55 protein-coding genes and 1 tRNA gene (2 of these 56 cut by a window edge) are annotated in these 57671 nt (G+C 36.7%); 21 read left to right on the forward strand and 35 right to left on the reverse strand.

The window, feature by feature from the left end; genetic code table 11:
• Positions 1-624, forward strand: partial view of a 3,4-dihydroxy-2-butanone-4-phosphate synthase gene (gene ribB, locus AC0INN_RS16955; RefSeq protein WP_172280579.1) — the 3' portion only. The gene continues 24 nt to the left of window position 1, outside the view; the window shows 624 of its 648 coding nt (coding positions 25-648); its start codon lies off the left edge, out of view; it ends in the stop codon at positions 622-624.
• 74 nt (positions 625-698) lie between these two features.
• On the opposite strand, the gene AC0INN_RS16960 is transcribed toward ribB, so the two are convergent.
• Positions 699-2786 (reverse strand): outer membrane beta-barrel protein, encoded by a 2088-nt coding sequence (locus AC0INN_RS16960; protein ID WP_273649523.1) that lies wholly within the window; start codon positions 2784-2786, stop codon positions 699-701.
• A gap of 194 nt (positions 2787-2980) precedes the next feature.
• Between AC0INN_RS16960 and AC0INN_RS16965 the strand changes: the two genes are divergently transcribed.
• The 5 genes from AC0INN_RS16965 (at position 2981) to AC0INN_RS16985 (ending at position 8606) form a co-directional block, all read left to right on the forward strand.
• Entirely contained in the window at positions 2981-3733 is a 753-nt protein-coding gene (locus tag AC0INN_RS16965; RefSeq protein ID WP_273649525.1) for a DUF3575 domain-containing protein, read from the forward strand.
• A 102-nt stretch (positions 3734-3835) separates the two neighbouring features.
• Complete coding sequence (locus AC0INN_RS16970; protein WP_172280585.1) at positions 3836-4513, forward strand: response regulator transcription factor; 678 nt, start codon at positions 3836-3838, stop codon at positions 4511-4513.
• On the forward strand, positions 4510-5778 hold the full coding sequence (locus AC0INN_RS16975; protein ID WP_273649527.1) for a sensor histidine kinase: 1269 nt from the start codon (positions 4510-4512) through the stop codon (positions 5776-5778). Before AC0INN_RS16970 ends, AC0INN_RS16975 begins: the two co-directional genes overlap by 4 nt.
• 102 nt (positions 5779-5880) lie before the next feature.
• Positions 5881-7293 (forward strand): porin, encoded by a 1413-nt coding sequence (locus tag AC0INN_RS16980; RefSeq protein ID WP_273649529.1) that lies wholly within the window; start codon positions 5881-5883, stop codon positions 7291-7293.
• 20 nt (positions 7294-7313) lie between these two features.
• On the forward strand, positions 7314-8606 hold the full coding sequence (locus AC0INN_RS16985) for an MFS transporter (RefSeq protein WP_273649531.1): 1293 nt from the start codon (positions 7314-7316) through the stop codon (positions 8604-8606).
• 57 nt (positions 8607-8663) lie between these two features.
• Here AC0INN_RS16985 and AC0INN_RS16990 read toward each other — a convergent pair whose 3' ends face one another.
• A complete protein-coding gene (locus AC0INN_RS16990) occupies positions 8664-8876 on the reverse strand; it encodes a hypothetical protein (RefSeq protein WP_089027820.1) in 213 nt (70 codons plus the stop codon).
• Positions 8877-9269: 393 nt separating this feature from the next.
• Between AC0INN_RS16990 and AC0INN_RS16995 the strand changes: the two genes are divergently transcribed.
• From AC0INN_RS16995 to AC0INN_RS17020, 6 genes are all read left to right on the forward strand, one after another.
• Positions 9270-10121, forward strand: a complete 852-nt coding sequence (locus tag AC0INN_RS16995) for an alpha/beta fold hydrolase (RefSeq protein WP_273649533.1) — start codon at positions 9270-9272, stop codon at positions 10119-10121.
• Positions 10121-10594: an RNA polymerase sigma factor gene (locus AC0INN_RS17000; RefSeq protein WP_273649535.1), complete on the forward strand. Its 474-nt coding sequence runs from the start codon at positions 10121-10123 to the stop codon at positions 10592-10594. The genes AC0INN_RS16995 and AC0INN_RS17000 overlap by 1 nt, the downstream gene beginning before the upstream one ends.
• Positions 10581-11174, forward strand: coding sequence for a hypothetical protein (locus AC0INN_RS17005; protein WP_273649536.1), 594 nt, complete (start codon positions 10581-10583; stop codon positions 11172-11174). Before AC0INN_RS17000 ends, AC0INN_RS17005 begins: the two co-directional genes overlap by 14 nt.
• 72 nt (positions 11175-11246) lie before the next feature.
• The gene (locus AC0INN_RS17010; protein WP_273649538.1) at positions 11247-11870 is read left to right on the forward strand and encodes a class I SAM-dependent methyltransferase; all 624 of its coding nucleotides are present in this window, start codon (positions 11247-11249) and stop codon (positions 11868-11870) included.
• Positions 11871-12005: 135 nt separating this feature from the next.
• Positions 12006-14288: a patatin-like phospholipase family protein gene (locus tag AC0INN_RS17015; protein WP_273649540.1), complete on the forward strand. Its 2283-nt coding sequence runs from the start codon at positions 12006-12008 to the stop codon at positions 14286-14288.
• Positions 14289-14465: 177 nt separating this feature from the next.
• On the forward strand, positions 14466-16244 hold the full coding sequence (locus AC0INN_RS17020) for a GEVED domain-containing protein (protein ID WP_306614186.1): 1779 nt from the start codon (positions 14466-14468) through the stop codon (positions 16242-16244).
• Positions 16245-16302: 58 nt separating this feature from the next.
• On the opposite strand, the gene AC0INN_RS17025 is transcribed toward AC0INN_RS17020, so the two are convergent.
• The 3 genes from AC0INN_RS17025 to truA all read right to left on the reverse strand — a co-directional run bounded on the left by AC0INN_RS17025 (position 16303) and on the right by truA (position 19360).
• Complete coding sequence (locus tag AC0INN_RS17025) at positions 16303-18066, reverse strand: ABC transporter ATP-binding protein (RefSeq protein WP_172280604.1); 1764 nt, start codon at positions 18064-18066, stop codon at positions 16303-16305.
• Between the two features lie 135 nt (positions 18067-18201).
• On the reverse strand, positions 18202-18546 hold the full coding sequence (locus AC0INN_RS17030; protein ID WP_273649544.1) for a hypothetical protein: 345 nt from the start codon (positions 18544-18546) through the stop codon (positions 18202-18204).
• Positions 18547-18568: 22 nt separating this feature from the next.
• On the reverse strand, positions 18569-19360 hold the full coding sequence (truA, locus tag AC0INN_RS17035) for a tRNA pseudouridine(38-40) synthase TruA (RefSeq protein WP_273649546.1): 792 nt from the start codon (positions 19358-19360) through the stop codon (positions 18569-18571).
• Between the two features lie 49 nt (positions 19361-19409).
• On the opposite strand from truA, the gene lpxK reads away from it, so the two are divergent.
• The 6 genes from lpxK to AC0INN_RS17065 all read left to right on the forward strand — a co-directional run bounded on the left by lpxK (position 19410) and on the right by AC0INN_RS17065 (position 24978).
• Positions 19410-20435: a tetraacyldisaccharide 4'-kinase gene (lpxK, locus tag AC0INN_RS17040; protein ID WP_172280609.1), complete on the forward strand. Its 1026-nt coding sequence runs from the start codon at positions 19410-19412 to the stop codon at positions 20433-20435.
• Positions 20419-21234 carry a purine-nucleoside phosphorylase gene (locus AC0INN_RS17045; RefSeq protein WP_172280611.1) on the forward strand — a complete coding sequence of 272 codons (816 nt, stop codon included), beginning with the start codon at positions 20419-20421 and terminating at the stop codon, positions 21232-21234. The genes lpxK and AC0INN_RS17045 overlap by 17 nt, the downstream gene beginning before the upstream one ends.
• Before the next feature lie 106 nt (positions 21235-21340).
• Positions 21341-21856, forward strand: a complete 516-nt coding sequence (locus tag AC0INN_RS17050; RefSeq protein ID WP_273649548.1) for a TlpA family protein disulfide reductase — start codon at positions 21341-21343, stop codon at positions 21854-21856.
• Position 21857: 1 nt separating this feature from the next.
• Positions 21858-22316 (forward strand): GNAT family N-acetyltransferase, encoded by a 459-nt coding sequence (locus tag AC0INN_RS17055; protein ID WP_172280615.1) that lies wholly within the window; start codon positions 21858-21860, stop codon positions 22314-22316.
• A gap of 48 nt (positions 22317-22364) precedes the next feature.
• On the forward strand, positions 22365-23459 hold the full coding sequence (gene dinB, locus AC0INN_RS17060) for a DNA polymerase IV (RefSeq protein WP_273651062.1): 1095 nt from the start codon (positions 22365-22367) through the stop codon (positions 23457-23459).
• A 46-nt stretch (positions 23460-23505) separates the two neighbouring features.
• Positions 23506-24978, forward strand: coding sequence for an alpha-amylase (locus tag AC0INN_RS17065; protein WP_273649551.1), 1473 nt, complete (start codon positions 23506-23508; stop codon positions 24976-24978).
• An 80-nt stretch (positions 24979-25058) separates the two neighbouring features.
• On the opposite strand, the gene AC0INN_RS17070 is transcribed toward AC0INN_RS17065, so the two are convergent.
• The 4 genes from AC0INN_RS17070 to AC0INN_RS17085 all read right to left on the reverse strand — a co-directional run bounded on the left by AC0INN_RS17070 (position 25059) and on the right by AC0INN_RS17085 (position 28268).
• The gene (locus AC0INN_RS17070; protein WP_172280619.1) at positions 25059-25232 is read right to left on the reverse strand and encodes a hypothetical protein; all 174 of its coding nucleotides are present in this window, start codon (positions 25230-25232) and stop codon (positions 25059-25061) included.
• A 22-nt stretch (positions 25233-25254) separates the two neighbouring features.
• On the reverse strand, positions 25255-25548 hold the full coding sequence (locus tag AC0INN_RS17075) for a hypothetical protein (protein WP_172280621.1): 294 nt from the start codon (positions 25546-25548) through the stop codon (positions 25255-25257).
• 345 nt (positions 25549-25893) lie between these two features.
• Complete coding sequence (locus tag AC0INN_RS17080; RefSeq protein WP_273649553.1) at positions 25894-27228, reverse strand: carboxylesterase family protein; 1335 nt, start codon at positions 27226-27228, stop codon at positions 25894-25896.
• A 137-nt stretch (positions 27229-27365) separates the two neighbouring features.
• Positions 27366-28268: a helix-turn-helix domain-containing protein gene (locus tag AC0INN_RS17085; RefSeq protein ID WP_172280624.1), complete on the reverse strand. Its 903-nt coding sequence runs from the start codon at positions 28266-28268 to the stop codon at positions 27366-27368.
• A 245-nt stretch (positions 28269-28513) separates the two neighbouring features.
• Between AC0INN_RS17085 and AC0INN_RS17090 the strand changes: the two genes are divergently transcribed.
• Positions 28514-28651: a hypothetical protein gene (locus tag AC0INN_RS17090; RefSeq protein ID WP_172280626.1), complete on the forward strand. Its 138-nt coding sequence runs from the start codon at positions 28514-28516 to the stop codon at positions 28649-28651.
• Positions 28652-28781: 130 nt separating this feature from the next.
• Positions 28782-29834, forward strand: coding sequence for an NAD(P)-dependent alcohol dehydrogenase (locus AC0INN_RS17095; protein ID WP_172280628.1), 1053 nt, complete (start codon positions 28782-28784; stop codon positions 29832-29834).
• A 75-nt stretch (positions 29835-29909) separates the two neighbouring features.
• Here AC0INN_RS17095 and AC0INN_RS17100 read toward each other — a convergent pair whose 3' ends face one another.
• A complete protein-coding gene (locus AC0INN_RS17100) occupies positions 29910-30284 on the reverse strand; it encodes a winged helix-turn-helix transcriptional regulator (RefSeq protein WP_273649558.1) in 375 nt (124 codons plus the stop codon).
• 95 nt (positions 30285-30379) lie between these two features.
• Here AC0INN_RS17100 and AC0INN_RS17105 point away from each other — a divergent pair, with 95 nt between their 5' ends.
• Positions 30380-31264 carry an NmrA family NAD(P)-binding protein gene (locus AC0INN_RS17105; RefSeq protein WP_273649560.1) on the forward strand — a complete coding sequence of 295 codons (885 nt, stop codon included), beginning with the start codon at positions 30380-30382 and terminating at the stop codon, positions 31262-31264.
• Between the two features lie 103 nt (positions 31265-31367).
• Here the strand turns inward: AC0INN_RS17105 and AC0INN_RS17110 are convergent, their stop codons facing one another.
• The 25 genes from AC0INN_RS17110 to AC0INN_RS17230 all read right to left on the reverse strand — a co-directional run.
• Complete coding sequence (locus AC0INN_RS17110; RefSeq protein ID WP_306614197.1) at positions 31368-32648, reverse strand: alkaline phosphatase family protein; 1281 nt, start codon at positions 32646-32648, stop codon at positions 31368-31370.
• Positions 32649-32741: 93 nt separating this feature from the next.
• Positions 32742-33602, reverse strand: coding sequence for a GNAT family N-acetyltransferase (locus tag AC0INN_RS17115; protein ID WP_273649564.1), 861 nt, complete (start codon positions 33600-33602; stop codon positions 32742-32744).
• 113 nt (positions 33603-33715) lie between these two features.
• Positions 33716-34477, reverse strand: coding sequence for a T9SS type A sorting domain-containing protein (locus tag AC0INN_RS17120; RefSeq protein WP_273649566.1), 762 nt, complete (start codon positions 34475-34477; stop codon positions 33716-33718).
• A 4-nt stretch (positions 34478-34481) separates the two neighbouring features.
• Positions 34482-35009: an ankyrin repeat domain-containing protein gene (locus tag AC0INN_RS17125; RefSeq protein WP_273649568.1), complete on the reverse strand. Its 528-nt coding sequence runs from the start codon at positions 35007-35009 to the stop codon at positions 34482-34484.
• Positions 35006-35551 carry a YceI family protein gene (locus AC0INN_RS17130; RefSeq protein WP_306614201.1) on the reverse strand — a complete coding sequence of 182 codons (546 nt, stop codon included), beginning with the start codon at positions 35549-35551 and terminating at the stop codon, positions 35006-35008. The genes AC0INN_RS17125 and AC0INN_RS17130 overlap by 4 nt, the downstream gene beginning before the upstream one ends.
• Positions 35552-35562: 11 nt before the next feature.
• Complete coding sequence (locus tag AC0INN_RS17135; protein ID WP_273649573.1) at positions 35563-35913, reverse strand: c-type cytochrome; 351 nt, start codon at positions 35911-35913, stop codon at positions 35563-35565.
• 1 nt (position 35914) lies between these two features.
• Positions 35915-36757: a DUF5777 family beta-barrel protein gene (locus AC0INN_RS17140; RefSeq protein ID WP_273649575.1), complete on the reverse strand. Its 843-nt coding sequence runs from the start codon at positions 36755-36757 to the stop codon at positions 35915-35917.
• A gap of 130 nt (positions 36758-36887) precedes the next feature.
• Entirely contained in the window at positions 36888-37538 is a 651-nt protein-coding gene (locus AC0INN_RS17145) for a Crp/Fnr family transcriptional regulator (protein WP_172280657.1), read from the reverse strand.
• A gap of 264 nt (positions 37539-37802) precedes the next feature.
• A complete protein-coding gene (locus AC0INN_RS17150; RefSeq protein WP_089027859.1) occupies positions 37803-38111 on the reverse strand; it encodes a DUF3467 domain-containing protein in 309 nt (102 codons plus the stop codon).
• Between the two features lie 84 nt (positions 38112-38195).
• Entirely contained in the window at positions 38196-42461 is a 4266-nt protein-coding gene (rpoC, locus tag AC0INN_RS17155) for a DNA-directed RNA polymerase subunit beta' (protein ID WP_172280659.1), read from the reverse strand.
• Positions 42462-42571: 110 nt separating this feature from the next.
• Positions 42572-46393, reverse strand: coding sequence for a DNA-directed RNA polymerase subunit beta (gene rpoB, locus AC0INN_RS17160; protein WP_172280662.1), 3822 nt, complete (start codon positions 46391-46393; stop codon positions 42572-42574).
• 555 nt (positions 46394-46948) lie between these two features.
• The gene (rplL, locus tag AC0INN_RS17165) at positions 46949-47317 is read right to left on the reverse strand and encodes a 50S ribosomal protein L7/L12 (protein ID WP_143884219.1); all 369 of its coding nucleotides are present in this window, start codon (positions 47315-47317) and stop codon (positions 46949-46951) included.
• A gap of 48 nt (positions 47318-47365) precedes the next feature.
• A complete protein-coding gene (gene rplJ, locus AC0INN_RS17170) occupies positions 47366-47962 on the reverse strand; it encodes a 50S ribosomal protein L10 (protein ID WP_273649580.1) in 597 nt (198 codons plus the stop codon).
• A gap of 17 nt (positions 47963-47979) precedes the next feature.
• A complete protein-coding gene (gene rplA, locus AC0INN_RS17175) occupies positions 47980-48672 on the reverse strand; it encodes a 50S ribosomal protein L1 (RefSeq protein ID WP_172280666.1) in 693 nt (230 codons plus the stop codon).
• A gap of 11 nt (positions 48673-48683) precedes the next feature.
• Complete coding sequence (gene rplK / locus AC0INN_RS17180; protein ID WP_089027865.1) at positions 48684-49127, reverse strand: 50S ribosomal protein L11; 444 nt, start codon at positions 49125-49127, stop codon at positions 48684-48686.
• 269 nt (positions 49128-49396) lie between these two features.
• Positions 49397-50065: a hypothetical protein gene (locus AC0INN_RS17185; RefSeq protein ID WP_273649584.1), complete on the reverse strand. Its 669-nt coding sequence runs from the start codon at positions 50063-50065 to the stop codon at positions 49397-49399.
• Positions 50066-50072: 7 nt separating this feature from the next.
• The gene (locus AC0INN_RS17190) at positions 50073-50720 is read right to left on the reverse strand and encodes a hypothetical protein (protein WP_273649586.1); all 648 of its coding nucleotides are present in this window, start codon (positions 50718-50720) and stop codon (positions 50073-50075) included.
• Between the two features lie 13 nt (positions 50721-50733).
• The gene (locus tag AC0INN_RS17195) at positions 50734-51366 is read right to left on the reverse strand and encodes a hypothetical protein (RefSeq protein ID WP_273649588.1); all 633 of its coding nucleotides are present in this window, start codon (positions 51364-51366) and stop codon (positions 50734-50736) included.
• A gap of 332 nt (positions 51367-51698) precedes the next feature.
• Positions 51699-52241 (reverse strand): transcription termination/antitermination protein NusG, encoded by a 543-nt coding sequence (nusG, locus tag AC0INN_RS17200; RefSeq protein ID WP_034687398.1) that lies wholly within the window; start codon positions 52239-52241, stop codon positions 51699-51701.
• 17 nt (positions 52242-52258) lie between these two features.
• Positions 52259-52465 carry a preprotein translocase subunit SecE gene (secE, locus tag AC0INN_RS17205; protein WP_172280674.1) on the reverse strand — a complete coding sequence of 69 codons (207 nt, stop codon included), beginning with the start codon at positions 52463-52465 and terminating at the stop codon, positions 52259-52261.
• 12 nt (positions 52466-52477) lie between these two features.
• A tRNA-Trp gene (locus AC0INN_RS17210) sits at positions 52478-52548 on the reverse strand.
• 53 nt (positions 52549-52601) lie between these two features.
• A complete protein-coding gene (tuf, locus tag AC0INN_RS17215) occupies positions 52602-53813 on the reverse strand; it encodes an elongation factor Tu (protein WP_172280676.1) in 1212 nt (403 codons plus the stop codon).
• 417 nt (positions 53814-54230) lie between these two features.
• Positions 54231-55337 (reverse strand): hypothetical protein, encoded by a 1107-nt coding sequence (locus tag AC0INN_RS17220; protein ID WP_273649593.1) that lies wholly within the window; start codon positions 55335-55337, stop codon positions 54231-54233.
• An 8-nt stretch (positions 55338-55345) separates the two neighbouring features.
• On the reverse strand, positions 55346-55906 hold the full coding sequence (locus AC0INN_RS17225; RefSeq protein WP_273649595.1) for a hypothetical protein: 561 nt from the start codon (positions 55904-55906) through the stop codon (positions 55346-55348).
• Between the two features lie 145 nt (positions 55907-56051).
• On the reverse strand, positions 56052-57671 hold the 3' portion of the coding sequence (locus AC0INN_RS17230) for an efflux RND transporter permease subunit (protein ID WP_273649597.1). The gene runs 1479 nt beyond the window's last position; the window shows 1620 of its 3099 coding nt (coding positions 1480-3099); its start codon lies off the right edge, out of view; its stop codon occupies positions 56052-56054.

The raw sequence follows: 57671 nt of genomic DNA on the forward strand, positions 1-57671 counted from the left end.
GGAGTTTCCTCCAGAGAACGTGTAGAAAATGCACTTTTAAAATTACAACAGGGCAAAGGCATCCTTCTTGTGGATGACGAGAATCGCGAAAACGAAGGCGATATCATCTTCCCTGCCTCTACCATTACAGAACAGGATATGGCACTTTTGATCCGCGAATGCAGCGGAATTGTTTGTTTATGCATTTCGGAAGAGAAAAGCAAACATCTTAATCTGCGACCAATGGTAGAGACCAACAACAGTAAAAATCAAACCGCATTTACCATTTCCATTGAAGCAAAAGAAGGAGTGGAATCCGGTGTTTCTGCAAAGGATCGGGTAACCACGATCAGAACTGCCATAGCAGAAAATGCTTTGGCGGACCATATTGCAAGCCCGGGACACGTCTTTCCTCTTGTTGCCAAAAAAGGAGGCGTCTTTGAAAGAAGGGGTCATACGGAAGGAAGTGTTGATCTGGTAAAGATGGCAAATCTTGGGGATGATGCGGTTCTTTGTGAACTCACCAATGAAGACGGCTCTATGGCAAGACTACCCGAAATTGTAGATTTCGCGGAAAAAAAAGGAATGAGTGTAGTCACTATTGAAGACATTCATGCTTATCGCAGAATGATCGCGCAAAATTAAAACAGAAAATATTTAACGTACAGAAAACAGCTCCGGATTCTCCGGAGCTGTTCTTATGATAAAAATATGCATGATTAAAAAGTAGCCGCAGGAGCTGTAGAATTATTAAGTTTTTTCTGCATATCCGTTTTCTTTCCTTTTGAGAAATCATAGCTGAAGCCCAGAACAAACATCGACTTATTATTCATAATCTGGCTATTTCGTGAATAGTTGACCACGCTTTCAGGAAGACTTTTTGTCTTGTATTCCGAAGGCATTCCTATCCAGTACAATCCTGTAGAGAATGTCCAGTCTTTGTGTTTATAATTGACGAAAACATGATTCGCATTCTCATTGGTATTGAGAAATGCACCACTAAGTAAATACACAGGAATATTGACCTGATATTGTAGTGAGAATGATTTGTACTCCGAAGATAATTCCAGATTATTGGCGATATAATTATTTTTGATCAATGCGCCCTTGCTCGTTCTTACGGTTTCAGATGAAGGAGCAACCATAGCTTTGATCACAAGAAGATTATTCCCAAAAGGCTTATAGGATCCCGTAAGCTGCAGCCCATATTGTTTCGAGCTTTTTGCATTTTCGTAGGTAAGGGCATATCCTCCAAAAGTATCGTCCATCACATAAAACTGGTTGATCGTACGTCGGGTATCTGAATAAAATAAATTAGCATTAAAATCAAAATACTTATTGTTCAGTGAATAGATCAGGTTATTTCCCCATGTCAGCTGTGACTTAAGAAATGGATTTCCTTTTTGCACAATGTTCGGTGCCATCTGTACCACATTACTACTTAATGCAGCACTCCATGGACTCTTTGGTTTATAGCTGCTTGTAAAACGAAGACTCTGATTTCCTTTCAGCTGATATCCTAAAATAACTTTTGGAGTAATAGACCATTCATCAAAAGTAGTTTCAGCACTTTTATTATGAATGTTGGTAAGGCCTGCACCAACACGGTATGTAAACTTTTCAATTTTACCGGAAAATTCTGTGTAGAAATATTGCTCTAAATAATTCACTTTGTACTGTGAAAATCCTGCAAGGTTTTGGAGATCATTGGAAATAGAGGTGTTCGAGATACGATACCCTGAAGAAAGTTTTCCACCTTCAAAATCATGAGTATGGGCAATCTCTCCAACAAAACCCGTCTGTTTAGCTGTAAGATTCATATCATTATCAAAAACTGAATTCCCTGAAGAGGTGATCCATTCCTTTGTAAATTCTGAAGTATCTGTGGTAAAATGGGAACCCACGACATTCAAACTTAATTCATCTTTTTTACTCAGTTTTTTTGAAAAGTAAAGATCAAGTGTCGGTGTTACGTAATCCGTCCCTCCCCTTTTCATCATGGTATGCCCTTCCGTAACATCATCTTTTGTGAAAGTACTTTCTCCCTTACCATTCACGAAAGTATGAAGGATATCCATATTCAGTTTTGCCTGAAATGAATAATTATCAGGCACCATACGGGTATACCTTAAAGCAATATTTTGAGAGGTATATCCAAAATGATCTTTCTTCTTTTCATCGGAAAGATAATGTGAATTATCAAGCTGATAGTCATAGATACTGCGTACTCTCCGGTTGTCATAATCTCTTAAATTCATGGAATATTCCAAACCGAAATTATTTTTGCCTTTTGTAAAATTGGCATATGCTGATCCATTTACGAATCCTGTATTCAATGCGGTCATTACATCGGTTCCAAAAACATATCCTGTCTCTGTAGACCGTGTAATCACATTAATAACCGTATCCGCTCTTGTTGCCCACCTTGCGGGTGGAATATCATAGTATTCAACTTTTACTACTTCACTGGGTGCTATACTCCGGATCTGCATATCCGTTGCTTCAATTCCATTAATAAGAAATAAAGAAGTTCCTCCTTTCGTACTTTTCAAAGTATTCGAAACAGGATCCAACTGTAATTCCGGTAATGTCTTTAATAGGTCCTTTGCGTAACGGGCCTTTTCTAACGCTGCTTTATCAAAAGTATATACTGCTTTGTCTGCAAACTGTTTTTTACGTTGGGACTTTATAATCACCTCCTGGATTTCTGCCGTCTTTGTTTGATCAATAGTATCGCTTTTGATGTTTTCCTGCGAAAACACAAAAACTCCACAAAGAAAAAGGGCGGCACATACTGTTTTTTTCATGTCAGAAATTGAATAATATAAAATAGGACAAGCAGAATCTGATATGTATTACATGGTATACGGATTCAAGTCATCAATAAATTCCTAACTAACTTTATATAAATAGTTTATTTTTCATTTAATTATTCATTTCTATACACTATTGCCCATTTTTTGCTGCTATTATTATAAACTCCAGTATTAAATTTAGAATCATGAAAAAATATCTCCTGCTTATCCTCCCTTTTCTTTTTTCGAAAGTCTGTTCACAGGAGGTCACTCCTGTTTCTGAAGAAAAAATGAATATCATTAAAACCAATGTCACAGCATATGCATTCAGGAACATTAATTTGTCATATGAAAGAGCCTTCAATCAGTGGTTCTCTGTGAATGTAGGATTTGGAACAATGCCTGAAGGAAAGGTTCCGTTCATTAATGCATTTTTAAAAGATAAAGATGAAGAGCGGTTTCAGAATTTAAGGATTAAAGCAACTAATTTTACTTTCGAGCCTCGTTTCTATTTAGGAGCAGGATACGGAAAAGGCTTTTACGTAGCCCCGTATTACAGATATTCAAAAGTAAGTTCTAATACTTTTGATTTCTATTATGATTTTAAACCCACCAATGGAGTTACTTATCAGATTCCATTGAAAGGATCAGGAGATACCAATGGTAATAGTGGTGGATTAATGGTCGGGGTACAATTCTTTCTTACCAAAAGCCAAAATCTTGTTTTAGATCTCTGGATTGCCGGTGCACATTATGGTAGTGGAAAAGGTGACTTTACGCTGACAAGTGATTATCTGCTGACCCCTGAAATGCAACAACAGCTAAAAAAAGAGATCGAAAATCTGGACATCCCGTTTGTAAAATATACCGTAGAAACCAATCCCAATGGAGCCCGGATAAAAGTAGATGGTCCCTGGGCAGGCTTCAGAAGCGGATTATCATTAGGATATCGTTTTTAAAACCTGGATACATAAAAAATGATTGATCAGGTAGTGTTCTGAAAATTAGAACACTTTTTTTATATCTTTAAGCCCTAATAATGTATTTCGGATTATAATTTTATGAAAATCCTTATCATCGAAGACCATAAAGATCTTGCTTCCAACATCACAGATTATCTTAAAAAAGAAGACTATGTTTGTGAAGTGGCGACTAATGCAAAAGAAGCTTTAGAAAAAATTGAGCTTTTCGAATATGATTGCATCCTACTTGATCTGATGCTTCCGGATGGAAATGGATTGGAAATCCTGAAACATATTAAAAATGATGCTCCGGAATCCAGCATCATCATTGTATCCGCCAAAGACTCCCTGGATACCAAACTGACAGGTTTGGACGAAGGAGCCGATGATTATATGACCAAACCTTTCTCATTACCGGAACTGCATTCCAGAATAAAAGCCGTGCTCAGGAGAAAAACACCGGAAACCAACCGCATCTTAAGTTTCAATGAATTTACTATTGATCTGGAATCAAAAGAGTGTAAAGTGAATGAGCGACTACTGAATCTCACCAAAAAAGAACTCAACCTGCTGATCTATTTTATTAATAATCAAAACAGAATGCTTTCCAAACAGGCTATAGCAAGTCACCTGTGGGGAGATTATACTTATAGTGTGGATAATATAGATTTTGTATACCAGCATTTGAAAAATCTGCGAAAAAAGATTATTGACGGAGGAGGCAAAGATTATCTGCAGACTGTTTATGGGTTGGGTTATAAATGGATTGATAAATGAATTTAAGCTTTCGTTTTGCCAGAGCATTTACTATCCTGGTTTTCTTTGTCCTTACCACAGGCTTTACGATTTTGTATTTTGCCTTTGAAAGGGCAACGATGCGTTCAGCGATCCTCAAACTTGAAGATCTTAATGCTTATGTGGCCAATAAGTTGGCACAAGATTCCACATACGATTATCTTACCATACACCACAGACAAACCCAGGTTAAGATCCTACCGTCCGATTACAAGAATACCAAAGAAAAAATTATTGAAGAAAAGTACATCTGGAATAAAAGTGTACAGTCTTACATCAATAAAATTACCGTTATTACCTACCCTGTCATTCATAAAAAAAGATATGCCATAACCAGCGTAAGATACATCACCATCATTGAAAACCATTTTCTGATAAGTATTATTATGGTGGTTGCCTGGATCATGGTGTTCCTTATTATTCTTACGATCATTGTCGGGGTCCTGGTTTCAAAGAAGATTCTTGAACCGTTCTATCATGCCATAGAAGAGATCAAAAAATTCAGTCTTAAGAATAACAGGCCTATGAGCCTTATGAAAACAGAGACCGAAGAATTTAAATCCTTAAACAGGTTTTTGCTAAAAATGTCCGAGAGTTCAAAAAAGGACTATCATTTATTAGAAGAACTTTCGGAAAACACTTCCCACGAGCTCCAAACTCCACTGGCTTCCATTAAAGGAAAGATCGAGTTACTGATGGACAGTGATCTCTCAGAAAAACAACTGCTTACCCTCTCCTCGATGAACGATGAACTGGACAGGCTCTCTTCTATTAATCAATCCCTTATTCTATTAGCTAAGCTGGAGCATTTTGAAAAAAGCGAATCGAATCATATCAACTTTTCAGAGCTGCTTAGTGAACGACTTCAGTATTTCGAGGATATCTTTGAAATTCAGAACCTATCATTAACCAGAAATATCCGGGAAGAGGTTTACCTTAATTTCGATGAGAATTTGGCTATTATTGTGATCAATAACCTCATCAATAACGCAAAAAGGCATAATATCGAAAATGGAAAGATCAGAGTAACTCTTACCGAAGATTATTTTGAGATTTCCAATACCGGAAATCCTCCAACTATTCCTACGGAAGAATTGTTCAAAAGATTCAAGCGCGGAAACCCTGATCAAAACTCAATTGGGATCGGTTTGGCACTCGTGAAGAAGATTTTGGAGATTTATGACACTGAAATTACTTATCATTTTGAAAACAATTTTCATACTTTAAAGATCAATTTCATAAAATAAAAGATTGAAATTCAAAAACATAACAACAAATATTCAATTCTGATCAAAACTTCAGAAAAACTTCAGAATTTATGTATTGTTTAGGTGCAAATAATAGCATCAATGAAAAAACTTTTCATCATTTTCGGCCTGGCTGCCTTACAATTACTATACAGCCAGGATACTGCAAAGGTCAGTACAAATCCTGAAGAAGTTATATCAGAAAAGAATCCTTTAGATATCGGAGAGCTTAAAATCAACCTGAATCCCAAAGGAGACAAATGGCTGAAATTCGGTATTTCCAGTCAGATCTGGTTGCGAAGTATTGACAATAATCCGGGAACACTCGTGAATGGCGTTCCCCAGCAGCAAACATATGATGCAGGAATCCGAAGAATGAGGCTAACTATTCAGAGTCAGCTTACACCATTTTATTCAGTTTTTCTACAAATGGGAATTAATAACCAGTCTTTTATTTCCGGAGGAGGATCGGGAACAGGAAATAATGGAGCCGGAAAGAAAGCCCCTTTTTTCTTTCATGATGCTTATAATGAGCTGGCTATTATACCACGAAATGATTTTCAGACCGGAAAACCCAATAAAAACAATTTGTATCTGGGTGCCGGGCTTCACTCCTGGAATGGCGTAAGCAGATTGACTAATGCAAGTACTACAAAAATGCTTGCCGGTGACATCCCTGTTTTCAATTTTCCGGCCATCGAAATTGCAGATCAGTTTTCAAGACAGTTCGGTATTTTTGTACATGGAGAATTTGATCGGTTAAATTACAGATTCAGTGTCAACAAGCCTTTTGCTACTAATCTGAAGCCCGTTGTAGGAGGACCTGCTGTGGATAATAACCAAAGCGGAAAGCTATCTTACTCAGGTTATGCATTCTATCAGTTTTTCAATAAAGAAACAACGGTAACTTCTTTTCTACCGGGTAATAATCTGGCTGCCAGAAAAGTTTTGAATATCGGAACGGGTTTTTACAGTACTAAAGATGCAACACAATCTCAACCCTCAGAAAATGTTTTCGAGTCTCATGCTGCCAATGTCTTCGGAGCAGATATCTACTCGGAGCTGCCTTTGGGAAATAAAAGTAAGGAAATGGGACTGACCTTGTATTCTGTATTCTATAATTATAATTACGGACCCAACTATTTAAGAGTAAGCGGACTCCTGAACCCAGGAACTCCTGATCCACAATTTACAGGGCAAAAAGCACTGGAAGGTGCCGGAAACAACAGGATTTTGATGGGTACGGGAAATATCTGGTTTTCACAGGTAGGATTCGTTCTTCCTAAATTCAGTAAAATACTGAAGGTTCAGCCTTTCTTCAATTATGCTTTAAAGGACATGAAAGCATTAAATCAGAACGGCAGCTATTATGACGTGGGAGCAAATTTTTACTTATACGGCCAAAATGCCAGAATTGTTGTACAATACAGCAGCAGACCACTCTATGATCTCGTTTCCAAAACAATTTTTGACAGAAAAGGAGAATTTTTACTATCACTTCAGATTATACTTTAAAAATTTAATATATTACCCCTATGAATACTACTCAAATTACAACAGCCCAAAGGATTAAAGCCATTGTGGGTGGTTCTATCGGAAATCTAGTGGAATGGTACGATTGGTATGCTTATGCTGCCTTTGCCATCTATTTTTCCAATTCATTTTTTCCTGATTCGGATCTTAATGCACAACTGATGAATACTGCCGGAATATTTGCAGTTGGATTCCTGATGAGACCTATCGGCGGATGGTTATTCGGAAGTATTGCAGATAAAATAGGGAGAAAAAGAGCGATGACCCTTTCAGTTTTACTAATGTCATTCGGATCTTTACTTATTGCCCTTACGCCTACTTATGAAACTATAGGAATTCTGGCTCCGATTCTTCTTTTAATTGCAAGGCTACTGCAGGGATTGAGTGTAGGTGGAGAATATGGTGTTTCAGCCACCTATCTCAGTGAAATGGCGACAGAAGACAGAAGAGGGTTTTACTCAAGCTTTCAATATGTAACCCTGATCGGAGGGCAGTTAATTGCATTGGGGATCCAGTTGGTTCTACAAAAGGTACTTCTTACAGAGGCACAGCTGGAAGACTGGGGCTGGAGGATTCCTTTTATTATCGGCGCAGCCCTTTCCGTTATTGCATTATATCTGAGGGCTAACCTTCATGAAACGGAAGCTTTTGAAAACAAAAAGGAAATGAGTGAGAAGAAAAAAGGAACTATAAAAGAATTGCTTAAACATCCTAAAGCCCTTCTCACCGTAGTAGGTTTAACATTAGGCGGAACGTTGGCTTTTTACACGTATACCACCTATATGCAGAAATTTTTAGTAAATACGGTTCATCTGACAAAAGAACAGTCTACCCTTATCTCTTTCGTATCATTATTTATTTTTGCCTGTCTTCAACCTGTTTTTGGTGGATTATCAGACAGAATAGGAAGAAGACCTTTGCTTCTGGGATTTGGAATTTTAGGAACTCTTTGCACAGTACCTTTGCTTACAGCATTAAGCACAACAACCTCAATGTGGGGAGCCTTCTTTTTAATTATGGCAGCATTGATTATTGTAAGTGGATATACTTCCATTAATGCAGTTGTTAAGGCAGAACTTTTTCCTTCGGAAGTAAGGGCACTTGGTGTTGGCTTACCTTATGCTTTAACAGTAGCTATTTTTGGAGGTACGGCGGAATATATTGCCCTTTGGCTTAAGCAGGCCGATATGGAACCTTATTTCTATTGGTATATTACAGCATGTATCTTCTTTTCGCTGATTGTTTACGCCAGAATGAAAGATACCAAAGAAACATCAGCATTAAATAAGGATTAAAAAATATACTGACCCTGAATGAAACGCGCCGCAGAAATCTGCGGCGCGTCTTTTATTTTAGCTATAAGCTTGTCTGAATTTCACAATAAGATCATCCAGATTATGACGCTGTACATAAATTGTTTTCACCTCTTCATATCTTGGCGATTTGTAGAAAACCTCATGAAAGTCCATGCTTCCGTTTCCTACTTTTACTACTTTCTTTACTTCAATATTCAATTTTCTTAGCTCGTCCTTCAGAACTTGAAATTCATCTTGTATATTATTCATTGGTATTTTGGATTTAATTAAAAAACTACGATTTTATCTCCAACACCCCTATCATTATAAGGGGCAATTGTAAATATTTATTAAATTTAGTGAATTTTCGAATACAAACAACAGGCTTCACAAAATTTTTATTAATTTCTATAGTCTGCAAAAACCGTACCTATTATAATAAGTAATGCATAATATTTTAAAAAAAATAACCGATAACCTCCACAAAATGAGGACCAACCGCAAATTCAAGGGTTTAATCTGATTTCTTTCAATTTAAAATACCCTTTATTAAAGGGGTATTCCGGAAATTATTCATAAGATTTAAAATTATTTTAAAAATTTTGTAACATTTTTTTCAGGCCTGTATCTAAAAGGTAAATTAACCATTAAATCTTAAATGAAATGAAAAAATTGACATTCCTTGCCGTGATATTATTATTTTTAGCTCTATGTGCTAATGTGTTCGGACAAACAAAATCCTATCCTTTTGAAGTTAAAAAATCAGGAAGTGGGAAACAAGCCCTGATTTTGATCCCCGGTTTTGCCTCTTCCGGAGATGTATGGAATGAAACGACCCTAAAGTTTGATAAGAATTTTACTTGCTATACTTTAACAATGGCAGGATTCGCAGGTGCAAAGCCTCAGCCCGGCGCCAGCTTTAAAAACTGGGAAAACAAAATTGCAGAATTCATCAGTGACCAGAGAATTGACAAGCCTGTTATCATCGGGCACAGTATGGGTGGAGGCCTTGCCCTCGCTCTGGCTGCAGATCATCCACAATTAGTGGGTAAGATTATCGTTGTAGATGCTTTGCCGTGCTTATCGGCATTAATGAATCCTTCTTTTACATCTAAGGAAAACAATGATTGCTCTGCTACCATCAATAAAATGACAGCCATGACAGATGATCAATTTCGTCAGATGCAGCTGAAATCTATCCCCCAGCTTTTGGCGGATACTTCCATGCAGGAAACTGTGATCGGATGGAGTCAGCAATCAGACCGTAAGACTTTTGCAGAAATGTATTGTGACTTCTCGAATACTGACCTCCGGGAAAAAATAAAAAATATACAATGTCCTTCACTTATATTATTAGAGTCTTATTTTACTAATTTTAAACCAGCCATGGAAGATCAATATAAGAATATGAAAAATGCAAATTTACAATATGCTACTAAAGGTTTACACTTCATCATGTATGATGATAAGGAATGGTATTTCAACCAGTTGAATAACTTCTTATCTGCAAAATAATGGTATTTGAGGAAATCTACGAAGTATACTGGCAAAAAATATTCCGCCTGTGTATGGGATATGTAAACAATTCCGAATGGGCACAGGACATTGCTCAAGAAACATTTGTCATTGTATGGCAACAACTTCCTAAATTCAGAAATGAATCTTCTGTGGGAACCTGGATTTTCAGGATCGCCTCCAATAATTGCCTGAGACAGATTGAAAGGGAGAAAAGATTCACAAAAGCTGATTTACCAGGTAATTTAGAGGAAAAGAAACAGGAATCCATGGAATCTGAGATACAACTTCTTTATAAATTCATCTCCGAATTGCCGGAAACAGACCGTATTATTATTTCTTTAGAACTGGAAGAATTAAAACAGGCCGAAATAGCCAATATCGTGGGATTATCAGAATCCAATGTCAGGGTAAAAATCCACAGAATAAAAGAAAAATTAACTCAAAAATTCAGGGAACATGGAACCTACTAATATAGATTTTAAAAATATCTGGCAACAACAAAAAGTAAATAAGCCCGACCTTAAAGATTTGCTTGCTAAACTGGAGTCCTATAAAAGCAAAAATCTGAAAAAGCTTATATTAACCAATATAATGCTACTTTTAACCAGTATATTTATAGGTCTGATATGGTATCACTATCAACCTCAGCTAGTCACCACAAAAATCGGAATCGTACTGATTATTCTGGCAATGGTAATTTTCCTGTTTGCTTACAACAGGCTGTTTACATTCTTTTATAAAACCAACACCGACCAATCCAACAGTGAATATTTGCATAGCCTGTATGTTTTGAAAAGCAAACAGGGTTTTGTACAAACGTTCATGACCAATCTTTACTTCACTATGTTATTGGCAGGAATCAGTCTCTATATGTATGAATACACTTCAAGGATGACAACATTTATGGCTGTTTTTGCCTATTCATTAACTTTTATATGGATTGCCTTTAACTGGTTTTACATAAGACCTAAAACCATAAGGAAAGAACAGTCAAAACTCCATGAGCTTATTAAAAAATTCGAAGAAATCAACAAACAGCTGGTTGAATAAAAATAAATCAATTAAAATATTTTCTTTCATCAGGTCTTTTGTAATTTAGCCCTGCTAAAAACAACACTCCTTATGGATTTGTCAAAGAATAAAAATCACTGGGATATAGTATACGAGACAAAAAGTCCTGATCAGGTAAGCTGGACGCAGGAAAAACCTGAAATATCACTGGATTTCATTGCATCATTTGACTTAAAAAAAGACGCTAAAATAATAGATATTGGCGGAGGTGAAAGTCGTCTTGTAGATATTTTGATTGACAAAGGATATCAGGATATCACGGTGCTGGACATTTCTGCGAATGCATTGGAAAAGACAAAAAAGCGTTTAGGAAAGAAATCCGAAAAAGTGAAATTTATTGTTACGGACATTACTAAATTCGAACCTGAATTCCAATATGATCTTTGGCACGACAGGGCCACATTTCATTTTTTAACCGAAGAAGAACAAATCTCCAGCTATCTGGATATTGCAGGGAAAAGCATAAAAGAATTTATGGTGTTAGGAACTTTTTCAAAAAACGGACCTACAAAATGCAGTGGTCTGGAGATTAAGCAATACGATGAGGAGTCCATGGAAAAGCAGTTCGCCAACCATTTCGAAAAGATACAGTGTATTTCATCAGATCATACAACTCCTTTTGACACGATTCAAAATTTCACATTCTGTAGTTTTAAAAAAAAGATCCCCTATTGAAATCCTTAATAGACCCGATCGTCTTTTTTGCTAATTTGAAGTAAGCCTATTAAAATGAAAAATTTCCTCACTGTCTTTCTTATATGTATATTTTGTTTATTTTCTGCACAAGACACCATAAAGAAAATGCCTCCCATGACAAAAGACACAAAGTTTGGGTTAGCGCTTAGCGGAGGTGGTGCCAAGGGCTTTGCACATCTGGGAATTTTAAAAACAATAGATTCACTAGGGATTAAAATAGATTATATTACCGGGACCAGTATGGGTGGAATTCTTGGTGGATTATATGCTATGGGATATAATGGTGAAGAATTGAAAAAAATGGTGTATGGCATGAACTGGAAAAGGATCCTAAGTAACAAAATCCCCTACAACAAGGTCAATATCAGCGAAAAAGATGAGTACAATAAATATATTCTTGAATTTCCGGTAAACGATGGCCGGCCTTCCCTACCGGGATCCTTTATAGAAGGGCAATACATGGGTGAAGTTCTCAATACATTAACGTTTCCTGCAAAACATATCAACGACTTTAGTAAACTTCCTATTCCTGTTCAACTTACATCATCCGATATTGTGAATGGTGGATTGGTTATGCAGAAAAAAGGTTCTCTTGCACTGGCGATTCGTTCTACCTTAGCCATACCTGCCGCTTTCGCACCGGTCTATATTGATGGAAAACTTCTTGTAGACGGTGGCCTCGACCGTAATTTTCCGGTAAAGGAAGTAAAAGATATGGGAGCTGATTATATTATCGGAGGCTATACAGGATTCAGGCTTTTCACAAAAGATGAGATCAAAAATCCGATGAAAATGATCTATCAGACACATGCATTCCATTCCGTACAGGATTTCAATGAACAAAAGAAGATGTCGGATATCATGGTGGATTTTGTAACTCCGCTTAATGATTACACCACTAAAGACTTCAGAAAATACAAGGAAATCATAAAAATAGGAGAAGCAGAAGCTAAAAGACACCTTCCGGAATTTATAGCCTTAGCCAACGAGCAACGCAGACTGGGAATTATTTATAAGCACAAACTTGTTGAAGAGGTTAAAAAACCGACCATACAGTTTACTTATAGTGAAGATAATGGTACACCGATCACTAATCCGTCCGAGATTGAAACTATTAAAAACCTGATGGGATTAAAGGAGGGTGTATATTACGATGCCAAAACTGTAAATGCTGCTATCGACAAGGTTTTTGGAATTCGACAGTATGACAGGGTGTATTATACTTACACAGATTCGGAAAACGGTTTAATTATGAACATTTTCGTAAAGAGATCCACACCAAGCATGCTTAAATTAGCCCTACACTATGATAATGAACAATCCGTAGGGATCATCCTGAATTATACCTACCGGGATTATGCAGAAGCAAAATTCCGGGCCATAGCAACTGTAGATATTTCGGAACGTTTCAAGGCCCGTTTGCAGTTTCAGAAATTTCTGGATACGGATTACCGCTGGTGGTTAAGTACAGAAGGAAATATTTCTTTTCTTAAAAGTAATGACCTCCTGTTGAGATTCTCAGAAAACAATGATGTTGAAAATAATTTATTTTTCCCCAACTATATTTACAGAAGCATTAAAGCAAATACAGCGGTCAATTATTCGATTCATCCGAATACAATGGCTTCATTCGGCTTAGAGTTCAACGCTGAAAAATTAAACCGGTCTGTAGACAGGATTAGCCAGACCTTTACAGACTTGTACAGCAAAAAGGTATATTATCATACCAATCTTGACCTGTATTTTAAATTCAATCAAAATAACTTCAATACCAGATATTATCCTACTTCAGGAAACAATTTTCAGTTCATCACGAAGTATTATTTTGGAGATCAATACAACCTTTATGATCTGAAAGAAATACAACCTACACTCTATGAATACTTAAATCCCGGGGCTGAAGGATATTATAAACCCAAGAATCTGATCACATTAGCGCTCAATGAAAATTATATTATTCCAATCAATAAAAAGGTATCTGTTAAGGCAAATGCTTTTTTAGGAACAAACTTCTCTCCTCAAACTCTTGGATCTTCAGAGGGTATCCCTTATCTTTTTCTCAATCAGAAATTCAATCTGGGAGGAAGTGAATATAATTTTGACGGAATGAATCCTGAATTTAACGGGTTCAGGCAAAAAGAAGTTCCTATAAATTCAGTTGCCAAGCTAGGACTTGAGGTTCAGTACCGGATTTATCACAGGATTTTCCTCACTCCCTCTTTTCACTATGCTGCAATAAGTGACGAGCTATCCCCTTTCAAGAGCAATTCCAAACTTATTGGTTATGGACTTAATCTGGGATATGAATCAATTTTAGGTCCCATTAACGTAAATATATCCAGAAACGATGCACTTAATTTCTGGCGGGCTTATTTTAGTATCGGATTTAAATTCTGATTTGTATCCACAAAATAATGGACGATGAAATTAAAGAAATAGGCTATTGTGAAATATTCAATATCATCTTTTTCGAATCCTTCAAGGTCTTTATAAAAGCATTAAATTATTTCCCACACTATTGATATTTTTGTTTATTTTTAATATGAATATATTAAAACCACTAACAATTATATTATGAAAAAACTACTATTAGCTATTATTTTAGGCTCTTCATGCAGCCAGTTTTACGCTCAAAAAACTGAATTAATAGAATGCGGTACCGACGAATTAATGCGAAAACATTATGAACGGCATCCCGAAGAAAAGGCTCGGGATGATGCTTTTAACTTAGAGTTATCCAAACTGATTAAAAGTGGAAAACTAGCATCTACCCTTAATAAGAATCAGGTATATGAAATTCCCGTTGTTGTCCATGTTGTAGGGGACGGAAGCGCGGTCGGAACAGTAAACAACAAGTCGGATGCCGACATTATTGCATGGGTTAATTACACTAACGGAGTATTTTCCGGAAGTTCTTCAAGCGGCATGTCATCATCCAGTGCCATACTCCCTGTAAAATTTGTTTTTGCGAAAATCAGTCCCACCTGTACAGCGACCAACGGGATCAACAGGATCAATGCTTCCCATCTTCCAAAATATGTAAGCGGTGGTGTAAACAATGATAATACGACCAATGCTGTAACGGCATCCGAAATTACAGCCCTTGGAATGTGGGATACCAGTAAGTATTATAATATTTATGTGGTAAAAAAGTTAGCCTCTAATTCAGGAACCCTTAATGGCTTTGCCTATTACCCGGGTGGCAGCAATGATTATGCATTTATGTCTACAAGCGCATCATCTGTAAACGCGCAAACACTGGCACATGAATTCGGACATGCGTTAGGACTCCGTCACACCCATGAAGGATTCAACGACTCTACCGGGGCCTGTCCTGCTAATACCGATTGTACATTACAAGGAGACCTGGTATGCGATACAGAACCAATGAAAAGCCTTTACCACTCTTCCGTTCCCTATACATGTCAGACCGGTCAGATCAACCCATGTACAAGCGTTACCTATGCAGGAGGTGAAAGAAATGTAATGTCTTATACTTTCTGTTTCAGAGATCTCTTTACCCCGGGACAATCCGACAGAGCTACAGCCCAGCTTTTACAGTACAGACAATCTTTAATCAATTCTCCGGTCGCAAGTAGCACTACACCTAACAACAATACATCTTTAACCACAGCTTGCACCCCAACAACAATAACGAATCCAGGAAATTACAACATAGGAATCACTTCTGTCAAATTTGGAAGCATTAATAATTATTCAACCAATTACAAGGCTGCCACTAATAATTTCTACGAAAATTTTACGGGAAATTATTGTCTGGGAATTTCCAAAACCACAATACCTTCAGGCACCTCAACGACCCTTACCATTACTCCCGGAACAAACAATCCTCATATTATAAAAGCATACATCGATTACAACAACGATGGACAATTTAATGAAACAACGGAGCTGGTTCTGAACCAAAGCAATATAGCAGCAGGTTCCACTGCAACAGCATCAGTAACTCCACCTTCAAATGCTGTAGCCAATACTCCTTTAAGAATGAGGGTAATTGGTGAATATAACGGAACAACCGTTACCGCTTGTTATACTCCTAAATACGGACAGATAGAAGATTATTCAGTGATCATTGAACCAAGAACCCTATCCGCTAAAAATGCAATTGAAAACAAAACCTTTATTACACAGGCAGAAAATTCAGTGTACATAAAAAGTGACCTGCAAATTACCTTGCTGGTAATCTATGATGCCTCAGGAAGAATTCTGGTGAACCAAACCAATATGAAATCTACAGAAATTACCGCTCCATTAAATGTCAAAAATGTAGTAGTAACAGTCCGGGCAACATTGGAAAACGGAAAAGTGATCACCCAAAAACTAAAATTCTAAAAACAAAAAAGAGAGCAACTTCAGCTCTCTTTTTTATTTCTGTTATCTATGACGATTATTATTTTGACGCCCGGTTTTCTTCTTCCATTTCTACTTCATGTCTCAGCTGTGCTTTATACAATGTGGAATAATACCCATTTTGATCAAGCAACTCCAAATGCTTTCCTTCTTCTACAATTTTACCATGTTCCATTACGATAATCTTATCCGCTTTTTCAATGGTTGAAAGCCTGTGTGCAATAATAATCGAAGTCCTGTTTTTCGTGATTTTCTCCGTAGCCCTCTGAATCAGTTTTTCACTTTCATGATCAATTGAAGAGGTAGCTTCATCGAGGATCAAAATTTTCGGATCGGACAGATAAGCTCTCAAGAAAGACAATAACTGCCTTTGCCCTAATGAGATCGACGAGCCTCTTTCACTGACTACATAATCATAACCACCCGGAAGCTGCTGAATGAATTCATCTACTTCAATTTCTCTGGCCCCTGCTTTTATTTTATCCAGGGTAATACTTTCATCTCCAAAAGAGAGATTTTCAAAGATACTTCCATGGAAAAGGAAAACATCTTGTAATACCACCCCAATATGACTTCTGAGATTATATAATTCATAATCTTTCAGCTCTACATCATCAATAAAAATCTCCCCGGAATTGATATCATACAGCCTCGTGATCAGACTGATGATCGTAGATTTACCTGCTCCTGTAGCTCCGACAATAGCAACTGTTTCTCCCGGATTCACTTTGAAATTGATTCCTTTCAGTACTTCCTGCTTTTCATCGTAAGCAAAACGAACATCCCTGAATTCAATTTTACCATTGAAGTGATCTTTTTTTACTGTTCCGTGATTAGGCATCGCATAATCCTCATCCATTAATCCCAGTACCCTTTCTGCACCTACAATTCCACGCTGGATATTATTAAATCGGTCTGCGATCTGGCGTAAAGGTCTGATCAGCATTGAAATATACTGGATAAAAGCAATAACCACCCCCGCACTAATGGTAATATATCCTCCATAGAAAAGGATAAACCCAATAAATAGGGATGAGATAAGTTCTACTACAGGAAAAAATAATGAAAAGATAAAAACGGTTTTCAGCAATGCAGCCTTTAGGGTAATATTGATATCATCAAATTTTTTAAATTCAGCTTCCTGTCTGTTGAACACCTGTATAATTGGCATTCCGGCTAATCTTTCCTGAACAAAGGAATTCTGATTCGCCGTCCAGGTTCTTTCATCTCCAAATGCTTTTTTCAGCCTCTTTTGAAAAAAACGGGTAATAACCACCATCAAAGGAAGTATAGCCAGTGTAATATAGCTCAGATGAACATTAGTACTGAACATCATCACTAATACAAAGACGATTCTCAAAATATCCCCGAAAACCATAAGGAATCCGTCCGTATAAACTGTAGCAATGGTTTCCACATCCCCAACGGCACGTGTTACCAGTTGTCCTATAGGTGTTTTATCAAAAAATGATGTCCTGAAATAAATAAGTTTAGAATACAACCTCTCTCTGATATCCCTGATTACATTCTGAGAAATATAATTGGAGAAATAGACCAGGAAAAAGTTTAAAACAGTTTCTGCAACAACCAATCCTACCAAAATGTAGATATGCTTCATCATCAGAGCTTTATCCTGCAGCCTGGTGATATCATTATCTACAACTTCCATGGTAAGGTAAGGTCTGTAAGTAGAAACGATGGAAAGTAAAACGGAAATGATTAAAGTAAGGATAAACCAGGACCGGAATTTCATTCCGATAAAGAAAAGCCTTTTAATAATTCCCCAGGTATCTTGTTTTTTCATTGTACAAATTGAAAGAAAGAATTAAATAAATTCCATGCAAAAATAACACTTTATAATTTGAAAGCGAGAACAACTTATCCAAATACCAATAGAAAATAACGGATATCAATTATTTAAAATATGAATATCCTATTGTTATGCATTTTCCTTACTCCCTATCTCCTCAATTTCCAGGCTTGGTTTATGGATGGTTTCTTTTGTAAACTTTTTTTCAAGAAACTGGTAAATTCCCCACACAACAGCTATTGCACATAGCCAGCTTATTACATTCACAAGGCTATATCCGGTATAATCGTTATCATGTAAAGAACCTGGGTTAGTAAGTGCGATATAGAAACCATAGCAAAATAAAAACGCAACCTGAAACCCCAGATAGATCCCTATACCCAACAGTCCAAAATGCCATTTGGTTTTCCCAAATCTTTCTGCCAGTGCAGCATAGTATCTGTACGCTCCAATCAGGATAAAAATAGACATCATAATGATTATAGTTTTTTGTTTTTTAAAATTCGTAGCCTACATCTACGAGAAATAATCCTTGTGCCGGAGCAGAAGTGCCGGCCGAGTTACGGTTTTTATTTTCAATAACTTTTCTCAGATCTTCGGGCTTCATTTTTCCTGCACCGATTTCCACCATTGTCCCCACGATTGCCCGTACCATATTCCTGAGAAAACGGTTGGCAGAAACGGTAAATTTAAGTTCGCTTCCTTCCTGTTCCCACTCTGCTTTGTAAATGTGGCAGATATTGGTCTTATTATCTGTTTTCAATTTGGCAAAACTCGTAAAATCCTTATACTCGAATAAAATTTTACAGGCTTCATTCATTGCATCGATGCTCAAAGGTCTTTTCCAATGTTGCCATGCAGATTCCAGTGTAAATGGATTTTTTTCTAAAGAAATATAATATTCGTATGTTCTGTAGGTGGCATCAAACCGGGCATGAAAATCATCTTTTACAGGAAAAATCCTCTTAACAGCAATATCAGGCGGAAGAAAGCTGTTCAGCCTGTGACTGAGCTGATCATTAAAAGCCACCTGGGTATCAAAGTGGGCGAATATTTTTTTTGCATGAACACCGGTGTCCGTCCTTCCGGCTCCTGTAATTTTAATCTCTTCCCGTAAAATAGTGGATAGTGCTTTTTCCAATTCTTCCTGTACAGAATTGGCGTCCGGCTGGATCTGATAACCGAAATAATTTTTACCGTTGTAAGAAAACTCTATAAAGTACCTCAATGTAGTATAATAACTCCACAAAAATACTTTAATTTTATGAAATATTTGTTGAAAAGTCATTGAGAATATTCAGCCAAATCCTCTTAAAAATTACTATTTTTGCAATCGTATGAAAAGATGGTACCTTTATCCCTTCTCTGTAGGTTATCATTTGGTAACGGGTATCCGAAACACAATGTATGATCTGGGGATCTTTAAATCTACGAAATTCAAAACGCCGATCATCAATGTCGGCAATTTGTCCGTTGGCGGAAGTGGAAAATCGCCAATGGTGATGTACCTTGCTCAGTTTTTATCCAAACATTACAGAACCGGTGTCCTTTCCCGAGGTTACGGAAGACTTACAAAAGGTTATGAGGTGACCAATTATGACAGCAACTACAAAATGGTAGGTGATGAAGCGATGCAGCTTTTTGAACGTTTTAAGAACCGTTTCGTTATTGCAGTTTCTGAGGAAAGAGTGCCTGGAGCCAAAAAAGTCATTGATGACATGGACCTGGATGTTCTTGTACTGGACGATGCTTTTCAGCATAGGGCGATCAAAGCAGGATTTAATATTCTGATGACGGATTTTAATGACCCGTATTTTAGGGACCACCTTCTTCCGGCAGGGGATCTCAGGGAATCAAGAGCCGGGGTAAAAAGAGCCGATCTTATTATGGTCAGCAAATGTCCTGATGAACTGACGGAGGAGACCAAACAGTATTATATTTCCAGAATAAGACCTGAGCGTCACCAGAAAGTATTCTTTTCATCTATCGGATATGACGAAAATGTATACGGAAGAGAAAAAATGCTTCCTGACAACAACCTGAATTATTATGACATTCTTTTAATTACAGGGATTGCCAATCCAAAACCATTGCTGGAGCATCTGGCAAAATTTTCACATAGAGTAAAACACCTTAAATTCAGGGATCATCATAATTTTTCCGACGAAGACATCAAAAAAATAATTGCTGAATATAAGAAACTGGGCGAATATAAATTGATCTTAACAACCGAGAAAGATTATGTTCGTTTAAAAACCTTTGACTATCTTAGAGATATTGTTTATTACTGGCCTATCAATGTAATCATTGACAAAAAGGAAGAGTTTAATCAAATCATCTCGGATTATGTTAGGAAAAATTAAAGAAACCGCAGCCTTCATCAAAAACATCATTCAGGATACGCCTGATTTTGCAATCGTATTAGGATCCGGCCTGGGAAAACTGAAAGATGAAGTTCAGCCAATACACATATTGGAATACAAAGACATTCCTAACTTTCCTCAAACAACAGTGGCTGGTCATGGAGGTCAGCTGATATATGGTATTTTAGAAGGTAAAAAGGTATTGATAATGAGTGGACGCTTTCATTATTATGAAGGCCATTCTATCGAAACTGTGGTATTTCCTGTAAGGATTTTTCATCTGATCGGTATTAAAAACCTACTTCTTTCAAATGCCTGCGGAGGAGTAAATCCTGAATTCAGGGTCGCCGACATTGTTATTCTGAAAGATCACATCAATATGATGCCTGAACATCCTCTTCGTGGTAAGAATATAGAAGAACTAGGCCCGAGGTTTGTCGATATGAGCGAGCCTTATAATAAAAAAATGATCAGTATCGCAGAACGCACTGCTTCAGAAAATAACATTAGAATTCACCAGGGAATCTATGTCGCATTACAGGGACCTACCTTTGAAACACCCGCAGAATATGGAATGATAAAAGCTATAGGTGGTGATATGGTAGGAATGAGTACTGTTCCGGAAGTTATTGTTGCCCGTCATATGGATATGGATGTTTTTTGTATTTCAGTTATTACGGATCTTGGCGGACCCGATATTGCATTAGCCGTTTCTCACGAAGAAGTTCTTAATGCAGCCAATAAAGCAATGCCCAACGTAATCACGGTAGTAAAAGGTCTGGTTAAAAATTATCAGTAGTTCTTTTTTATCGAATTTTTCGATTTCTTAAATTTTTGCCAATTAATCCAAAAAGCAATTCATAACTTCGTTTCATTGTTTAGATTTGTAAAAAATGAAATTGAAAATGAAAAAGCTATTCATATTTTTTATGCTTGGAACATTTGGGACATTTTATTCTCAGGAAGTTCCTAAAGTACTTAAAACCAGTTTTTCCAAAGAAGCTTTACAACAAAAGCTTGAAAATGAAGAGGGAAAGAGCATTACTATGCAGGAAATTCTTAACCAGCACAAAGGAAAAGTGGTGGTCATTGATTTTTGGGCCGGTTGGTGCAGAGATTGCCTGAAGGCACTTCCAAAAGCACAGGAACTCGAAAAAAATAATCCGAACATAGACTTTGTATTTCTTTCTCTGGAAAGATCGAAAGAAGGTTTCGATAAAAGCCTTGAAAGATTTGATATGAAAGACAAAGATAATTATTGGTTTGCATCAGGATGGAAAAATGACTTTAATAATTATATTGACCTCAACTGGATTCCGAGATACATGGTGATCGACCAGAAATCAGCTATTGCAAAATACTACGCCATCTCACCGGAAGATCCTGAAATACAAGCCACCATCAATAAACTTTTACAATAATATGGTAACTTTAAGAGAAGCAACAAAAGAAGACCTGAAAACTCTTCTTGAATTCGAACAAGGTGTAGTTACTGCAGAAAGGCCCTATAATCCAACCCTTATTAACGGTACCATTCATTATTATGATTTAGTTTCTTTGATTGAGTCTGAAGATGCTACCCTTATTGTAGCGGAAAAGGATCATGAAATCGTTGCGTCGGGATATGCGATGATTAAAAAAGCGGAAAAGGATTATTTTAATTTCAAAGAGTATGCATATCTGGGGTTTATGTATGTAAAACCGGAACACAGGGGACAGGGAATCAATCAATCCGTTATAGATAGACTCATAAAGTGGTCAGAAGAAAGGGGAATGAAAGAAATAAGATTAGATGTTTATGATCAGAATGAATCTGCTGTAAAAGCTTATGAAAAAGTAGGATTTGAACCTGTGCTCCTTACCATGAGATTGAAAAAATGATATTAATTTATTGAAATATAGAAATAAATGAATCCATATCTTTGTGATATGGATTTTTCTTTTCCCATTCGCAAGATTATACATGTAGATATGGATGCATTTTATGCTTCTGTGGAGCAGCATGATAATCCTGCGCTTAGAGGAAAACCAATTGCCGTGGGAGGAGAGCATCGGGGTGTAGTTTCAGCTGCCAGTTATGAAGCAAGAAAATTCGGTGTCCGTTCTGCCATGCCAAGTAAAACAGCAAAAGAAAAATGCCCGCATCTCATTTTTGTTCCTCCCCGCTTCGCCCGTTACAAAGAAATTTCCAGAAAGATAAGAGAGATCTTTCATGAGTATACCGACCTGGTAGAGCCATTGTCCCTGGATGAAGCTTATCTGGATGTGACTGAAAACAAAAAAGGAATAGAATCCGCCAATGATATTGCGAGAGAAATCCGCAAAAAAATCTTTGAACAAACAGGTCTTACTGCCTCAGCCGGTATTTCAGTTAATAAATTTTTAGCAAAGGTAGCTTCGGATATCAATAAACCGAACGGACAAAAAACCATTCACCCCGACAAAATTGAAAGTTTTCTGGAAGAACTACCCGTTGAAAAATTCTACGGGGTAGGAAAAGTTACGGCCAACAAAATGTTTACGCTGGGGATTTTCAAGGGAAAAGATTTAAAGAAAAAAACATTACAGGAATTAGTAAGCCTGTTCGGAAAATCCGGAAACTACTATTACAATGTTGTTCGTGGAATTCATCATTCAGAAGTTAAACCTCATCGCATCCAGAAAAGTGTAGCTGTAGAAAGGACTTTTTTTGAAGATCTCTATGATGAACAGCAAATCAATGAGAAACTGGAAAGCTTAAGTGCAGAACTACATCAAAGGTTACAAAAAAATAATATTCTGGGCAGATCCCTCACTTTAAAAATAAAGTATAAAGATTTTTCACTGTTTACCAGGAGCATGACAAAAGAAGATTACTATGTTTCTGAAGAAGAATACTACAAAACCTCCAAAAAGCTTTGGGAATTAAGACCCTTTGATAAACCTGTCAGGTTATTAGGCTTATCCCTTGCCCACCTTAATACTGAGGAAAAAAAGCAGGTTTCTGTTCAACTAAAAATACCGTTTCAGGAGTTTGGGCATTAATAATTAGAAATTTTCACTACATTGTAGTAACCAAATTCTATAATGTATGAACCCAACGATGATTCAGTTTTTCCACTGGTACTCAGACGGAAACCAAACACTCTGGAAGGAGGCTCAAAAACAATCTGCTTATTTAGCCGAACTTGGTATAACTTCAGTTTGGTTCCCACCCGCTTACAAGGGAACTAGTGGAGGTTATTCAACAGGATATGATGCTTATGACCTTTTTGACCTGGGAGAATTCGACCAGAAAGGAAGTATTCCCACAAAGTATGGAACCAAAGATGATTACTTAAAAGCAATAAAGGCTTTAAAGGAACAAAATATCCAGGTTATTGTAGATGTTGTATTAGGGCATAAAGCCGGTGGCGACGAGCTGGAAACAATGAAAGCAGTAAAAGTGGATGAAAATAACAGGGAAAAGGTAATTTCAGATGTTATCGAAATACAGTCCTATACCAAGTTTACTTTCCCTGGAAGAAATAAAAAATATTCTGACTTTGAATGGAATGCAACTTGTTTCAGCGGCGTAGATTATGCCGAAGGAATGGATTCGCATATCTTCAAAATACAGTCCGAATATGGAAACGACTGGGAAGAGATGATTGATGATGAAAAAGGCAATTATGATTATCTGATGTATAATGATATTGAGCATCGCAATCCATTTGTTCGTGAAGAACTCAACGCATGGGCCAAATGGTATTTTGATCAGACCGACTTTGATGGTGTAAGGCTGGATGCTTTAAAACATATTTCTTTTGATTTTTATAAAGAATGGCTAACACTTATCCGGTCCAATTCAGGCAAAAATATCTTTGCTGTTGGAGAATACTGGGCACCTGGATATTTGAATTTACTCCAAAAATATATTGAAGTTACGGAAGGGTGCATGAGCTTATTTGACAGCTCTCTTCAAAACAATTTCCACAATGCTTCCAAAGAGGGAGGATCTTATGATCTGAGAAGGATTTTTGATGGCACTCTCACTCAGGCTGACCCGCTGCATTCCGTAAGTCTTGTTGATAATCATGATACCCAGCCTTTACAAGACCTTGAAGCTCCTGTAGAAGAGTGGTTCAAACCTCTTGCCTATGCTTTGATCCTCCTCAGGGAAGACGGCTATCCTTGTGTATTTTATCCCGATTTGTACGGAGCCCATTACGTAGATAAGGACCGGGAGGGAAATGATCAGGAAATTTTCCTGAATAAAGTAAATGGAATTGAAGAACTGCTAAAGGCGCGAAAAGAACATGCCTATGGAATCCAGAAAGATTATTTTGAAGATGCTAACTGCTTGGGATGGGTTCGTGAAGGAGATGACGAGCACACGGGCTGTGCTGTTGTCCTAAGTAATAAAGATGCTTACAATAAACCCATGGAAATGGGGGAAAAGTATTCGGGGCAAAGTTTCTATGATCTGCTTGGAAGATTCGAAGACAGAGTAGTTATTGATGAAAAAGGCTGGGGAAATTTTCCTGTTCCTGCTGGAAATGTAAGCGTCTGGGTCCCTGAATAGATACAATTAAATTAAATGTACATAACCAGGAAAGCATCATCCGGTTATGTACATTTGAAATGTCTTTATACTATTGGCTTTTAGCAGTAGATATATCTGCAATTCCATATATCACTTGCCCATTCACAGCATTGGTTGTCTTCATTTGAAGTACAGCATACTCTGTCACGGATAATTCCTCCGGCTTTTAAAGCTTTAAGTTCCTGCCGCTCTATTTTTCTTATACGGCCTGCTGGTAAATTAGTTTTTTTCATTTTGTAAAATATTTGATTAAGTTTAGTCACTAAAACAAGTATATGGACATGGATCAGAAGTTACATACGAGTAAGTTCCGCAGTAACAGGTATGCGTTGGACCTGTCGGCCCTCCTCCTGTTCCACCTCCGGTACTTCCGCCACCGGAAGGGTTATAAGGAACACACTTCCCATTCTCACAGATATAACCCGGGTTGCATCCTCCTTCTCCCGGACCCGTATCCGAAACACAATAAGCAGGTTCCCCAGGAGATCCAGCCAGTAAGTTTTTGAGTACTTCCCGGCTCAATTCATTCCATTGAAATTTTGTTTTCATAATTGCTTGGTTTTATATGGTTAAAAGATTTTAGTCTTTAATTGTCTCTCTCACCGCCTTACCGTTTCAGCATTTATTTTATTAATAATTTGTGAAAATATTTTCCATAATTATTACATTCCAGGGATTAATAACTCAAATATAACAAAATAACACACACAATATTGAATAAAAAATACCAAATACTGGATTTCACATATGAAAACACAAAACCAAAGCAATAAAAATAAGTGGTAACAAGGAATGAAGTAGCCATACCCCCGCCTTACATAATTTTCACATAGATAAAAAAAATTGAGCACCTAAATGATAAAAATATTTAGTGATACGAAGGTCGGAACCAAACTATATTTTTCTCAATGCCAAAATATCGGGTTTCAATGATTCTCCGGATATCCTTCCAGTTCTTGAAAACTCTGCCCACACAGCTCTTAATTTTCTTCCATTATGATGGATATACTCCCAGGGAATGTTTTTTATAAGCCCTGCAGACTGCCATGCTTCTTCATTTCCAAAAAGCAAAGGAAGATCAATACTGTGCGCAGCTCCTATTTCATTATCCGTAATTCTGGAATAGATCCTGAACAAATAAACATTACCTCCGGCTTTAGCATAATTTTCAGCAAAAAGTTCTGCAGGTTTCCCATAGATTTTTTCTGTAGTCAGCTGAACTGTTTTATTAATGATCTTCTGACCAAAACCTTTACCAAAATAAGTATTGAGTGCTTCGGAAGTTTTTAGATAGAATGCAGTTTCATCATTATTGAGTCCAATTAAAACATCAATTTTTCCAGCACTCGCTTTCCATCTTTCCTCTGACTCATCTTCATTGCATAAAGGAGGAAATCCATATTGAATACCAAAAGGCATCACTGCTTTTAATCCGTATTTAATAACAGAAGGAATCCTTTTTTTGTATTCTTCCATCATCTTTAAGACATCGGTTTCATGTTTTATTGAATCCGTATTTTTAAGAAATTCGGCTGACATTTTTTGTCTTTTGTGGCGAAGACCTAACGGTGCACTTTGAATGATCACCCTTTTGAAAAGGCCTTCAACACCTTCTGAAATCATCAGATGGGCGATCGCATCTCCGCCGGATGATTGCCCCAGAAGTGTAATATTTTCAGGGTTTCCTCCAAAGCTTTCTATATTCGTTTGAATCCATTTTAATGCTTCAATAATATCAAATAACCCAAGATTAGCAGGCCTTTCTTCATCGCCTCCTAAAAAACCGAACAACCCCAGGCGATAGGAAACCGACACTACAATGATATCTTGTTCCTTCACCCAATTGCTCGCATCTGATGTGGAAAGATCCCCACACCCTATTTCATGAGAGCCTCCATGTATCCAAACAATCACAGGCAAGCTGGTATGCTCATTATCGGGACGAATAACAGAAAGAAATTGAGTAGATTCTTCAATCTCAAAACCATTAAGATCCGTGGGGCCAATCATTTTTTCAATTAAAGGGCTTATACTTTGTGGACAGACCGGTGTTTTATCCGGAAAAAGAAGTTCCGAGGATGACGGCTGTACAGGAATAGGTTTTTGAAATCTTACAGACCTGGCATAGCGAATACCTTTGGCTTTAATTACACCATTTTCTTTTAAAGCAATAATTTTCGCAAACGGGGTTTGAAAAATATGAGTACCGATATTCTGCTGTGATTTCATTATCCGGAAATTTCTTCCTTTAAAAATAATTCACTTTTCTGAAAAACCCGAATCTATTTGAAAGAAATTACCTATTCTCACGATTCGTTTAAACGCAAATGATAGAAATCTATAAATAAACTTCGACGATAATTCAATCAATTTAAAGTTTTGTATTCACTTGGTGATACTCCGACTTTTGCCTTAAACAACCTTGTAAAATGCTGGGGATACTTAAAACCCAGGTCATAAGAAATCTGGCTGATTGATTTCGATGGATTATAAATTTCCTCTTTTGCAACATCAATCAGTTTATTATGGATAAATTCCTGGGCAGAAACTCCTAATTCTTTTTTAATTAAATCACCAAAATAATTCGCCGAAAGATTAAGTTGTTCAGCAAAATAATTGACCATTGGAAATCCAATATTCTTGGGTTTATCGGATTTCAGGTAATCATTCAGAAGATTTTCAAACTTCCCGATAACGCCTTGATTTACATGATCACGGGTAATAAACTGGCGATCATAAAAGCGCATACAATAGTTGAGAAATAATTCGATATTGTTTACGATAAGGGATTTACTGTGTTTATCAATGGATTGCTCCAGTTCAAGCCTTATATTTTTAAAGCATTCCAGGATAATTTCTCTTTCTTTTTCGGAAAGGTGTAAAGCTTCATGAACATCATAAGAAAAGAAAGAATAATCTTTAATATTTTTCCCCAGATTAGTTCCTTTTATAAGATCGGGATGAAATATCAGAGCATATCCTCCTGGTTGCACATAGGTCCCGTCATTACTCATCCCATACACTTGCCCCGGTGCTATAAAAACCAGCGTCCCTTCCTGATAATCGTAGTTATTCTTTCCGTAATACATATCTCCACACATTACATCTTTCAGAAATACGGTATAAAAACCATAGCTCCTTCTATATTGGGAAATAGGATTGGACTTAGAGAAGTCAATAATGCTCACCAAAGGATGCAAGGTTTCATGATTCATCATTTTATTATATTCCGAAACACTGTTGATTATTTTAATATCCTGATTTTCCATAGCATCCGTTTTAAATCTTATTCAAAATTACCACTTTCTGTTTTACTTTTAATAGAGTCTGTAATATTGGTAAATGTTTCTGTAATCTGTATAAGTGCTGTTTAACGAAAAGAATCGACTTTTGCATTGTAATGATAACATTCGAAAACAAAAGATGTTTGCCGGATAAGAAAGTCAATTGGATACTTTCCCCGAGGAATTAACCGGGTACGTATCTTAAACAGTTATACCAGACCGAAAAGGTAATGCAAAGAAATAACGACATTCTTATGCCTGAGACTGATCTTAATAACAAGAAACTTTCTATCATCCTGAAAAAGGATAGTATGTATGGATTTCTGAACCCTGAGGCTATCATCAACATTCTTCCAGGTAGTTACTAGTCCGGAAAGTAAATGTACAAATAGTACCATCAACCCGAATACTCCAAACGGTATTATTAAATATACGGATCCGGTGACTGAGAAGAATACAATTTATGAACAAAAACACTAACTTAAAATTTAAAAACAAATGAGCACATTCACAGTAAAAGCGTACGGAGCAGAGTCTACCACAGCGGACCTGAAAGAAATGAATATTGAAAGAAGGGAACCAACTCCTAATGATGTGGAGATTGAAATACTCTATTGCGGAGTTTGCCACTCTGACCTTCACACAGCAAGAAACGACTGGGGAGGAACGATCTACCCTGCAGTTCCCGGACATGAAATTATAGGGAGAATTACTAAAATCGGAAATGAAGTTACAAAATTCAAAGTCGGAGACCTTGCAGGTGTTGGATGTATTGTGGATTCATGTGGGACATGCGAGAGCTGTAAACATGATCTTGAACAATATTGTTTAAATGGTTTTACAGGAACTTATAATGGAAAAGACAAACATTTGGGAGGACATACTTTTGGTGGTTATTCACAGAAAGTGGTTGTAGATTCCGACCACGTTTTAAGAATTCCTGAAAATCTTGATCTAGCAGCAGTGGCTCCCCTTCTTTGCGCAGGAATTACAACATGGTCTCCACTAAGACATTGGAATGTAGGACCAGGATCAAAAGTTGCTGTTATCGGATTGGGAGGATTAGGACATATGGCAATTAAACTGGCTAAAGGATTAGGGGCTGAAGTAACTCTTTTCTCAAGAACTCCCGGAAAAACAGAAGATGCCAAACAATTAGGAGCTGATCATGTGGTTATTTCTACAGAGCAGGCAGAAATGGATTCTGTAAAGGGAAAATTTGATGTGATCATCGATACCGTTCCTTATGTTCATGACGTTAACCCTTATATTACAACATTAAATATCAGCGGAACATTGGTTCTTGTAGGATATCTCGGAGGTCTTGAACCTATCCTTCAAACAGTTCCAATGATCATGGGGAGAAAATCTGTAGCAGGCTCTGTAATTGGGGGAATTGCTGAGACACAGGAGATGCTTGATTTCTGCGGGAAACATAATATTGTTTCTGAAATTGAAATCATCAAAATGAACGAAATCAACGAAGCTTATGAAAGGATGTTAAAAAGCGACGTAAGATACCGCTTTGTGATTGATATGCAGACTTTATAATTCTTCGGATATTTTTTTAATAGAAAGGCCCTTCAGATGAAGGGCTTTTTGTTATGTTGTATTTTAAAATATGTATTAAACAGGTTTCCAGTTATGCTGTCCCTTCATATCCTGAAAAGCCCAGTCTGCCATAGCATCGATTACAGGAGCAAGCTTATTCCCTGCTTCACTAAGTTCATAGGTCACATGAGGAGGCACCACAGGCTTTGCAGTTCTGATGATCAAACCATCCGCTTCCAATTGTTTTAAATGCTGGATGAGCATTTTTTCTGTGACTTCCGGGATTGCCCTTTTTAACTCACTGTAACGTTTCCCTCCTGTAGACAACTGAAATAATATAATTGGTTTCCAGAAACCTCCGATTTTTTCCATAACGTACATTACCGGGCACTGGTCCAGTATATTCTTTTTGTTTTCCTGAATTGTAGAACTTTCTTTAATTGCTGTCATGACACATACTTTAGGGTAAGTACTTGTATAAAAGTAAGTACAAATATAACTTTGTTCTCAGAAATAAAAAAATACAAACAATAAAAAATTTACATATGAAAATCATCATCACAGGTTCATTAGGAAATGTTGCCCAACCATTAGCTCAGCAACTTATTGCTGAAGGGCATGATATTACCGTTATCAGCAGCAGCGAATCTAAAAAAAATGGAATACAATCCTTAGGAGCAAAAGCAGCCATCGGATCCATTACAGATCTGGACTTTTTAATTAAAACATTTGAAGGTGCAGATGCCGTATTTGTAATGACCCCGCCTAATTTGGGAGCTACTCAAATCGTTGAAGATACAATCAGTGTTGGAAAAAACTATACAGAAGCCATCAAAAAAACAAATGTGAAACACGTTGTTATGCTAAGCAGTGTAGGTGCAGCTTCTCCGATAGAAAATGGTCCGATTAAAGGTCTCCATCAGATTGAAAATCTTTATAACGGATTAGAAAACACATCGGTAACATTCGTTCGTGCTGGTTATTTTTATAATAACTTCTTTAATGATATTCCATTGATACAAAACGCAGGAATTATAGGAGGAAATTATCCTGAAAATACAAATATTCCTGTAGTTCACCCGGTTGATATTGCAAAAATAGCTGCTGAAGAACTGGTTAAAAATACCGATGGTAAAAAAATAAGATATGCCGTAAGTGATATCCGTCCAGGTTCTGACTTTGCCTCTGTTTTAGGCTCAGCCATAGGAAAGCCTGAATTGCCGTGGGTAGAATTTACAGATGAAGAGTATTTGAACGGAGCGCTACAAGGAGGCCTTCCTCAGGAAATGGCAGAATTATATACTGAAATGGGAAGAGGAATACGAACAGGAGTTGTCCAAAAAGATTTTGTTGAACACGGCTCGCCTGTCACGGGAGGAACTAAATTAGAAGAGTTTGCTAAAGAGTTTGCAACTCAATTTAATTTTTAAAATTAACTTTTCAGAAAATGATGCGGAAGAATCACAATCTGAATCATAGAAAAAGTTTCGGCGCACCTTTGGTGCGCCGAAACTTTTTATTAAGAAGTAAACTCTAATTATCTTTTAAAGTTCCTTTCAGAACTTTTAGTTTTCCGTCAATTGGCTGATCATTTTTTAAACCCAAGATTTCTGCTACTAAAGGATAAACATGAACATTTGCAAATTCATCAATCACCACATTACTTTTAAATTGCGGCCCCCAGGCTAAAAATGTTGCTTTCATTTCTGGTACAAGCCTTGGATTATATCCATGCTTTCCAACGGAAGTCGTTTTTCCTTTTTCCAAAAATATCTTGGGTGCTTTTGGTATCAAAAGAATCTGTCCGATTCTATGGTATTGATCATCTCTGGTTCCAAAATGCAGGTATTTTGGAAGCCTTTTATCTAAATACACGTCATAGTCGTCTGTCTTACCGGCTTTGAGTTCATTGTAAACAGTTTTAGTTTCTTCAGGATTCTTTACCACAACCCTCAATAACGTCTGGGAATTATAGAAATCAAACCTACTTTTATCGAACAGCATTTTAGGAATTTCCAAAGGGGTTCCCCTATCTACTTTGATCATTCCATGGTCTGAAACAAAAATAAAATTCACATTTTTCAGTCCTAAGTTATTTACTTTCTGAACAAGCTCTCCGATGGCTTTATCTATCAAATGCACGGCATCTTCAGTTTCTTTTGAATCCGGTCCGAAATGATGGCCGCTCCCGTCTACTTCAGGGAAATACAATGTAATAAAATGAGGTCTTTTATCCATGGGTAATTTCAGCCAGTTCACCACCTTATCTACTTTTTCAGAAGGAGTAAATTGGTCGTGGTAAGCATAATAATAAGTAGGTCTTTCTCCACCGGCATCACTTGCTGAGCCTACCCACATCATTGTCGCAGAAATCATTCCCTGTTTTTCTGCCAGCCCCCAAAGAGGAAGCCCTCCATACCAGCTCCCGTCTTCAGCATTTTTCTTGTCACTCATTGCATAAAATTTCTTTCTCTTGTAATCATAGAAGAAGTTATCAATCAATCCATGATGGGCAGGATATAATCCTGTGATCAGGCTCCAATGGTTAGGAAATGTGATACTCGGATAACTTGGAATCATTGCTTTTGCCTGAACCCCGTTATTGGATAAGTTTAAAAGATTTTCAGCATGATATTTTTTAGCATAATCATATCGGAAACCATCTGTAGAAATCATGATCACATATGGTTTGGTTTGAGCATCAACGCTGTTGTATCGGTTTGGAGTTATGATCTGCGTGGTATCAACAGGAGCTTTCTGAGCCCACCCTATCATAGAAATAAACAGAAGTAAAATTTGTATTCCGCGCTTCATTATAAAAATTTTCCGCAAAGTTACACCCTATCTTCTTCCCGGGAAAGTTTAATGGATTAAAACTATATTAAAGAAATTGAAAACTCACGAAAATTATACACAATAATTAAAAAGTTGACTATTCTCCATCTCAAACTGCGACACCCAATTTTCAAGCCCCATCGCATTAAGAAATTTAGCGGTAGATTCAGAAGAATCATCAACATTATTTATACTTATTATCTTTCCTTCACTCTTCTCAGCAATACCCCTTAAAAGATCCATTCCAATTCTATTTCTCCTATGCTCTTTACTTACTGCTATCTGATATACTTTTACGATTACGGGATTAAAAATAGCGTACCCTATTAACTCATCTTTTTTATATGCACCGAGAATTATCAAGTCTTCACGCATTTTTTCAAGTACCATGACGGAACTTTGCCAGGAAGGTTGAATATCCCAGAAAGACTTAAATACTCCCCATTGAAAACTGTTTAACTGCTGTATAGTAATATCAGGTCCTATCTCTGCAGGCTTTATATTTCCTTTATAACAATCTAATCTTCGGGTAATCTTGAATCCCAGATGAGTATAGGCACGGATAGCAGGCTCATTTCCATTAATGACTTCAAGCATTATCAGATCTGTTTTTCTTTCCTGAAGTACAGGAAGAATATAATCATACATTTGTCTCACCAATCCTTTTCCGCGAAAATCAGGTACAACTCCGGTTCCGGCATTGTATATCATCCGCTTTCCATCTTCTGTTTTTTCGGCATGCAGAATAAAAGCTACGATCTGCCCTTCATTAAAGACACCTACTGAAAGAGTCATGTCTATTTTCTCTGTATGAATCTTTGAAGAGAGCTGTTCTTGTGTTAAATGGAAAGGGACAAGGTAATCAGAAAAAGAAAGATTAAACACATCTAAAAGGTCCGTAAACGTAAGGTCTGCTAAATTTCTGAATTCCATTGATTTTATTTTGTGGGTACTAAAATTATTGAAATAATCTGAATTCGAAGCAGGCTTTCTATATAATAAAAATACCTCTATTTCTAGAGGTATTTTTAAGCTTTAATTTTTTCTTATTCCTTGATCAGTTTTTCAAAAGATAAAGTCCCATCTTTCAATGTAATTTCAAAATAATAGTTTCCGGATTTTAAATCAGAAACACTGATATTCTCACCGTTTAATTTTACAGATCTTACTTTTCTTCCCGTTGCTTCATAAATATCGACCGATTTTATTTTATCAGCATTTTTGAAGTTTACAGTTTCTTTTGCAGGATTAGGATAAAGAACCACCTTATTATTTTGAGCAATAACCTCACCGGTTGATAAGGCTCCAGCCATGTTTAATGTTGCATAACCTCTGTTTGCACCACCGTGGTAACTCAAGTTCAACGTGTTATTTCCTTTTGCGTAAAAAATGTTAATCGAACCCGCAGCATTTGAAATAGCAAAATCTTCTGCTCCTCCTGTTAGAGATCTGGTAGCAACAACAGTTCTTATACCACCACTTGTCGTATTGGATGTCATTGTCCAATTTTGTGTAGCATCCGGAGAAATAGAGCCAATTCCACCAAAGGTATAATCTAAATTTGTGTTCGCTGTAGAATTTGCATTATAAACAAACCCGTCAGCCCCATTAGCCATACCAACGTTTCCAAAACCTATTCCCAAAAAAGTTGTATCCGGTCCCTTTAGGGTTATTGTAACCAAACTTGGTGAAGTATCTAATTTTACACTCATTCCGGTTGATCCCAGGTTTACAGTACCTGATGAGAAAAACTGTGCCGAGACCATACTCGCCATTATAAGGCCTAATGTTAGTAAAACTTTTTTCATATTCTTAATTTTTTAAAAGGTTAATGATGTCTTTATTGTTTGTTTGTAAGGCATATTCAAATGGTGTCATCCCCATTGAATCTTTGATTTGTTTATCAGCTTTATGCTTTAATAATAATTCTATTAGTTCTTTATTTCCGAATTTTACGGCCCAGAAAAGAGGCGTTGATCCGGTTGAATCCTGGATATTAGGATCTGCATTTTTCTTTAATAAAAGCGCTACCAATTCCTTATTATATTTAACAGAAAGACCCGCAAGGGCCGTTCCTTCCCGGCTCTTATAATTAACATCTTTTACATTTTCAATGAGGAATTTAGCTACTTCAAGATTCCCTCTGTAACAAGCTAAAATAAGAGGAGAAAAACCGCTTTCATTTGTCTTATTAATAACATCCGGGTCTTGCTTCATCAGCTCTTTAACCTCAGCAACAGTTCCGCTTCTGGCAATATCAAAAATTGATTTTGCTTTTTCCTGGGCAGATGTCAACGAAAAGCTCAGGAACATACTTACGATCAGAATTAAGTTTTTCATTGTTTTACCAGGATATAATTGTATTCAACATTAATATTCTCAGCAATCTTTTTGGTCACCATCTTTGGAATGGTCACATTAAAATCAGCGGGTCTTGCTACAAATGTTCCCTGCATATATATTTTGCCGTCCTTGGAAGAAATACTTGCTGTAGAGGTAACAGGTTTATTAACTCCATGAAAGTTTAATGTTCCCTGTACTGTATATTTCTGTGGGGTTGCAGAAAGTTTGCTTTTATCAAAATTTGCAATTTTTCCGGTAAAGGTTGTCTTTGGATATTTGGCTGTTTCGGCATAGCTTTCATTAAAGTGTTCTTCCATAAGCTTTACTTTGAAATGAAAGTTCTTTACAACCGAAATGGATGCTATATCCCCGGTGTCTGCATTGATTACTGCTACATTATTATCATCCTGGGCATACACATCTTCAAATAACGGTACCGATGCTTCAAAGGTTACCTTACCCGTTTTAGAGCTGTATTTCTGAGCTAGAACAAGATTGCCGGATAACAGGGCAATCATTAATACTACTAATTTTTTCATTTTTTTCAATTTTAATTTTCGACAAGCCCATCAGCTTTCCATTTGATAAATAAATTAATCTGAGTCGCGGAAAGTGATCCGCCCTGTGGCATTTTCCCGGGATCTCCGTTAGGTCTCTGTATTCGATCTATTATTTTATCAATATTATTCTTCACCTGATTATAATTGGTTAGAGGCTGAAAAGAGCCCGGCCCGTTTGCAGAATGGCAACTAATACAGTTGGCATCGATAATCGGTTTTATGTCGGCTATAAACTTTACCTGTTGTGTAATAGGCGTATGATCTGAAATCTCATCATAGGTTCTGCTTTCACACGAGATCAGTAAAACGGCCGAGGATACGATGTATAATAACTTCTTCATATTAAAAAACTCTGTAAAGATTAAACCCAAAATAAATATGCCCTTTGCCCCAATTTCCCACAGCATTGGAAAGGTAGCCAATATCAGAATTAAGTTGTGAATTACTGAATACAAGCTGAAATACATGACCTCCGGTCTCTATATCCATCCCTACCGATAAAGGATTTTTATAAAAACTATGGTTATCAAAATTCACGAAATATTCAGCATTCACAGAGATTCTTTTAGAGATCTTATAACGTCCCCCAAGCCCCGTTAAGAATTGATTTTTATCTTCAATATTCTGGTCATAAAGATTTTTATGGATATAAGAAGGAGTAAGCTGAAGAGACAAACGGTCATCAAATCTTCTCGAAATCAACGCCTGAGTAAGATAAGAAAGCCTGTCACTAAAACGAAGATTTGGATAATTATCCTTATCCAAATCCGTATTCAAAGCCAAAACATTATATCCTACGACATCGACCGGAAAGTTTTCATTTTGCTTGAGAAGCTTATATTTCGCCCCAACCTCAAATGTTTTTTGGTTGGTCTCTCTTGAAAGGTTTAAAGATAGCCAATCAGTTACACCATAGATTGCTCCCAATTTTGTAGAAGCATCATCTAAGCCAAAGAAGTTTTTAAACCCGGTACTGATGTCACCGAAACGGTGCGCGACTACAATATACCATTCGTTTTTAGCAGCAAGTTTTGTGGACTGTCCTGTGACAATCTGGAGCGCCTTAAAGGCGGGTTGAGAATTTTCAGTATTTGTTTTAATGGTGTCAATGTCCTTCAACAAATCTTCCTGTGAATAGGCAAGAGTTGAAGCTAACACTGACAAAAATAGGAGAGTTTTTGTCATACAATTCTTAATAAAATATTAGTATGGCAAACTTATAGAGTTACGATTTTAAAAGTAGGTGATAAAAGTCACCTAACAAATTGTATTTATCAATTACTTTATTAAAAATAACTATTAAAAACAATTATTATTAGAATTGGCTAACATTTTCATTAACGGCAACACGTATCCCATCTTTTCCCTGCAGTATTTCTCCTTCGTTTTCAATTTTCTTAAGAACCCTGCTCACCACTTCTCTGGATGTTCCAAGATTGTTGGCAATTTCCTTATGCGTTAATTTGATAGGATGACTTCCCGTTATTGCAATTTGTTGTTTGATATAATTTAACACCCTCTTATCCAACCGATGGAAAACAGCCTCATTCACCATATTCATTACGTCAATAAACCGTTTGTCATACTCTTGATAAAAAACCCTGTTAATTGCCGGAAAACGGATTAGCCATTCGTGCATTATGGCAACAGGAATCAGCAATACTTCAGAATCTTCTTCCGTAATAGCATAAATCTTACTGATATAGTTACTGAAAATAGATGAAAAAGTCATTACGCAGCTTTCATTACGTCTTACGTAGTAGTAGATCAGTTCACGGCCATCGTTAAGGCAATATACTTTTACAGAACCTGAAATCATGAAAGGAATAAATTTGATTTTCTCCCCCTCACTGATCAGTTCAGTTTTTGCTTTGATCTTATCTGTAATACCATGTTGATGAACTTCATTTATAAAATCATTGCCTAAAAAACCGAATTTATTATTAATAAATTGATGATCTATCATATTTTATATCAAATTATATAAGAAAGCAAATATATAAAATGAATTCTTTAATAAATGTTAATTTTTTATCATTTGTATTTAAATTGTGAATAATTTACTTTATTTAAAGTCGTGATAAATAAAAATTCCTTTATTGATTTAATTTAAATGAATTGGCTATTTATTTCTGAGAATCATAATCATGCGAATATTTTCACTTAAAATAAGGCATAAAAAAATGCCTCAATACATTGAGGCATCTTGTTGTTTTATGTAAGAAAAATCTTATGCTTGTACATTGTTACCACCTAATACGAAAGGCTCAACTTCTTTGATTTCTCCGAATTGCTGCTCATAGTTAGCAATGTTCTGTTGAAGAGCAGATAATACTCTTTTAGCGTGAAGTGGAGCAAGAATGATTCTTGATCTTACTTTAGCTTGCTGAACACCTGGCATTAACTGGATGAAATCCACTACAAATTCAGATGGAGAGTGGTTTACTAATGCTAAGTTAGCATAGATTCCAGCCGCTACCATTTCATTTAGTTCGATGTTGATGTTTCCGTCCTGTGGATTTTGATTTTGATTGTCCATGTTTTCTTTAAATATTTTTGTTTAAAAAGTTTCAGGCCTCTAATTTAGAATTTAAACTTGAATCCTGAAACTTTTATATACATTTTAGTTAATATCTTCGAATTCTTTTTTAGAACCTACGATAACATTCTGATACTCTTTAAGACCAGTACCTGCAGGAATTCTGTGTCCTACAATTACATTCTCTTTAAGACCGCTTAGGAAATCAATTTTCCCAGCAACTGCTGCTTCGTTAAGAACCTTAGTGGTTTCCTGGAACGATGCTGCAGACATGAATGACTTAGTTTGTAGAGCCGCTCTTGTGATCCCTTGCAATACTGGCGTAGCCGTAGCAGGAAGTGCTTCTCTCACTTCAACAAGATTTTGATCTTCACGCTTCAATTTAGAGTTTTCATCTCTCAATTCTCTCGCTGTAATCATCTGACCTGGTCTGAATTCTTTAGAATCACCAGCATCAACAACTACTTTAAGACCAAATACTCTGTTGTTTTCCTCTAAGAAATCGTATTTATGCTCCAAAGCTCCTTCAAGGAATTGAGTATCACCTCCATCAACAATAGATACTTTTGTCATCATCTGTCTAACGATAATTTCAAAGTGTTTATCATCGATTTTCACCCCTTGCAGACGGTAAACTTCCTGAATTTCATTTACAAGATATTCCTGAACCGCTGTTGGACCTTTAATTCTTAAGATATCGTCCGGAGTGATTGATCCGTCAGAAAGTGGTGAACCAGCTCTTACGAAGTCATTCTCCTGAACAAGGATCTGATTGGAAAGTTTTACTAAATAAATCTTTCTTTCTCCAGTCTTAGCCTCTACAATAAGTTCACGGTTACCTCTCTTGATTTTTCCGTAAGAAACTACTCCATCGATTTCTGTAACAACCGCTGGGTTTGAAGGGTTTCTTGCTTCGAATAATTCGGTTACCCTTGGAAGACCTCCGGTGATATCCCCTGCTTTTGCAGATTTTCTTGGGATCTTGATCAAGACTTTACCAGCCTTAATTTTCTCACCATCATTAACCATTAAGTGGGCTCCTACCGGTAAGTTATAAGCTCTTTGCTCAACACCTTTAGAATCTACCACCTTCAAGGTAGGTACGGCTTTCTTATTTCTGGATTCAGAGATTACTTTCTCTTCGAATCCTGTTTGTTCGTCAATTTCAAGTTGGAATGAAATACCCTGGATAATATCTTCATATTCTACTTTACCGGATGTTTCCGCAATGATAACCGCGTTATACGGATCCCATTTACAGATCACATCACCTTTCTTCACTTTATCACCAGGTTTTACAGCCAATACTGAACCGTAAGGTACGTTAGCAACCATTAAAGGAGTTCTGGATTCGTTGTCAGCAACCAATCTGAATTCCGTAGAACGAGATACTACAACTTCAGCTGTATTTCCGTTTTCATCTTCAGAAGTAATTGTTCTTACTTCATCCATTTCAACGATACCATCTCTTCTTGCTACGATTGATGGGTTTTCTGATACGTTACCCGCAGTACCCCCTTGGTGGAAGGTTCTCAATGTTAACTGAGTTCCCGGTTCCCCAATAGATTGTGCTGCAATTACACCTACCGCTTCACCCATGTGGATTATTTTACCTGTAGCAAGATTTCTACCATAACATTTAGCACAGATACCTTTCTTCGCTTCACAAGTTAATGGTGAACGAACTTCAACCGCTTCCAGTCCTGCATCTTCAATTCTTCTCGCTAACTGCTCGTTGATTACCTGATCTGCTTCAGCAATTAATTCATCTGTTTCAGGATCATAGATGTTATGAAGAGAAACTCTACCTAAAATTCTTTCAGAGATTTTCTCAACGATCTCATCATTTTTCTTAAGAGCAGTAACTTCAGTACCTCTTAAAGTACCACAATCTACTTCTGTAACGATAACATCCTGAGCTACGTCTACCAATCTTCTTGTTAAGTAACCGGCATCGGCCGTTTTAAGAGCCGTATCTGCAAGACCTTTACGTGCACCGTGGGTAGAGATAAAGTACTCAAGGATCGAAAGACCTTCTTTAAAGTTTGCAAGGATCGGGTTTTCGATGATTTCCGCACCGGTAGAACCTGCTTTTTGCGGTTTTGCCATCAAACCTCTCATCCCTGATAACTGACGGATCTGTTCTTTAGAACCCCTCGCACCAGAATCAAGCATCATGTATACAGAGTTGAAACCACCTTGGTCGGTTTTCATTCTGCTCATGATCATTTCAGTTAATCCTGCGTTGGTATTCGTCCAAACGTCAATTACCTGATTATAACGTTCTGTATCTGTGATAAGACCCATGTTATAGTTGGCTCTAATCTCATCTACAGTTCCGATTGCCTGCGCAACCATCTGCTTCTTCTCAGCAGGAACCACAATATCCCCAAGTGAGAACGAAAGACCTCCTTTAAATGCGTTAGAATAACCTAAGTCTTTCATTGCATCAAGGAATTTAACCGTTGTAGGGAAGTCTGTATCGGCAAGAATTTTACCAATAACATTTCTCAATGACTTTTTAGTTAAAAGTTCATTGATATAACCAACCTGTTTAGGTACGATCTGGTTGAATAAAATTCTACCAACAGATGTTTCAATTAATCTTGTAACCAATTCTCCATTTTCTTTAACTGGTAATCTACATCTTACCTTAGCATTTAAAGAAACTTTTCCTTCTGCATAAGCAATTTCTGCTTCCTCCGGAGAATAGAATGCTAAACCTTCACCTTTCACTTTCATATCTTCAGTAGAGCTCAATTCTTTAGTCATGAAATAAAGACCAAGAACCATGTCCTGAGAAGGTACCGTGATTGGAGAACCGTTAGCCGGGTTCAAAATATTCTGAGAACCTAACATTAATAACTGAGCTTCAAGGATTGCTTCAGGGCCTAACGGTAAATGTACCGCCATCTGGTCACCATCGAAATCGGCATTGAAGGCCGTTGTTACTAACGGGTGTAGCTGGATTGCCTTACCTTCGATCATCTTAGGTTGGAAAGCCTGGATACCCAGTCTGTGAAGCGTAGGTGCTCTGTTCAGTAGAACAGGGTGACCTTTCATAACATTTTCAAGGATATCATAAACTACAGGTTCTTTTCTATCAATAATTCTTTTTGCAGATTTTACTGTTTTTACAATCCCTCTTTCAATTAGTTTTCTAATGATAAACGGTTTGTAAAGTTCCGCAGCCATATCTTTAGGAATACCACACTCGTGAAGTTGTAAGTTTGGACCTACAACAATTACGGAACGTGCAGAGTAATCTACCCTTTTTCCTAATAAGTTCTGACGGAAACGACCTTGCTTACCTTTCAATGAATCAGAAAGTGATTTTAATGGTCTGTTTGATTCAGATTTTACTGCAGAAGATTTTCTTGTATTATCGAATAATGAATCTACTGATTCCTGAAGCATACGCTTCTCGTTTCTTAAGATTACTTCCGGGGCTTTGATCTCTAAAAGTCTCTTTAAACGGTTATTTCTGATAATAACTCTTCTATAAAGGTCATTCAAATCGGAAGTAGCGAAACGTCCACCATCCAATGGAACCAAAGGTCTTAACTCTGGTGGGATTACCGGAAGTACACGCATGATCATCCACTCAGGTCTGTTGATCATTCTTGTATTAGCACCTCTCAATGCTTCTACAACATTTAATCTTTTCAGAGCCTCAGTTCTTCTTTGCTTAGAACCTTCATTGTGAGCTTTGTGTCTCAGGTCGAAAGATAATGCATCAAGATCGATTCTTTTTAATAATTCCTCAACAGCTTCAGCACCCATTTTAGCGATGAATTTGTTAGGATCAGAATCATCAAGATACTGGTTCTCAACAGGAAGGGTATCCATGATATCAAGGTATTCTTCTTCTGTTAAGAATTCCATTTTATCAAAATCGGAACCGTCCAATTTTTTAGCAATACCCTGCTGGATTACAACATATCTTTCATAATAGATAATCATATCCAATTTCTTGGAAGGAATACCTAAAAGGTAACCGATTTTGTTTGGTAAAGAACGGAAATACCAGATGTGAGCGATAGGAACTACAAGATTAATGTGTCCAATTCTCTCTCTTCTTACTTTCTTCTCCGTAACTTCAACCCCACAACGGTCACAAACGATCCCCTTGTAACGAATTCTCTTGTACTTACCACAAGCACATTCGTAATCTTTAATAGGACCGAAGATTTTTTCACAGAACAAACCATCTCTTTCAGGCTTATGCGTTCTGTAGTTAATAGTTTCCGGTTTTAGAACCTCCCCTCTTGAATCCTGAAGAATGGATTCGGGAGAAGCTAAACCGATGGTTATTTTATTAAATCTACTTGATTTATTTTTATTTGACATAATTTTTATTTTGATTAAAAGATTAAAAGATTGAAAGATTTAAAATTACTTTCTCTCTTATCATCTCGGAGTTTATTAATTCTTTAATTTTTAGTAATTAAATCTTTAATTTACTCCTCCAATCTTACGTCTAATCCAAGACCTTGTAACTCGTGAAGCAATACATTGAATGATTCCGGAATACCTGGTTCAGGCATAGACTCACCTTTTGCAATAGCTTCATAAGTTTTTGCTCTACCAATCACGTCATCCGACTTCACAGTAAGGATCTCTCTAAGGATATTGGATGCTCCGAATGCTTCAAGAGCCCAAACCTCCATCTCTCCGAATCTCTGACCTCCGAACTGAGCTTTACCTCCTAACGGCTGCTGAGTAATCAATGAGTAAGGACCAATAGAACGAGCGTGCATTTTATCATCTACCATGTGTCCTAGTTTCAACATATAGATAACCCCAACAGTAGCAGGCTGAGTAAATCTTTCTCCGGTACCTCCGTCATAAAGGTGAGTGTTACCGAATTTAGGAAGACCTGCTTTTTCTGTGTACTCAGTAATCTGCTCAAGACTTGCTCCATCGAAGATTGGTGTAGCGAACGTCATTCCTAATTTCTGACCAGCCCATCCAAGAACTGTTTCATAAATCTGTCCGATGTTCATACGGGAAGGTACCCCAAGTGGATTCAATACGATATCTACCGGTGTTCCGTCTTCAAGGAATGGCATATCTTCTTCACGAACAATTCTGGATACAATCCCTTTATTACCGTGACGTCCTGCCATTTTATCTCCTACATTCAGTTTACGTTTTTTAGCAATATAAACTTTAGCTAACTTCATGATACCTGCAGGAAGCTCATCTCCGATAGAAATTGCAAATTTCTCACGGTTTTTAACCCCTTGGATATCATTGAACTTGATTTTATAATTATGAATCAATTGCTTGATCAATTCATTTTTATCGTTATCAACAGTCCAATCTGCTCCGCTAACGTTTACATAGTCTTCAACTGAAGTCAATAATTTATGAGTAAACTTCACTCCTTTTCCGATAATTTCTTCGTCAAGGTCATTATGAACCCCTTGAGAAGTTTTACCGCTTACAAGAGTATTTAATTTTTCAATTAAAGTATTTCTCAATTCATCAAACTTAGCCTTGTAAGTGTTTTCAATTTCTTCAAGTTTAAGTTTTTCTTCAGTTCTCTTCTTTTTATCTTTAATATTTCTTGAGAACAATTTTTTGTTGATCACAACACCTCTTAATGAAGAATCTGCTTTTAATGAAGCATCTTTTACATCACCGGCTTTGTCACCAAAAATCGCTCTCAGAAGTTTTTCTTCAGGAGTTGGGTCGGATTCACCTTTAGGTGTGATTTTACCAATCATAATATCACCAGGCTTCACTTCAGCACCAATTCTGATCATACCGTTTTCATCAAGATCCTTAGTCGCTTCTTCTGAAACGTTTGGAATATCTGCTGTTAATTCTTCCATACCTAATTTGGTATCACGAACTTCAAGAGAGTATTCGTCTACGTGGATTGATGTAAACCAGTCTTCACGAACAACTTTTTCATTGATTACGATCGCATCCTCGAAGTTATATCCTTTCCAAGGCATGAACGCAACCACCAAGTTTCTACCAAGAGCTAATTCTCCGTTTTCAGTAGCATACCCATCACAAAGTACCTGTCCTTTTTCTACTGTTTCACCTACTCTTACGTTTGGTCTCAGAGTAATCGTTGTACTTTGGTTGGTTTTTCTAAACTTAGTTAAGTTATATGTTTTAGTAGCTGATTCGAATGATACTAAATCTTCGTCATCGCTTCTTTCATATTTAATAGTGATCTTATCTGCATCCACATACTCTACAGTACCTGTACCTTCAGCGTTGATCAAAATCCTTGAGTCTCTTGCAACTTGTTGCTCAAGCCCTGTACCCACGATTGGAGCCTGCGGCTTCAATAGAGGAACGGCCTGACGCATCATGTTAGATCCCATCAATGCACGGTTCGCATCATCATGCTCCAAGAATGGAATTAATGAAGCTGAAATACCAGAGATCTGGTTTGGTGCTACGTCAATAAGATTAACCTGGGAAGGTTCAACTACCGGGTAATCTCCATCCAGTCTTGCAATAATCCTGTCTGTAACGAATTCACCGTTGTCATTCAATTCAACGTTTGCCTGAGCAATTACTTTATCTTCTTCATCTTCTGCATTAAGATAGATAGGAGCTGCATTAAGATCAATCTTACTGTCTTCTACTTTTCTATATGGAGTTTCGATGAAACCTAAATTGTTAATCTTTGCATAGATTCCCAAAGAAGAGATCAAACCAATGTTTGGTCCTTCCGGAGTTTCAATCGGACAAATTCTTCCATAGTGAGTATGGTGAACGTCACGAACCTCGAAACCTGCTCTTTCTCTTGATAAACCACCAGGCCCTAGTGCAGATAATCTTCTCTTGTGAGTAATCTCTGACAATGGGTTAGTCTGGTCCATGAACTGAGAAAGCTGGTTGGTACCAAAGAATGAATTAATTACAGAGGTTAAAGTCTTAGCATTAACAAGATCAAGCGGTGTAAAGATTTCGTTATCTCTAACGTTCATTCTTTCCTTGATTGTTCTTGCAATTCTTGAAAGACCAACACCGAACTGACCTGCTAATTGCTCACCAACAGTTTTAATTCTTCTGTTTGATAAGTGGTCGATATCATCAACTTCTGCTTTAGAATTTACCAATTCGATCAAATGTCTTACAATCGCAATGATATCTTCTTTAGTAAGAACTTCAGTTGTAGTAGGAATATTAAGACCTAACTTTTTGTTCAATCTGTAACGTCCTACTTCTCCTAATGAGTATCTCTGCTCAGAGAAGAATAATTTTTCAATAATTCCTCTTGCGGTCTCCTCATCTGGCGGATCTGCATTTCTTAACTGACGATAGATGTATTCTACCGCTTCTTTTTCAGAGTTGGTAGGGTCTTTTTGTAATGTATTCTGGATGATAGAGAATTCATTGCTGTTTTCTTTGTGAATCAAAATAGATTTCACACCAGCATCAAGAATAAGATCTAAATGTTCTTTTTCAAGAATAGTCTCTCTGTCCAGGATGATTTCGTTTCTCTCAATAGAAACAACTTCACCCGTATCCTCATCTACGAAATCTTCGAACCATGTGTTCAATACTCTCGCAGCTAATGTTCTTCCTTCTACTTTTTTAAGAGCGGCTTTAGATACTTTCACTTCTTCCGCAAGGTCGAAAATCTGAAGAATATCCTTATCAGATTCAAATCCGATAGCTCTAAGTAGGGTAGTTAATGGTAATTTTTTCTTACGGTCGATATACGCGTACATTACGCTATTGATATCCGTAGTAAATTCCATCCAAGATCCTTTAAAAGGAATAATTCTTGAATAATACAGTTTGGTTCCGTTTGCGTGGTAAGTCTGCCCGAAGAATACACCAGGAGAACGGTGTAACTGGGTAACAATAACTCTCTCAGCACCATTGATGATGAAAGAACCACTAGGCGTCATATAAGGAACCGGCCCTAAATATACATCCTGAACTACTGTTTGGAAATCCTCATGCTCAGGATCTGTACAATACAACTTAAGTCTCGCTTTAAGAGGAACTGAATACGTTAAACCTCTTTCCACACACTCGTCGATTGAATAACGTGGAGAATCTACCAGATAGTCTAAGAATTCCAATACGAATTGGTTTCTTGAATCTGTAATTGGGAAATTTTCCTGGAAAGTCTTGTGAAGACCTTCTTTTTTCCTGTCTTCAGGAAGGGTATCAAGCTGAAAAAACTCCTTAAAAGACTCTAATTGGATATCCAAGAAGTCTGGAGTGATAATTTTTCCTTTTGCTGATGAGAAATTAATTCTCTGATTCCCCCTAATTGATGCTGCTGTTTTACTCATAAAACTTTTAAGAAGGGTTAAAAAATATTTTGATTTATAAAAAAATATCAGAAGAAGACAAAAAGAGAGAAGAGGTAAGAGCAAGAATAAGTGTGAAAATTTTGGCGCAATTATCGGTCTTTATTCTTTGTTCTTTATTCTAAAAGTCTTTAATCCAACTTCTAACTGCAACACTGGTATATCTTTTCACAGCGTAATGCAAAATATTTTTAATACTTTTGAGGCAGAAACGCCGCAATATCTATAAACATAAAATCCCTTTCATTACCATGAAAGAGTTGATTTACAATATTTTATAGATTTACAAACAATTATTAGCGCCAAAAGAGGAGCAAAGATACAAAAAGTTATCCACATTCACAACATTTATTCTATAATATATTAACACAAACTATATTACAGATGTCCTCAATGTAAATAAGCAGTAACAATTAGTACTCAAATCTACTCAATACTGCTTACAATAACCAGTAGATCAATCTATCTACTTGATGATTCTATTCCATAAAAAAACCCGGACCGAGGTCCAGGTTTATATTTGTAAGGTAAATTGAATTATTTCAATTCTACTTCAGCACCAGCTTCTTCTAATTGCTTCTTAAGAGCTTCAGCCTCGTCTTTAGAGATACCAGTTTTGATTGGAGCAGGAGCACCATCTACGATATCTTTAGCTTCTTTAAGACCAGCACCAGTTAAATCTTTTACTAATTTAACGATAGCTAATTTAGAAGCACCTGCAGACTTAAGAATTACGTCGAATTCAGTTTTTTCTTCAGCAGCTTCACCTGCACCTCCACCTGCAACTACTACTGCAGCAGCAGCTGGCTCAATTCCGTACTCATCCTTAAGGATAGCAGCTAATTCATTTACGTCTTTTACTGTTAAGTTTACTAGCGTTTCAGCTAAATTTTTTAAATCTGACATTGTTGTAATGTTTTTTGTTGATTATTTTATTTAATTTTTTGAGTCTAATTATTCAGCACTTGGAGTTTCTTCAGTGCTTTCTGCAGCAGGAGCTTCAGGAGCTGCCTCAGCAGGAGTTTCTTCTACAGCAGGTGCAGCAGCTTCTTCAGCTTTAGCTTCTACTGTTTCAGGTTTGTTTTGAAGAGCAGAAACAACTCTTTGAATTGGAGATTGAAGTAATCCGATGATTTCTCCGATCATTTCTTCTCTAGACTTGATATTAGCAAGTGTACCTAGATTTTCGTCTCCAACATAGAAAGTTTCCTGAAGATAAGCAGATTTTAAAGCCGGCTTTTCTTCTTTCTTTCTGAATCCTTGGATTAATTTTGCAGGAGCATTTGCTGTTTCAGCAATCATAATCGCAGAATTCCCTTTGAAAGTAGGGAACATTTCAGAGTAATCTACTCCGTCAATCTGCTCCATTGCTTTTTGTAAAAGTGTATTTTTTACCACTTTTACTTTGATATTTTGTTTGAAAGCCTGTCTTCTGAAATCTGAAGACTTAGCAGCGTTCAACCCTTCTAAATCTGCTACGTATACTACTTTTGCATCCTGAAGCAAATCTTTGATCTCTTGTATTGCTACAACTTTTTGGTCTTTTGTCATTGTCTTAAGGATTTATATTAGTTTACAGATTTTGTATCAATTGCAATACCCGGGCTCATTGTAGAAGACAAATAAATGCTTTTTACATATGTACCTTTAGCAGCAGTTGGCTTCATTTTGATCAATGTCTGGATTAATTCCTGAGCATTTTCTTTGATTTTAGCAGCATCGAAAGATACTTTACCAATACCTGCATGGATAATACCATATTTATCTACTTTGAAATCAATCTTACCTGATTTTACTTCAGTTACTGCTTTACCAATTTCCATTGTTACAGTTCCTGACTTAGGGTTTGGCATAAGACCTCTTGGTCCTAATACTCTACCTAAAGGTCCTAATTTACCCATAACAGCTGGCATAGTAACGATCACGTCAACATCAGTCCAACCATCTTTGATTTTTTGTAAATATTCGTCAAGACCTACATAATCAGCTCCAGCTTCTTTAGCTTCAGCTTCTTTATCTGGTGTTACAAGAGCTAATACTTTAACATCTTTACCAGTTCCGTGAGGAAGAGATACTACACCTCTAACCATTTGGTTTGCTTTTCTTGGATCTACACCCAATCTTACAGCGATATCTACAGAAGCATCAAACTTTGCAGTGTTTACTTCTTTCACAAGAGCAGAACCTTCTTCAAGATTGTAAGCTCTTCCTTTTTCTACTTTGCTTAAAGCTTCCTTTTGCTTTTTTGTTAATTTTGCCATTTCTCTAAGTTTTAAGCGTTAGTTGGTTTAGCTCCTGTTACTCTCAATCCCATAGATCTAGCAGTACCTGCAACCATAGAAAGAGCAGAGTCCAATGTAAAACAGTTAAGGTCTACCATTTTGTCTTCTGCGATTTTCTTTACCTGATCCCAAGATACAGAACCTACTTTGTTTCTGTTTGGTTCTCCGGAACCTCCTTTAATTTTTGCAGCATCCATTAACTGAATTGCAGCTGGAGGAGTTTTAATTACGAATTCAAAAGATTTGTCTTCGTATACAGTAATTACTACTGGCAAAACTTGCCCAGGCTTATCCTGAGTTCTTCCGTTAAATTGTTTACAAAACTCCATGATGTTTACACCGGCAGAACCTAATGCAGGACCTACTGGTGGAGACGGGTTTGCAGCCCCTCCCTTCACCTGAAGCTTTACCATTTTAAAGACTTTTTTAGCCATTTTTTGTTTTTTAAATTTGAATAATTAATGAGTTTGGAAGCATTTATTATTCAGCAGGTTACCGCACTCACATATAGTAAACCTACTTTTCGGACTGCAAAATTATAAAATATTTTTGAAATAGCAAATGGAATCGATTGATTTTTAGAAAGTTTTTACAGAACTTTCAAGAATAAAAAATTTTATTTCTGACTGTAACCCATATCAATAGAAGAAAAAAACCATATCCTTTACTAGAATATGGTTTCTTATTTTAAAATTATTTTTTTCTAAAACCCTGATGGTTTATTAATTGTTTGTGCAGATCCATTTGTTCCGCCAAGATCAGTATTAATATCGCCGATATTCTGCTTAGTGATCAATCGCTTATAAACCATTAAATAAAACTCTACAGTAAAGTTATTATAAGTTCTGGAAGGATTAGCTGATGTAAAAGCAATTAACTTGCTGTCTGTAAATCCGGCCTTCAAATGCCATGTACCATTGCTTTTAAATGCAACCACATTAGGAGACCCCTGTGCATTATCATTAATACCATTATCTTTATAATCCAAAGCAACACTGGTTGTTCCGTCATTAAGCTTAAATGAATAGTTGTGAGGAACCAAAAGGAAGTTATCGGCATCGATCTTTGTATCATAATCCGTAATTCCTGCACCTGGTACCCCTGTAAGGGTAAGTTTAATATAATTAAACAACCCGCTGCTCTCCAGATTAGGATCATATATCTGCAATGAATTTTGAGAAGTAGCCAGAAAGTGACCTCCCGTAGTGGTTGGTTCCCCCGGATTTCTCATATATAAGGAATTTGTAAAGGAATCCCCGTTTACGTCCAGTGTTTCCGTTGGAGTTGTTGTTTTGATTCCTACATTTCCGGTTTGTGCATGCATGATTATTCCCATGCAAGCCATACTGATGATATACAATTTCTTTTTCATAAGTTTTTTATTGAAGTCCTGCTGGGGTGTTAGTTGATACTCCTGAATATCCTGGTGAAGCCGAAGCTGAAACCGATCCGGTAAATGTGCCCCAGTCTTTAATCAATGATCTTTCGTATACATTCAAAGTTAGTGTCCATGTTCCATTTTTAGAAGACACAGTTCCTGCACCTTTAAAAGAAAGGTTAATGCCGTGATAAGTATTGGCTCCGCTCACAACCTTAGTTATCTCTGTAGAATAGGCTCCATATGATTTTGGAGTTGTGGAAGTATTTGCTGCTGAAACAGCGTCACTAAATACGGCACCAGTAATAGCGACTACATATTTACTAGCATCCAATCCTGTATTCAGGTTAACAACTTCATCTTGTTTCACATTTTTCAGGATAACATTGTATGTGTTTACGGGAGCTACATCTCTCAGTGAAATATCAAGCATCTTAACTTTACCAACAGGCGTGGTATCCTTTGACCTTGTAAGAAGAAAATAATTTCCTGTCGCAGGAGAATTCGTGGTATCTATAATGTAAGATTCAACCAATGTTCCTCCTACAACATCTAAAGTTCCCTGAGGATTGCTTGTATTGATTCCCACCTGAGCTTTGGTAGCCATGAAGGCATAAGCCATAAAAAAAAGTATGGTGATTTTTTTCATTATGTAAATGTTTTTATTGGATTAAAGGAGATGATGCAGATCCTGTAGTGGAAGCACCCATCGCTTGTGTTTTATTGATTTCTTTAGCATAAGCTCTGTCGAATACCAGTAAGTTAAGAGTCCACTCTCCTGCCGGCAAATTGGAAGCGGGAGCAAAACCTTGGTAGTCTGCCTTTAATTTCCACGTTCCATTATTATAGTAAGCATATATCTGGGGGACCGGAGTTATCCAGTCCGGACTGTTGGTTCGTACCGGCTGCGTAAAACCAAAAGAAGAGATAACCACCAGAAACTTATCTGAATTGATCTTCGTATCATACTGGTTAACCCAATCCTTATCTCTCGGATCACAGGCTATCTTATACTGGATAAGATTAATTGGTGCCGGTGAATTGGGTACAAAAGAATCATTGTATGCGGTAATCTTGTTTTCAGGAGCGGGAGACTTAATGATAAAAGTATAGTTTTCAGTGGCTCCTAATTTCTCTATCGGATCTTTAAAAAACATTCCGGATGTTTTCATTGTTCCGTTTACAGATAGTTCTTTTTCGGGCGTTTTAGTATTAATACCCACTTTTCCTGTAGCCTGTGCATTCATCAGTACAATGGTACTTGTACAAAGTACCATCGAAATAATTTTCGTCATTGAATTAGTGTTTAAATTAGTGTTAAAAAAACAATCCAGGAATTCAGAACAATGACCCTAACCTAGTATAAGGTTAAAAATCACCACATTAGAAAGCCATTTATGTTTTTCGGAGATATACTTCACAATAAGTATGCCACACAATTTATTTTTTAATCTAAACATTTAGTTTTAATTAAATAACTATGTGAAACACGCCTGGATAAAGCATAAAATAAACAACAAACTTATTTTAACTTAAAACAACATTATTTCTGAGAATCTATAAATACCTGAAATAAATAAAAAAAGCCACTCTAGATCTAGAGTGGCTTATATATTATAAGTATTTACTATACTTTTTCTACTTGCATGTAGCTAAGTTCCATTGGAGTTTTTCTACCGAAGATTAAAACAGAAACTTCAATTTTCTTTTTATCTTCCAGAATTTTTTCAACTGTTCCATTGAATCCGTTGAAAGGTCCGTCAATTACTTTTACGTTCTCTCCAACTACATATGGAATTTCAAGGTCCGTAGCAAATTCTGATAGCTCATCCATTCTTCCAAGCATTCTGTTAACTTCAGACTTTCTCATTGGAACAGGGTCTCCCCCTTTAGTTAAGCTTAAGAATGATATTACCCCTGGAATATTCTTAATAATGTGAGGTATTTCCCCCATTAAATCTGCTTCAACCATTAAGTAACCAGGATAGTAAGGTCTTTCTTTAGGAACCTTTTTTCCATTCCTAAGTTGAATAACCTTTTCCATAGGAATTACTACCTGAGTAACGTACTGCTCAAAGCCTAAGCGTTTGATTTCTGTCTCAATGTAGTTTTTCACTTTATTTTCCTGTCCGCTGATTGCTTTCAGCACATACCATTTCAATTCGCTCATTATGGGAAAATACTTTTTTAGTTGAACACGTTAATTAGCATTCCTATTATGTTGCTTATTGCTTTTGAAAACAATTCGTCAACTCCAAAGGTAAATAATGCCAGAATAACTGTTGCAATAGTAACTACAATTGTAGATGATTGCAGATCAGCCCATTTTGGCCATTCAACTTTATGTCTGAATTCGTTATAAGAACCTTTTAAAAAATCGATAAATGAACTCATAATTATTATTTGCACGGGCACAAGGATTCGAACCCTGATCAACGGTTTTGGAGACCGGTATCCTACCATTGGACGATGCCCGTAGATTAAAGCTCCGTAAAGAAATTCCTTACGGAAGCTTTATTTATTTAAGATATTAATCTAAGATTTCAGTAACCTGACCAGCACCAACTGTTCTACCTCCTTCTCTGATCGCAAATCTAAGACCTACGTTAAGAGCGATTGGTTGTAACAATTCTACAGTGATTGTTAAGTTATCACCAGGCATTACCATTTCTACACCTTCTGGTAAGAAGATCTCACCTGTAACGTCAGTAGTTCTTACGTAGAACTGAGGACGGTATTTGTTGTGGAATGGAGTGTGACGTCCACCTTCTTCTTTAGAAAGGATATAAACCTCAGCTTTGAATTTTTTGTGTGGCTTAACAGAGTCTTTCTTAGCGATAACCATACCTCTCTTGATGTCAGTTTTTTCAATACCTCTCAACAATAGACCTACGTTATCACCAGCTTCACCTCTATCTAGGATTTTTCTGAACATCTCAACCCCTGTAATTGTAGAAGTTAATTTTTCATCACCCATACCAACGATATCTACAGGATCACCTGTGTTGATAACACCAGCCTCGATTCTACCAGTTGCTACAGTACCTCTACCTGTAATAGAGAATACATCTTCAATTGGCATCAAGAATGGCTTATCCTGATCTCTTACAGGAAGCTCGATCCAAGTATCAACAGCATCCATTAATTCTTCTACAGTTTTGAACCACTGATCATCAGTTTGAGGAGTAGCAGCTGTAGCAGCAGTAAGAGCACCAAGAGCAGAACCTTGGATTACTGGAGAGTTATCTCCGTCATATTCGTAAGTAGATAATAGATCTCTAAGTTCAAGCTCAACAAGCTCTAATAACTCAGCATCATCCACCATATCAACTTTGTTCATGAACACAACAATTCTAGGTACGTTTACCTGACGGCAAAGTAGGATGTGTTCTCTTGTTTGAGGCATTGGTCCATCAGTTGCAGCACATACTAAGATAGCTCCATCCATCTGAGCAGCACCAGTTACCATGTTCTTTACGTAATCCGCGTGACCTGGACAGTCAACGTGAGCATAGTGTCTGTTTGCAGTTTCGTATTCGATGTGAGCAGTATTAATAGTGATACCTCTTTCTTTTTCTTCTGGAGCAGAGTCAATTGCAGAGAAGTCTTTTTTCTCAGCAAGACCTTTACTAGCCAATACAGCACTGATCGCTGCAGTAAGAGTAGTTTTACCATGGTCAACGTGACCAATAGTACCAATGTTCAAGTGTGGTTTGTTACGATTAAACGTTTCCTTTGCCATGATTTAAATTATTTATTTATTGTTTATTCAAATTTTCGGTGTGCAAATATAATGAATTTTTAAATACTAAAATCTTTTTTCTCAAAAATTTTAATATTCAAATCCAAAGAATTACAAACCTAACTATACTTCGATGTATTGAAGTGCAAATTTACACAAATTTCTCGATTGAAAAAATCCTCACAACCGTTTTCTTTAAAATCTCAACTATCTGATTAATTCTGAATATTATAGCAGATTAAAAATAATGAATAGGCGAGTAAATAAGAAAAAGATTTCATATAATTTTAGATTCTGGTTGGTGAAAAAATCACTGAAGAATATCGTAAAAAAGATTCTTATCGATTTATTGACAATAAGAAATCCCGGAAGGTTCATTCCGGGATTTTTTAAATTTTATGTAAAACCTGAAAAATATTATCCTTTGTAACCTTTTTTATCAGATATACTTCTCAACGACCGGATAAAAAGATATCCCCCAAAAAGGAAAGATCCTCCCAAAATAATTAAAGATGAAGCATAAGCAGACCCAAACAGGCTAAAGAATTGATTAAAAATGTAATTGATCGCATTACAATCAAAAAAGACAATAAGTAAAAAGTATAGAATCACAAATGCAATTCCCAACAAACTGTACTTAGGCAGGAATACAGCCTGCAAAAAGTTTTTGATTTTCATTTTAAATGTTGAAGGTAATACCCTTGTGGGAATAAACAATGCATAGAATCCTACAGCATAGGTAAATGCTATATTAAACATCAAAAGAACATTTAAATGAAAAAACAGAGTTATTAATATCATCAATCTGAAAAACTTCGGCTTTAAAAAAGCAATAATAAAAACAGATTCAAAAATTACAGTACTATAGTCCAGAAATTCCCAGAAAAACCGGGAGTTGATCTTATCAAACGTATCAGACATCAAATCATGCCACCCTACTCCATATCGGTATTGATAGAAAAAAATCTGTGTGCTCTGTATATCCGTATTAAGCCAGCCTCCTAAAATTTTAGCAAGGCCAGCCGTAAAAATTCCAAATCCCAAAAACATACTAAGCAGAAACATTGGCCAGGATCTCGAAAGTATATCGGTTTCTTTTTCAGGCTCCGGAAAAAAACTATAAGTAGTATTCCATGGTGAAAAAGCCATCACAACAATAGGTAGGGCATAAACAAAAGTATGGTCAATTTTACCAAAAGAAAAAGCGTAATTACTGGTTATAAGGTAAACGACCATATAAGTTATGGCAAATCCCCTTGGCTTAAAGCCTATTAAAATAAGTAACAGGCACAGATACATGCCGTAATAACAAACCGTAAAAAGCCATGACGCGGGAACAGTATCCGTAAAAGATAAAATGCTTATTGGTGGCTGCATCGCACTAGCAGGAATATAAGATACCCAATCCGCATTGGAAATCCCCATCCATAATAAGTACAAAGAGAAAAAAATTCTGTAAAAAGCTAAAAATTCGTAGCTAGGCTTATAGCTTGTAAAGACCAGTTTTTTAATTTTTTCAATCATTATGTTTGTTAGAACTTGAAGTTGATCAATGTGTCTTTTGTTATCCGGTTAGTAAGCTGTTTCGTCGCAATGTCAAAATCCTTGTTTTCATTGGTAACGAGGATCTCCGTGACCTCTTTATCCGGAAAATTTTCTTTCAATTTTTTGATAACAAAAGCCTTACTTTCTTCCAAATTAACTTTTTTAATATTTCTGTTAAGAATAGATTTTTTGAGTAAATACAATTCCTTTTTATAAGCTGGTAAAGAATTGATTCGTGCATCAAGTATCGGATATTCTTTGGGAAAAAGCAGATTTTTAATCAATGTAACCTGGATGGTTCTTGGAATTTTCTCTCCCAGATAACTATTTTTTACTAAAACAGTATTCGTTCCGTCTTTAAAAAAAACCTGAGCAGTGGTTTTTGTAAATGTAATATATCTTTCTTCTTTAACCGGAAGAGAAGCAAACCCAGGAAAGTTAAATGACGGATAGGGTTCTTCCAGACTTATTTTAAAAAATAATTGAAGAGGTAGAAGTATACCAAAGAATCCAAACAACAGGAGTATATTATTCTGATAACGTTTCATCAAGGGGATTATCGTGTTTTAATGAGGGAATGTGTTTATTATGTTTGCAAATATAATTTTTTTTTCAATTCGTCGAAGTAAATTGAAGCCTGTAAAACATATGTTTTACAGGCTTCAAATATTTTTCATCATATTCAGCAGTCAATTAAATTGACGTTGATTTTTTAGTTCTGTTGAAAATCCAGAAAATAATTGGAAAAATAAGTAAAGTAAGTACCGTAGCTGTAATTAATCCTCCAATAATAACAATCGCCAGTGGTTTCTGAGATTCAGAACCAATACCTGTAGATAAAGCTGCAGGTAAAAGACCTATAGAAGCCATCAAAGCGGTCATGATGACTGGTCTTGTCCTGGATTTCACTCCGGTCATTATTGCTTCATCCAATGCCAGACCATTTTTAATATTTTGGTGGAATTCACTAATAAGGATTACTCCATTCTGTATACAAATTCCCAAAAGTGCAATCATACCCACACCTGCAGAGATCCCAAAGTTCATTCTCGTTACATGAAGTGCTATGATTCCACCGATTAATGCAAACGGTACATTAGCAAGTACCAAAAGAGAATCTTTTATGTTTCCGAAGAGTATAAACAACAGGAAGAAAATCATGAGGATACTCACAGGAACTACCTGTGCCAGGCGATGAGAGGCTCTTTGCTGATTTTCAAACTGCCCGGTCCATCCTATAGAATATCCTTCTGGAAGCTCTATTTTAGCTACCTTTTTCTGAGCATCGGCAATTGTGCTTCCCAGGTCACGGTCACGGATAGAGAATTTTACACCAATGTATCGTTTGATATCATCTCTGTAAATGAATGCTGCCCCATTATTCTTAACAATATTACTTATTTCCTTTAGCGGTATTTTTGCCCCATCTTGTGTAGGAACCATCAATGAAGCAATATCATTTTCATCTTTTCTATACTCCTGGGAATATCTCAATCTTATTGGAAATTTACGCTCTCCATCAAACATTTCGGAAGCTGTTTTACCTCCAAAAGCCATCTCAAGAACAGCCTGTGCGTCAGCAGGCATTACACCGTAGGCTGCCATTTTATCTCTATCCAACACCACACTTACCTCCGGCTGGCCTATATTCTTTATGATTCCCGGATCTTTTACTCCATCTACATTTTTTATTTCTTTCAGAACCTCTTCAGCCAATCGATCCAAAGTCTGAAGATTATCCCCATAAATCTTGATCCCGTTTTCGGCTTTGAAGCCGGCTACCGCCTCAGCAACATTATCAGAAATAGGCTGTGAATAATTAAATGTGATTCCCTGATAATTTCTTAGTTTATTATCAATCTCTTTGATCAGTTCATCGTATGAAATTTTCCGCTTCCATTCTTCCCGGGGTTTCAAATTTACAGCGAATTGAACAAAACCAAATCCATTAGGATCTGTTCCGTCATTACTTCTCCCAGTTTGTGCAAGAACATCCGTAACTTCCGAAAAGCTCATAATATCTTTCTTCAAAAGATCTGCGGTCTTTAAGGATTCTTTCAGAGAAGAGCTCATTGGCATTTCGGCGGTGATCCATAAAGATCCTTCATTAAGCTGTGGCAAAAATTCAGTTCCCAGAAATTTCCCCGAAAACAAAGTAACGACCAAAAATGAAATGGCAACGATTAAGCTCATCTTCTTATGTTTAAAAGTATAACGAAATCCTTTTAAAACAATCCGGTCCCAGAAGTTCACAAAAGGATTATTTTTTTCTTTTACATTCTTATTTAAAAGGATATGGGTAAGAACGGGTAC

It is taken from the genome of Chryseobacterium subflavum, from assembly GCF_055762745.1.

Excerpts from the sequence above, each read along its gene's own strand:
- rplK (WP_089027865.1), bottom strand. The coding sequence starts at position 49,127 with ATGGCTAAAAAAGTCTTTAAAATGGTAAAGCTTCAGGTGAAGGGAGGG.
- AC0INN_RS17095 (WP_172280628.1), top strand. The coding sequence starts at position 28,782 with ATGAGCACATTCACAGTAAAAGCGTACGGAGCAGAGTCTACCACAGCG.
- AC0INN_RS17150 (WP_089027859.1), bottom strand. The coding sequence starts at position 38,111 with ATGGACAATCAAAATCAAAATCCACAGGACGGAAACATCAACATCGAA.
- AC0INN_RS17090 (WP_172280626.1), top strand. The coding sequence starts at position 28,514 with ATGCAAAGAAATAACGACATTCTTATGCCTGAGACTGATCTTAATAAC.
- AC0INN_RS17190 (WP_273649586.1), bottom strand. The coding sequence starts at position 50,720 with ATGAAAAAAATCACCATACTTTTTTTTATGGCTTATGCCTTCATGGCT.
- AC0INN_RS17030 (WP_273649544.1), bottom strand. The coding sequence starts at position 18,546 with ATGATGTCTATTTTTATCCTGATTGGAGCGTACAGATACTATGCTGCA.
- AC0INN_RS17120 (WP_273649566.1), bottom strand. The coding sequence starts at position 34,477 with ATGAAAAAAGTTTTACTAACATTAGGCCTTATAATGGCGAGTATGGTC.
- AC0INN_RS17130 (WP_306614201.1), bottom strand. The coding sequence starts at position 35,551 with ATGAAAAAATTAGTAGTATTAATGATTGCCCTGTTATCCGGCAATCTT.
- rplL (WP_143884219.1), bottom strand. The coding sequence starts at position 47,317 with ATGTCAGATTTAAAAAATTTAGCTGAAACGCTAGTAAACTTAACAGTA.
- rplJ (WP_273649580.1), bottom strand. The coding sequence starts at position 47,962 with ATGACAAAAGACCAAAAAGTTGTAGCAATACAAGAGATCAAAGATTTG.
- dinB (WP_273651062.1), top strand. The coding sequence starts at position 22,365 with ATGGATTTTTCTTTTCCCATTCGCAAGATTATACATGTAGATATGGAT.
- AC0INN_RS17050 (WP_273649548.1), top strand. The coding sequence starts at position 21,341 with ATGAAAAAGCTATTCATATTTTTTATGCTTGGAACATTTGGGACATTT.
- AC0INN_RS17055 (WP_172280615.1), top strand. The coding sequence starts at position 21,858 with ATGGTAACTTTAAGAGAAGCAACAAAAGAAGACCTGAAAACTCTTCTT.
- rplA (WP_172280666.1), bottom strand. The coding sequence starts at position 48,672 with ATGGCAAAATTAACAAAAAAGCAAAAGGAAGCTTTAAGCAAAGTAGAA.
- AC0INN_RS16985 (WP_273649531.1), top strand. The coding sequence starts at position 7,314 with ATGAATACTACTCAAATTACAACAGCCCAAAGGATTAAAGCCATTGTG.
- AC0INN_RS17045 (WP_172280611.1), top strand. The coding sequence starts at position 20,419 with ATGTTAGGAAAAATTAAAGAAACCGCAGCCTTCATCAAAAACATCATT.
- AC0INN_RS16970 (WP_172280585.1), top strand. The coding sequence starts at position 3,836 with ATGAAAATCCTTATCATCGAAGACCATAAAGATCTTGCTTCCAACATC.
- AC0INN_RS17100 (WP_273649558.1), bottom strand. The coding sequence starts at position 30,284 with ATGACAGCAATTAAAGAAAGTTCTACAATTCAGGAAAACAAAAAGAAT.
- AC0INN_RS17115 (WP_273649564.1), bottom strand. The coding sequence starts at position 33,602 with ATGGAATTCAGAAATTTAGCAGACCTTACGTTTACGGACCTTTTAGAT.
- AC0INN_RS17000 (WP_273649535.1), top strand. The coding sequence starts at position 10,121 with ATGGTATTTGAGGAAATCTACGAAGTATACTGGCAAAAAATATTCCGC.
- AC0INN_RS17110 (WP_306614197.1), bottom strand. The coding sequence starts at position 32,648 with ATGAAGCGCGGAATACAAATTTTACTTCTGTTTATTTCTATGATAGGG.
- AC0INN_RS17025 (WP_172280604.1), bottom strand. The coding sequence starts at position 18,066 with ATGAAAAAACAAGATACCTGGGGAATTATTAAAAGGCTTTTCTTTATC.
- tuf (WP_172280676.1), bottom strand. The coding sequence starts at position 53,813 with ATGGCAAAGGAAACGTTTAATCGTAACAAACCACACTTGAACATTGGT.
- AC0INN_RS17010 (WP_273649538.1), top strand. The coding sequence starts at position 11,247 with ATGGATTTGTCAAAGAATAAAAATCACTGGGATATAGTATACGAGACA.
- AC0INN_RS17195 (WP_273649588.1), bottom strand. The coding sequence starts at position 51,366 with ATGACGAAAATTATTTCGATGGTACTTTGTACAAGTACCATTGTACTG.
- AC0INN_RS17070 (WP_172280619.1), bottom strand. The coding sequence starts at position 25,232 with ATGAAAAAAACTAATTTACCAGCAGGCCGTATAAGAAAAATAGAGCGG.
- AC0INN_RS16975 (WP_273649527.1), top strand. The coding sequence starts at position 4,510 with ATGAATTTAAGCTTTCGTTTTGCCAGAGCATTTACTATCCTGGTTTTC.
- rpoC (WP_172280659.1), bottom strand. The coding sequence starts at position 42,461 with ATGTCAAATAAAAATAAATCAAGTAGATTTAATAAAATAACCATCGGT.
- AC0INN_RS17125 (WP_273649568.1), bottom strand. The coding sequence starts at position 35,009 with ATGAAAAACTTAATTCTGATCGTAAGTATGTTCCTGAGCTTTTCGTTG.
- AC0INN_RS17145 (WP_172280657.1), bottom strand. The coding sequence starts at position 37,538 with ATGATAGATCATCAATTTATTAATAATAAATTCGGTTTTTTAGGCAAT.
- AC0INN_RS16960 (WP_273649523.1), bottom strand. The coding sequence starts at position 2,786 with ATGAAAAAAACAGTATGTGCCGCCCTTTTTCTTTGTGGAGTTTTTGTG.
- AC0INN_RS17005 (WP_273649536.1), top strand. The coding sequence starts at position 10,581 with ATGGAACCTACTAATATAGATTTTAAAAATATCTGGCAACAACAAAAA.
- AC0INN_RS16995 (WP_273649533.1), top strand. The coding sequence starts at position 9,270 with ATGAAAAAATTGACATTCCTTGCCGTGATATTATTATTTTTAGCTCTA.
- AC0INN_RS17075 (WP_172280621.1), bottom strand. The coding sequence starts at position 25,548 with ATGAAAACAAAATTTCAATGGAATGAATTGAGCCGGGAAGTACTCAAA.
- AC0INN_RS17135 (WP_273649573.1), bottom strand. The coding sequence starts at position 35,913 with ATGAAGAAGTTATTATACATCGTATCCTCGGCCGTTTTACTGATCTCG.
- AC0INN_RS17080 (WP_273649553.1), bottom strand. The coding sequence starts at position 27,228 with ATGAAATCACAGCAGAATATCGGTACTCATATTTTTCAAACCCCGTTT.
- AC0INN_RS16980 (WP_273649529.1), top strand. The coding sequence starts at position 5,881 with ATGAAAAAACTTTTCATCATTTTCGGCCTGGCTGCCTTACAATTACTA.
- secE (WP_172280674.1), bottom strand. The coding sequence starts at position 52,465 with ATGAGTTCATTTATCGATTTTTTAAAAGGTTCTTATAACGAATTCAGA.
- AC0INN_RS17020 (WP_306614186.1), top strand. The coding sequence starts at position 14,466 with ATGAAAAAACTACTATTAGCTATTATTTTAGGCTCTTCATGCAGCCAG.
- AC0INN_RS17105 (WP_273649560.1), top strand. The coding sequence starts at position 30,380 with ATGAAAATCATCATCACAGGTTCATTAGGAAATGTTGCCCAACCATTA.
- AC0INN_RS17225 (WP_273649595.1), bottom strand. The coding sequence starts at position 55,906 with ATGAAACGTTATCAGAATAATATACTCCTGTTGTTTGGATTCTTTGGT.
- AC0INN_RS17220 (WP_273649593.1), bottom strand. The coding sequence starts at position 55,337 with ATGATTGAAAAAATTAAAAAACTGGTCTTTACAAGCTATAAGCCTAGC.
- AC0INN_RS17185 (WP_273649584.1), bottom strand. The coding sequence starts at position 50,065 with ATGAAAAAGAAATTGTATATCATCAGTATGGCTTGCATGGGAATAATC.
- rpoB (WP_172280662.1), bottom strand. The coding sequence starts at position 46,393 with ATGAGTAAAACAGCAGCATCAATTAGGGGGAATCAGAGAATTAATTTC.
- AC0INN_RS17085 (WP_172280624.1), bottom strand. The coding sequence starts at position 28,268 with ATGGAAAATCAGGATATTAAAATAATCAACAGTGTTTCGGAATATAAT.
- AC0INN_RS16965 (WP_273649525.1), top strand. The coding sequence starts at position 2,981 with ATGAAAAAATATCTCCTGCTTATCCTCCCTTTTCTTTTTTCGAAAGTC.
- AC0INN_RS17015 (WP_273649540.1), top strand. The coding sequence starts at position 12,006 with ATGACAAAAGACACAAAGTTTGGGTTAGCGCTTAGCGGAGGTGGTGCC.
- nusG (WP_034687398.1), bottom strand. The coding sequence starts at position 52,241 with ATGAGCGAATTGAAATGGTATGTGCTGAAAGCAATCAGCGGACAGGAA.
- AC0INN_RS16990 (WP_089027820.1), bottom strand. The coding sequence starts at position 8,876 with ATGAATAATATACAAGATGAATTTCAAGTTCTGAAGGACGAGCTAAGA.
- AC0INN_RS17140 (WP_273649575.1), bottom strand. The coding sequence starts at position 36,757 with ATGACAAAAACTCTCCTATTTTTGTCAGTGTTAGCTTCAACTCTTGCC.
- AC0INN_RS17065 (WP_273649551.1), top strand. The coding sequence starts at position 23,506 with ATGAACCCAACGATGATTCAGTTTTTCCACTGGTACTCAGACGGAAAC.
- lpxK (WP_172280609.1), top strand. The coding sequence starts at position 19,410 with ATGAAAAGATGGTACCTTTATCCCTTCTCTGTAGGTTATCATTTGGTA.
- truA (WP_273649546.1), bottom strand. The coding sequence starts at position 19,360 with ATGACTTTTCAACAAATATTTCATAAAATTAAAGTATTTTTGTGGAGT.